At 41.4% G+C, this 57,671-nt stretch carries 38 protein-coding genes (2 of these 38 only partly in view); 25 read left to right on the forward strand and 13 right to left on the reverse strand.

What is annotated here, in order from left to right:
• Positions 1–408 carry the end of a SusC/RagA family TonB-linked outer membrane protein gene (locus QT327_RS20460; RefSeq protein ID WP_207303755.1) on the forward strand. It extends 2,856 nt beyond the left edge of the window, so only the last 408 of its 3,264 coding nucleotides appear in the window; its start codon lies beyond the left edge, outside the window; its stop codon occupies positions 406–408.
• Between the two features lie 31 nt (positions 409–439).
• Positions 440–2,038 (forward strand): RagB/SusD family nutrient uptake outer membrane protein, encoded by a 1,599-nt coding sequence (locus QT327_RS20465; protein ID WP_130856147.1) that lies wholly within the window; start codon positions 440–442, stop codon positions 2,036–2,038.
• Between the two features lie 73 nt (positions 2,039–2,111).
• Here the strand turns inward: QT327_RS20465 and QT327_RS20470 are convergent, their stop codons facing one another.
• Positions 2,112–2,471 (reverse strand): hypothetical protein, encoded by a 360-nt coding sequence (locus tag QT327_RS20470; protein WP_130856148.1) that lies wholly within the window; start codon positions 2,469–2,471, stop codon positions 2,112–2,114.
• Between the two features lie 204 nt (positions 2,472–2,675).
• On the opposite strand from QT327_RS20470, the gene QT327_RS20475 reads away from it, so the two are divergent.
• The 10 genes from QT327_RS20475 (at position 2,676) to QT327_RS20520 (ending at position 18,789) form a co-directional block, all read left to right on the forward strand.
• Positions 2,676–3,338, forward strand: coding sequence for an HAD family hydrolase (locus QT327_RS20475; RefSeq protein ID WP_041387246.1), 663 nt, complete (start codon positions 2,676–2,678; stop codon positions 3,336–3,338).
• A 168-nt stretch (positions 3,339–3,506) separates the two neighbouring features.
• On the forward strand, positions 3,507–4,067 hold the full coding sequence (locus QT327_RS20480; RefSeq protein WP_130856149.1) for an RNA polymerase sigma-70 factor: 561 nt from the start codon (positions 3,507–3,509) through the stop codon (positions 4,065–4,067).
• Between the two features lie 67 nt (positions 4,068–4,134).
• Positions 4,135–5,304: a FecR family protein gene (locus QT327_RS20485; RefSeq protein ID WP_289553896.1), complete on the forward strand. Its 1,170-nt coding sequence runs from the start codon at positions 4,135–4,137 to the stop codon at positions 5,302–5,304.
• A gap of 170 nt (positions 5,305–5,474) precedes the next feature.
• Complete coding sequence (locus QT327_RS20490) at positions 5,475–8,792, forward strand: SusC/RagA family TonB-linked outer membrane protein (RefSeq protein WP_289553897.1); 3,318 nt, start codon at positions 5,475–5,477, stop codon at positions 8,790–8,792.
• 10 nt (positions 8,793–8,802) lie between these two features.
• Complete coding sequence (locus tag QT327_RS20495; RefSeq protein WP_242627194.1) at positions 8,803–10,278, forward strand: RagB/SusD family nutrient uptake outer membrane protein; 1,476 nt, start codon at positions 8,803–8,805, stop codon at positions 10,276–10,278.
• Positions 10,279–10,307: 29 nt separating this feature from the next.
• Complete coding sequence (locus tag QT327_RS20500) at positions 10,308–11,585, forward strand: polysaccharide pyruvyl transferase family protein (protein WP_130856153.1); 1,278 nt, start codon at positions 10,308–10,310, stop codon at positions 11,583–11,585.
• A gap of 122 nt (positions 11,586–11,707) precedes the next feature.
• Complete coding sequence (locus QT327_RS20505; protein WP_130856154.1) at positions 11,708–12,745, forward strand: linear amide C-N hydrolase; 1,038 nt, start codon at positions 11,708–11,710, stop codon at positions 12,743–12,745.
• Positions 12,746–13,063: 318 nt separating this feature from the next.
• A complete protein-coding gene (locus QT327_RS20510) occupies positions 13,064–13,708 on the forward strand; it encodes a hypothetical protein (RefSeq protein ID WP_289553898.1) in 645 nt (214 codons plus the stop codon).
• A gap of 404 nt (positions 13,709–14,112) precedes the next feature.
• Positions 14,113–17,211: a SusC/RagA family TonB-linked outer membrane protein gene (locus QT327_RS20515; RefSeq protein WP_289553900.1), complete on the forward strand. Its 3,099-nt coding sequence runs from the start codon at positions 14,113–14,115 to the stop codon at positions 17,209–17,211.
• A gap of 12 nt (positions 17,212–17,223) precedes the next feature.
• Entirely contained in the window at positions 17,224–18,789 is a 1,566-nt protein-coding gene (locus QT327_RS20520) for a SusD/RagB family nutrient-binding outer membrane lipoprotein (RefSeq protein WP_130856157.1), read from the forward strand.
• A 102-nt stretch (positions 18,790–18,891) separates the two neighbouring features.
• Here QT327_RS20520 and QT327_RS20525 read toward each other — a convergent pair whose 3' ends face one another.
• From QT327_RS20525 to QT327_RS20565, 9 genes are all read right to left on the reverse strand, one after another.
• The gene (locus QT327_RS20525) at positions 18,892–19,317 is read right to left on the reverse strand and encodes a nuclear transport factor 2 family protein (protein ID WP_130856158.1); all 426 of its coding nucleotides are present in this window, start codon (positions 19,315–19,317) and stop codon (positions 18,892–18,894) included.
• 654 nt (positions 19,318–19,971) lie between these two features.
• A complete protein-coding gene (locus QT327_RS20530) occupies positions 19,972–22,365 on the reverse strand; it encodes a glycoside hydrolase family 2 TIM barrel-domain containing protein (RefSeq protein WP_130856159.1) in 2,394 nt (797 codons plus the stop codon).
• Between the two features lie 41 nt (positions 22,366–22,406).
• Complete coding sequence (locus QT327_RS20535; protein ID WP_130856160.1) at positions 22,407–24,107, reverse strand: RagB/SusD family nutrient uptake outer membrane protein; 1,701 nt, start codon at positions 24,105–24,107, stop codon at positions 22,407–22,409.
• Positions 24,108–24,125: 18 nt separating this feature from the next.
• Positions 24,126–27,266, reverse strand: a complete 3,141-nt coding sequence (locus tag QT327_RS20540) for a SusC/RagA family TonB-linked outer membrane protein (RefSeq protein WP_149105279.1) — start codon at positions 27,264–27,266, stop codon at positions 24,126–24,128.
• Between the two features lie 245 nt (positions 27,267–27,511).
• Positions 27,512–31,669 (reverse strand): hybrid sensor histidine kinase/response regulator transcription factor, encoded by a 4,158-nt coding sequence (locus QT327_RS20545; RefSeq protein WP_130856162.1) that lies wholly within the window; start codon positions 31,667–31,669, stop codon positions 27,512–27,514.
• Between the two features lie 298 nt (positions 31,670–31,967).
• Positions 31,968–33,002 carry a glycosyl hydrolase gene (locus tag QT327_RS20550; protein ID WP_130856163.1) on the reverse strand — a complete coding sequence of 345 codons (1,035 nt, stop codon included), beginning with the start codon at positions 33,000–33,002 and terminating at the stop codon, positions 31,968–31,970.
• A 644-nt stretch (positions 33,003–33,646) separates the two neighbouring features.
• A complete protein-coding gene (locus QT327_RS20555) occupies positions 33,647–34,720 on the reverse strand; it encodes a glycosyl hydrolase (RefSeq protein ID WP_130856164.1) in 1,074 nt (357 codons plus the stop codon).
• A gap of 322 nt (positions 34,721–35,042) precedes the next feature.
• Positions 35,043–36,200: a PepSY-associated TM helix domain-containing protein gene (locus tag QT327_RS20560; RefSeq protein WP_130856165.1), complete on the reverse strand. Its 1,158-nt coding sequence runs from the start codon at positions 36,198–36,200 to the stop codon at positions 35,043–35,045.
• Between the two features lie 125 nt (positions 36,201–36,325).
• Complete coding sequence (locus QT327_RS20565; RefSeq protein ID WP_242627195.1) at positions 36,326–37,411, reverse strand: aldose epimerase family protein; 1,086 nt, start codon at positions 37,409–37,411, stop codon at positions 36,326–36,328.
• Between the two features lie 285 nt (positions 37,412–37,696).
• On the opposite strand from QT327_RS20565, the gene QT327_RS20570 reads away from it, so the two are divergent.
• The 3 genes from QT327_RS20570 (at position 37,697) to QT327_RS20580 (ending at position 40,277) form a co-directional block, all read left to right on the forward strand.
• Positions 37,697–38,101, forward strand: coding sequence for a hypothetical protein (locus QT327_RS20570; protein WP_130856167.1), 405 nt, complete (start codon positions 37,697–37,699; stop codon positions 38,099–38,101).
• Between the two features lie 514 nt (positions 38,102–38,615).
• The gene (locus QT327_RS20575; RefSeq protein WP_130856168.1) at positions 38,616–39,296 is read left to right on the forward strand and encodes a PALP domain-containing protein; all 681 of its coding nucleotides are present in this window, start codon (positions 38,616–38,618) and stop codon (positions 39,294–39,296) included.
• A 171-nt stretch (positions 39,297–39,467) separates the two neighbouring features.
• Positions 39,468–40,277, forward strand: a complete 810-nt coding sequence (locus QT327_RS20580) for an AraC family transcriptional regulator (protein ID WP_130856169.1) — start codon at positions 39,468–39,470, stop codon at positions 40,275–40,277.
• 11 nt (positions 40,278–40,288) lie between these two features.
• Here QT327_RS20580 and QT327_RS20585 read toward each other — a convergent pair whose 3' ends face one another.
• Entirely contained in the window at positions 40,289–40,978 is a 690-nt protein-coding gene (locus tag QT327_RS20585) for an RluA family pseudouridine synthase (RefSeq protein ID WP_165446972.1), read from the reverse strand.
• Positions 40,979–41,128: 150 nt separating this feature from the next.
• Between QT327_RS20585 and QT327_RS20590 the strand changes: the two genes are divergently transcribed.
• Together QT327_RS20590 and QT327_RS20595 are read left to right on the forward strand one after the other, a co-directional pair.
• The gene (locus QT327_RS20590; RefSeq protein ID WP_289553902.1) at positions 41,129–41,884 is read left to right on the forward strand and encodes a hypothetical protein; all 756 of its coding nucleotides are present in this window, start codon (positions 41,129–41,131) and stop codon (positions 41,882–41,884) included.
• A 17-nt stretch (positions 41,885–41,901) separates the two neighbouring features.
• Positions 41,902–42,564 carry a DUF5009 domain-containing protein gene (locus tag QT327_RS20595; RefSeq protein ID WP_289553903.1) on the forward strand — a complete coding sequence of 221 codons (663 nt, stop codon included), beginning with the start codon at positions 41,902–41,904 and terminating at the stop codon, positions 42,562–42,564.
• A gap of 621 nt (positions 42,565–43,185) precedes the next feature.
• Here QT327_RS20595 and QT327_RS20600 read toward each other — a convergent pair.
• Both QT327_RS20600 and QT327_RS20605 read right to left on the reverse strand, forming a co-directional pair.
• Positions 43,186–43,350: a hypothetical protein gene (locus QT327_RS20600; RefSeq protein WP_165446973.1), complete on the reverse strand. Its 165-nt coding sequence runs from the start codon at positions 43,348–43,350 to the stop codon at positions 43,186–43,188.
• Between the two features lie 142 nt (positions 43,351–43,492).
• Positions 43,493–44,515: a GntR family transcriptional regulator gene (locus QT327_RS20605; RefSeq protein ID WP_130856173.1), complete on the reverse strand. Its 1,023-nt coding sequence runs from the start codon at positions 44,513–44,515 to the stop codon at positions 43,493–43,495.
• Positions 44,516–44,739: 224 nt separating this feature from the next.
• Between QT327_RS20605 and QT327_RS20610 the strand changes: the two genes are divergently transcribed.
• From QT327_RS20610 to QT327_RS20645, 8 genes are all read left to right on the forward strand, one after another.
• Entirely contained in the window at positions 44,740–47,724 is a 2,985-nt protein-coding gene (locus QT327_RS20610) for a SusC/RagA family TonB-linked outer membrane protein (RefSeq protein WP_198140328.1), read from the forward strand.
• Between the two features lie 223 nt (positions 47,725–47,947).
• The gene (locus QT327_RS20615; protein WP_289553904.1) at positions 47,948–48,214 is read left to right on the forward strand and encodes a hypothetical protein; all 267 of its coding nucleotides are present in this window, start codon (positions 47,948–47,950) and stop codon (positions 48,212–48,214) included.
• On the forward strand, positions 48,196–49,446 hold the full coding sequence (locus QT327_RS20620; protein ID WP_289553905.1) for a RagB/SusD family nutrient uptake outer membrane protein: 1,251 nt from the start codon (positions 48,196–48,198) through the stop codon (positions 49,444–49,446). The genes QT327_RS20615 and QT327_RS20620 overlap by 19 nt, the downstream gene beginning before the upstream one ends.
• Before the next feature lie 30 nt (positions 49,447–49,476).
• The gene (locus QT327_RS20625) at positions 49,477–52,053 is read left to right on the forward strand and encodes a glycerophosphoryl diester phosphodiesterase (RefSeq protein WP_130856175.1); all 2,577 of its coding nucleotides are present in this window, start codon (positions 49,477–49,479) and stop codon (positions 52,051–52,053) included.
• A 90-nt stretch (positions 52,054–52,143) separates the two neighbouring features.
• Complete coding sequence (locus tag QT327_RS20630; RefSeq protein ID WP_130856176.1) at positions 52,144–54,420, forward strand: early set domain-containing protein; 2,277 nt, start codon at positions 52,144–52,146, stop codon at positions 54,418–54,420.
• A gap of 6 nt (positions 54,421–54,426) precedes the next feature.
• Positions 54,427–56,553, forward strand: a complete 2,127-nt coding sequence (locus QT327_RS20635) for an SGNH/GDSL hydrolase family protein (protein ID WP_130856177.1) — start codon at positions 54,427–54,429, stop codon at positions 56,551–56,553.
• 51 nt (positions 56,554–56,604) lie between these two features.
• The gene (locus QT327_RS20640) at positions 56,605–57,465 is read left to right on the forward strand and encodes a hypothetical protein (protein ID WP_289553906.1); all 861 of its coding nucleotides are present in this window, start codon (positions 56,605–56,607) and stop codon (positions 57,463–57,465) included.
• Positions 57,453–57,671, forward strand: partial view of a glycoside hydrolase family 31 family protein gene (locus QT327_RS20645; RefSeq protein ID WP_289553907.1) — the beginning only. It continues 1,212 nt past the right edge of the window; only the first 219 of its 1,431 coding nucleotides appear in the window; the start codon lies at positions 57,453–57,455; its stop codon lies off the right edge, out of view. The genes QT327_RS20640 and QT327_RS20645 overlap by 13 nt, the downstream gene beginning before the upstream one ends.

Genomic DNA, 57,671 nt, shown 5'->3' on the forward strand with positions numbered 1-57,671 from the left:
GTAGGCAAGCGCACTGGATGGGTGAGCGGCTTGGAGGGCTATCCTGTACTAATGGATGGTACAAATAATAGCTTCGGCACACCTCGTCAGGAATACATGGATAACCGTTGGACGCCCGAAACACCGAATAGCCGGTTTCCGAGAGTATGGACCGGTGCCAGTTCTAATGCAGTACTCAGCGATGTTTGGCTAAGTAATGCGGCCTTCTTCCGTATCAAAATGATCCAACTGGGTTACACCATCCCTCGATTGGTTAAGGGAATTCAAAATGTGCGGATCTATCTAAATGCGCAGGATGCTTTCACCTTCACGAAATGGGAAGGTTTAGAACCAGAGAGGAACGGTGGTAATGGAAGTTATCCACGCATGGCTATTTATAGTATCGGCCTTCGTGCCACAATTCTGTGAGCGTTATTTCAATGACAACAAAAAATAAGAGATGAAAAGGAAATTATTTATACTGATTTTATTAAGTTATATAGCGTGTGGCTGCGAGAAATTTTTGGACAAAACGGATCCTACAGCAACAACGTTTCAAGAGTTCTTTGTAGATGAAGATGATTTACGCAGGGTGGTGTATAGCACTTACCTGGATGTTTTTACCAATCGGAGTGATCGTCGTTTATTGTCTTACATGAAAGATGCTCGATCGGATAATGCGTATAGTCGCGCCGAAAGTGACCATCATCAACGCATAGCGAACGGTACCTTTAACAGTAATACAAGGGCCTTTGAATACTATTGGACCATTCATATGAAGCATATCGGTCGGATAAATACGTATCTGGCAAATATCAATGTGCCTTATGTAGAGGACGAAGCGGTAAGGCAAAGATATAAAGCCATTTTGGAAGGCTTACGCATTTGGCATTATTTTGAAGCCGTTATGCGCTGGGGAGATATTCCGTTTGTGTTGGAACCAACTACGATTGAGGGATCCAAAGTAGCTCCTACCCCAAAGGCCCAAGTATTGGATAACTTATTCAGCATGGCTGTTGAGGTAGCGAATCGGTTGCCCGATAATGAATATACGACTAATAAATACATGTTTAATCGATACTCGTTTAAAGCCTTGATTATGCGCTATGCTTTATTCAACGAACGTTATGAATTAGCCGCCCAACTGGCAAAGGAGATCATGGATAGTGGTAAATATCAATTGTATAGCAGCTATCGCGATTTGTTTCAATACGAAGGTGATACAAAAAACAAGGAATTTATTCTTCATATGGAACGGGAGAGCGTGGGAAATGCAGCGACTTATTCATTCCGCGATCTTGGGCCACATTTCCGAACAGGGAATGGTCAATCATATGCAGTGCCTTTGAAATCGCTGGTAGATGCTTACTGGACCTTACAGGGACGTCCGATAGATCAATGTCCATTGCATACAAAAGAAGAATATGAACTCAATCCGGGGTTGAATCGGGATCCACGTTATGCTGCTAGTATTATGGGACCCGGTGATACTTTTTATGGAGAAAAAATTGATATCTACACGCCCGGCAATCCGATGTTCTATGAAAATCAACGCGCCAGTAAATCGGGGTATTGGTTTCGAAAGTTTGTATCGGAGGCCGATGCGTTTAGAGACGGAACCCTGACTTTCGGTTTAATTCGATACGCGGAGGTCCTACTAACTTATGCGGAAGCGAAAATTATGTTGGGTCAAATCGACGAGCTGGCGAAAAGCTGTATTAATCTGGTGCGTGAACGTGCGGGTTTAGACATGTCAGTAGCTAATGTAACTTTACCTGCCTACAGCGCTTATACACAACAACAATGGGTTGAATTACTCCGCAACGAACGACGCATTGAGTTTGCAGGAGAGGGGCTTCGTTATGAGGATATACTTCGTTGGCGCATTGCTGAGGAAGTATTGAGCCAGCCTGCACTCGGACACACACGTTTAGTGAATGGAAAAATGGTGTCGTTGAAAATCGAAGATCGTCACTTTGCACCACATAATTACTTGTGGCCTTTCCATCAAACGGTACTGAGGGTGGAGCCTAATTTAAAACAAAACCCAGGGTATTAACTTATATTGTAATAGATGAGAAGAAAATCTAGTCGATAAGGCTGGATTTTCTTCTCCAATTTAGAGCGATCTATTATAACCTTCGGATGCGGTTCATAATATTCTCCCGATGTTCCAGCATATCTTTCTCGTCTTTTTGAAGATATCGGAGCTGCTGTGCGCGATCTGTTTTGTCAGCACTATCTTCTTCTTCTTTTGATGGAAGATTTCCTAGGCTACGTACTTGATCGAGGTGTTGAAACAGATTGCTAAGTGCCCGATGAACGTTGCGAAGATATTTCTCGTTAATTGAATCGAGGTGTGAATTGGTTAATTCCCCTACGTCCTGAAAGGAAAGTTTCGTGATTTTATTGTTTGTAATTTGAGCAGAAAAATCTTGCGAACTTGGAAAATCCCAATGTAAATCGTGAACAGTAGTTGTTGTAATTTCCATAGTAAATGCGTTTAAAATCAATACTATCCATAATAGTACAATAGCCGTACCAAAGTACCTTTAGCGGGTATCAAATTAGGAACATATTGACGAGGGATTAATTATCCTAGTGTAATTTACAAAAGTTTTATTTAATAAGGTAAAACCCAGCTTTTCTTCGCATTTTGCATCAGCTATAGTGAAGAAATAAGTAAATGTAAAAATATGATGCTAAAAAAACCAAAAGCAGTGTTATTCGATTTAGACGGAACTTTAATAGATTCAGAGTGGTTTTACTATAAAGCTTGGAAAGCGGTGTTAGCCACTTACGGCTTTATACTGGAAAGTGAATTATGGCTTACATCGCTTGCCGGTAAAACAGATGTTCAGGCAATTGATGTGCTACAAAAACAATATAATTTCCAACCGGATGTTAATGAGTTCTTGTCAAAAGTAAAATCGAAAGTAGCACAGCAGTATGATGAAGAATTAGTACCATTGATGCCTGGGGCAAAAGAGCTGATTAGTTATCTGCATAAAGAAGAAATCGTGATCGCTCTTGTTACTTCCAGCAAGCGGGAAGTTGCTATTTACTATTTGGAAGCCCATGATTTGATGAAATATTTTAGGTGCTTAGTGACGCGTACGGAAGTTAAGAATACCAAGCCACATCCCGAGCCGTACCTTATGTGTGTAGAGCAATTAGGGGTAGACAAGCAGGATTGTCTGGTACTGGAAGATTCTGTAACGGGAACAACCGCGGCAAAGGCCGCCGGGTTGATGTGCTGGGGTGTACAGACACATGAGTCGATTCGCCAATCTTTACTAGTTGATCGTATGTTTGATAATCTTCACCAGGTATTGGAAGAGTTTTTAGCAGTTAGTTAGTAGTTAGCGGTTAGCTAATAGTTGTTAGTTATTGGTTTTTGGTTGTTAGCTTGGGAACTAAAGCCGAATTGCTGCTATCTTTTTCTGATTCCTATTTTATTTTATACCTTTACAGAAAGGGGCTTCTCAGTATACTCCTTTATTATCTAACCAATTATAAACATCGAAATGCATATCGGAGGTGGTCAATGCAATCTAGGTGACAATGCCGTTTTCGAACGGACGTATAAGACCTACTATGCCGCACTTCGTTTCTTTGCAACAAAATATGTGGGGGATGACGAAAGTGAAGATATTATCGAATCGCTATTTCTTCGTCTCTGGAAGCAGAAGAAGGTGTTAACAAATGAGACGCATCTGAAAGCGTTTCTATATCAAGCTACCCGAAATGCCTGCCTAGACTTTATCAAAACACAGGGACGAATACACAAAAGACATAGCGTTTGGCTTGATCAATGTGAAGAAGTTGAACAGGACTATCTCCATGATTTAATCCATACTGAGGTGTTGGCGGAATTATATAGAGCAATTCAGCATCTACCCTCTCAATGTAAGCATGTGATGCAATTAGGATTTGTAGAAGGCCTAACGAATGAAGAGATTGCTCAATCCTTGGATCTATCTGTACAGACGGTAAAAAACCACAAAGTAAGAGCTTTAAGAATGCTGAAAAAGCAATTTGCAGGAAGTGTTTCGGGGCTCTTATTCATTCACCTTTTTCTTTCTTAAAAAAATAAGTAATCGAATAGGTACGTCTTTCTTCGTTTGTCGTATATAAGGTAAAAATTTGCCGAACATGACGAGCAAGGCCTTTTATAAACAGGAACATATTATTTATTTACTTTCGAAACGATTGCAGCAGCCGCTTTCTATAGAGGAGGAAGAGGAAATCGTCGTTTGGCGTCAGACATCCCAAGCCAATCAGCTACTTTTTGAACAATTAAATGATCCTTCAAAGGTGAGCTCGTGGTTAGAGAAAATGAAAGCTTACGACCTTGAAGCTAGCATGGACCGTATTAAGAGGCGAATGGTGGTGAATAGCAAAAGACAAAAACGAAGAACGGTCTATTGGATGGCCGCTTCTATACTGATTTTTCTGTGCATGGGAGGGGTATTTATGTACGAAAAGAACCATAAAGAAGTTGAGCAAATGATTCCGCCTGGCCGCCCGATAGCGCAGTTGAAGTTACATGATGGCTCGACGGTCGATTTGGATCGCCTATCAGCTGGAGAAAGCACTTCGCGTGCCGGGGTGCGGATTACTAAAACTGCTGACGGCCAAATTACTTGTAATTATACAACTGTAAGCGGGAGGAAACCTGTTGCCAATTACAATACCATCGCGACGCCGATAGGCGGTGAGTATCGAGTCGTTTTACCTGACGGTTCGCTCGTATGGTTAAATGCCAATTCATCTTTAGCGTTCCCTTCGCAGTTTACTGAGCGCAAGCGTAATGTGCGACTAACAGGCGAGGCCTATTTCGAAATTGTACATGACGTTGAACGTCCCTTTATCGTGAATACTAGACAACAGACTATCTATGTTTTGGGAACAAAATTTAATGTGCAGGCGTATCAAGATGAGCTAGCAATGAAAACAACGTTATTGGAAGGTGCTGTTCAAGTCCGAACAGCCCATCAACAACAAGTGCTAAAAGTAGGAGAGGAGGCCCGTTCTTATGTGGCTGATGATCGATTGGATATTGAACGAGCGGACATAGAAGCCGCGCTTGCTTGGAAAAACGGATATTTTGTCTTTAACGATGAAAATCTTGTTGATATCATGAAGAAAATAGGACGCTGGTATCAGATCGATGTTACTTATGTGGGAGATATGGAGGATAAGATTTTCGCTGGTACTTTTTCTAAAAGGAAGAGCCTGCAGCATCTGTTAAGCAGTTTAGCTGCTACGGGAGAGATTACTTACGAAATAAAAGGAAGGAGGGTGACGATTATGTCTGAGTAATAGAAAAAGCTGACCGGAAATGCGCTAACACTTCCGGATCAGTAGCTTAAAGCTGAACATTAGGTCAATTCCTTTTCGTATTAAACAAACCTAATAATCAAATGTACAAAAAAAATACTGCATGGAATAGTGTTGCACTTTTGCGCTGTTTCTTAAAATTAATAGCGGTAATGAAGCTCATTTTCATCTTAACCATCATCTGTAGCCATTGTTATGCGATCAGCTTGGCGCAGCGAGTTACCTTAAAGGTTAACAACGTTGCGATAAAAGAAGTAATGCGGCGGTTAGGAAAAATGACAGGCTATGATTTTATCTATAATGTTGATCGTTCTAACACCCTGAAACAGGTGTCTATCGACGTAAAAGAGACGCCCATAGAAGAGGTATTAAAGCAGTGCTTTTATCCTTTAAAGGTAGAAATCGTCTCGAAAGAAGAAAAAACTGTTGTATTAAAACTAAGTGAGCGATCCTCTCTTGGAGGGGTAAGCCTAGGGCCACCAGAGCTGTCACAGTTAATAATAGAAGGACGTGTAACAGACAAAGATGGAAGAGGCTTGGAAGGGGTCTCTGTTTTTGTTAAGGAGCATCCAAAAGTAGGTACGATAACGAATAGTGATGGCTATTATTCATTATCTGTTCGGGACGGAGCCTTCATCGTGTTCTCATTTACCGGCTTCCAACGGAAGGAAGAGTCAATTGGGCAGCGTACACAGATTAATGTGACGTTGGCCGAACAGGAGTCGGCATTAGACGAAGTAGTAGTAGTAGGATATGGTACGGTGAGACGAGGAGATTTAACAGGAGCAGTATCTACCGTAGGGGAGAAGGACATTCGCGCTACGCCAATTGTGGCCTTAGACCGCGCCATGCAAGGGCGGGTGGCGGGCGTCAATGTTACCACAAACTCGGCTAGGCCCGGGGGAGCCACTACGGTACGCATTCGTGGCACAGGTTCCGTTAACGCAGGCAATGAACCTTTATATGTTATTGACGGCTTCCCGACCGGCGATCTCAACTCTATTAACATCAACGACATCGAATCAATGGAGGTCCTGAAAGATGCGTCAGCGACAGCTATTTACGGATCGAGAGGTTCAAATGGCGTCATCATGGTAACTACACGTAGAGGAAAAGTCGGAAGATCCATTGTGAGTTACGACGGTTATTATGGAGAGCAGAGCGTACGACGAAAAATCCCCCTGTTGAATGCCCGGCAGTTTGCAGAATTTGTCAATGATGCCAATGTTAATAATGGTTCGGTGCCCTATTTTGACGGAAGTAGTGACGAACGTCCGTTGCCTTCAAGTTTAGGTGAAGGTACAGATTGGCAAGATGTCATCTTGCGCAAAGCACCTATACAAGATCATCAATTAGGTATATCAGGTGGCTCCGAAAAAACGCGCTATGCCATTTCGCTTGGCTATTATGGACAAGACGGTATCGTTATTGGTTCTGATTTTAAACGTTATTCACTTCGGACAAATGTAGATAGTGATGTCTCAAGTCGGCTGAAAGTGGGCCTATCTGCACAGGGTGTACACACTTCCAGTAATAGCGCGCGTACGGAAATAGCGGGCAATACCGCTTATGAAAGTGTGGTTTCTTCAGCTTTGAACTATTCGCCAACTTTTCCGGTATGGAATTCCGATGGAGCTTACTTTACTAACCAGGGACCCCTCAATGGTTTGGGGGCTGATAATCCCTATGCAATGTCACAGGAATTCACCAACAAAGGTTCTTTGATTCGATTTTTAGCAAATACCTATGCAGAATTTAAAATCAGCGATCATCTGAGATTTAAAACTACATTGGGCGCCGATTTACAGTCCAATAAGGCAAGCAATTATATTTCACGCCGGGTAATTACAGGTGCGAGCTTAGGCGGAAGCGCTTCTGTCGCATCTGCACAAACTATCAACTGGTTAAACGAAAATACCTTGACTTATGAGCGCACTTTCGGATCGATTCATCAACTTAACGCATTGCTAGGGTACAGCTATCAGCAGTCTGATTATGAAACGGCCACGGCCAATGCCAATACTTTCAATGATGACTTTGCTAAATATCATAATTTGGGAGCCGGGTCGACACTTATTCCGGCTAGCTCAGGTGTAAACCAGTGGCGATTGATTTCATATATCGCACGAGTCAACTACGGTTTTGACGATCGGTTCTTACTGACACTCACCGGTAGAAGGGATGGATCCTCTCGTTTTGGCACCAATAATAAGTTCGGTTTTTTCCCCTCCGGTGCGTTTGCTTGGAAAGTACGGAATGAAACCTGGATGCAGGATTTGAAATATTTATCAGACGCAAAACTTAGGATCAGTTATGGACTTTCCGGCAACCAGGAAATTGATAATTACCGTTTTTTGGCAAATATTACACCGCTTCCCTATGTGTTGGGCGGAGCATTATTAACAGGTAATGCACCTCAGGGAATAGCCAACCCGGATTTACGTTGGGAAAAGAACGCGCAACTTGATATTGGATTGGACCTTGGGTTCTTTGATAACCGGCTATCCTTCACCGGTGACTACTATGTGAAAACAACTTCGGATCTTTTGTTCAGTGTAGGAGTCCCCACGAATTCGGGTTTTTCTTCAATGCTCCAAAATATCGGTCGCGTGCAGAACAAGGGAGTTGAGCTAGCATTGAATAGTACCAACATTGATCATGGTGGTTTTCGTTGGACGAGCGCTTTCAATATAACATTCAATAAAAATAAGGTACTTGCGCTTGATAATCGCACAGAGTTTAGAGCGGGTAGTGATGCACAAGTGCATAGAACAAATATCAGTCCGATTTTAATGCGTGTGGGAACGCCGATAGGCAATTTTTATGGGTTTAAAATGGAGGGTATTTTTCAAAATGAAAACGAAATTGCAGCCTCAGCACAACCTAACGCAAAGCCCGGTGATATACACTATGCAGACATTAATGGCGATGGTATTTTTAATGATGAGGACCGTACGATTATCGGGAATGCAAACCCGGATGCTTTTGGTGGCCTTAATAATACTATCTCTTATAAGGGTTTTGATTTAAATATCTTTATTCAAGGCACCTTCGGGAATGAGGTTCTCAATTACGGCACTTTTGACCAAATGAATATGACGGGAGGAAATAACCAGTCAACCCGTGTGTTAGACCGGTGGACTCCTACCAATCCCAGTAATTCGGTGCCGCGGGCCAACGCGGCTGGTGGATCTCGATTGCTTTCCACACTCCATGTGGAAGATGGGTCTTACATTCGTTTTAAAAATATTTCTTTGGGTTATACTTTGCCTACCAGTTGGTTACGGTCACTCTCGGTTAGTTCCTGCCGTATTTATATCACGGGTCAAAACCTCTTTACGATCACTTCTTATACCGGGTATGACCCCGAAGTAAACAGGTTCGGAAGTGATACGATAAGCCAAGGTATTGATTATGGGGCCTATCCGGCGGCGAAAACGTATTTGTTGGGACTGAATGTTAAATTTTAATATGGAAAATATGACATACACGAAACGAGTAGTTTTAGGCTACATAAAAACGATTGTTTCGCTCTCATGCTTGGCAATGATATTGTTTAACTGTGAGAGCCGATTGGATGTAACACCCCTCTCCAATTTAACAGACGCGACGTACTATAAAACCGCGGAAGATGCAAAAGCTGCGTTAGGGGCTTGTTATGCGAGTATAAGTAATCCGGATGTCTTTATTGATTTAGCTACTTCCGATGATGCTGTTCCGTTTTTGACGGGGGACGCTAACCGCCCGCTGTTGTGGCGCTATGATATAACACCCGATAATGCTTTTATTCGCTTCTATCCAGCTGCTTATACGAGCATTAATCGGTGTAATATTGTTATCAATCGATTGCCAGCGATTGCGATGGATGAAAACCTGAAGCAGCGTTATATTGCCGAAGCAAAATTTTTACGGGCATTGGCTTATTTTAATTTGGTACGCCTTTACGGAGGGGTTCCTATTATGACAACTGAAACGGATGGCTTGGAAGGCTTGGAAGTTGCCCGCGCCTCTATAGACGAAGTATATCAACTTATCGAGAGTGATTTGTTAGCAGCGGAACAGGTACTTCCACTATCATATGACGGAATCGATAAAGGGCGGGCGACGCAAGGTGCCGCCCAAGGTGTTTTGGCGAAGGTTTATCTTACTAGAGCGGGCACAGACCGCGGTTCACCTTATTGGCAACAGGCAGCGGCTAAAGCAAAGGAAGTGATGGATCAAGGGGTTTATGATCTTTATCCAACTTTTGCCCAAGCCTTTTCGTTACAGGCGAGGGGAGGTATAGAAAATGTATTTGAAGTTCAGTATTTAACCGACGTACGGGGGCATAGTTTGGGGAGAGGGTACGGTATTCGCTCCGCGCCGATTTATCCAGGCGGTGGTGCCGGTATTGCACGAGTAGCAGCAAATCTTTTTAATTTATATCAAGACAACGATCAACGGAAAGCAGTTTCTTTTATTACCTCTTACAGCTATCAAGGAAAGACGGTTGAATTATCGGTTACTGATCCGAATCCCGCCAATGCGGTATCTTTCCAAAAACTCTGGGACAAAACGGCGACAACAAATGGTGGGGAGGGAACCAGCTTTCCGATTTTACGATTTGCGGACGTATTGTTGATCTATGCCGAGGCGAGTAATGAGCGTGATGGGGCCCCGTCTGTGGAAGCATATGAAGCACTTAACCGAGTGAGACAACGCGCAGGTATTAATGCACTGGGTGGTCTTGATTATGAGTCTTTTCGAGCGGCTGTTTGGCTGGAGCGCCGATTAGAATTAACTTTCGAAAATAACAGACGATTTGATCTAATACGAACCGGCCAATTACTACAAGCCATTAAAGCAGATACCGGCTTTGGACGAAATGCACAAATTCAAGAACATCATACCTTGTTGCCTATTCCGCAATTGGATATGGATGTTAATCCACTACTGGAACAGAATCCGGGGTATTAATTAAAGACAAATTATTAAAAAGAATTTTTATGTTAACACGAAGAGCATATATAAAGAATTTAGGAACATTGACTGCAAGTGTACTCCTATCCCAGAATTTGTTTGGGCGAAGTTTGAGGAAAAAAGTTGTATTACTTCGTTCATCTTGGCAAACGGTCAACATAGGTGATATTGGCCACACCCCTGGCGTACTCGCCTTACTTGAAAAGCATTTGCCGGACGTGGAAGTGCGCTTGTGGCCGATGAGTATCAATAACGGCGTAGAACCAATGTTACGAAAGCGTTTTCCACACGTGAAGATTGTACAAGGTGAAGCCGATCTGGCGCGAGCCTGGCAGGAGAGCGATTTTTTACTGCATGGCTCGGGACCGTCTTTGGTTGCTGCTAAAGATATTGCTCGGTGGAAAGAGGAAACAAGTAAACCTTATGGCATTTATGGAATTACATTTCCCGGATTTTACGGTCCGCCGACTTCCGGACAGGAAGCTGCATTAGCGAAGAATATTGAATTGCTCACGACAGCACAGTTTTGCTATTTCCGGGATTCAACATCACTTCATTTTGCGCAAGAACATGGCGCGCGTTGTCCTGTTATGGAATTTGGGCCTGATGGTGCTTTTGCCGTGGATCTAAGTAATGAAAAGGCTGCCAGGAAATTTCTTGAACAGCATGATTTAGAGGAAGGTAGCTTCTTGTGTGCTATTCCTCGGCAACGTTATACGCCATGGTGGGAACTTCCTGAAAAGAAAGCGAAATTTGATGGACGCAAAAATGCACGTAATGAGGAAATGCGTGAGCATGATAATGCGCCGATTCGGGAAGCGATTATTGAAGTGGTACGTCAGACACCAATGAAGGTATTGGTATGTCCGGAGGATGGAACTCAGGTAAAGTTGGGAAAGCAAATCATTATGGACAAATTGCCACAAGATGTACGTAATAAAGTAGTTTGGAAAGACTCTTATTGGCTAACGGATGAAGCCGTGAGTACTTATAGGCTCTCAGCAGGATTATTTGGATTGGAAATGCATTCCCCAATTATGTGTATCGGAAACGGTATACCCGCTTTGGTTGGTAGGTTTGAAGAACAAACCTCTAAAGGAATCATGTGGAAGGATATTGGCTTGGATGAATGGTATTTCGATGTAGATAAACCGGAGGATGTGAAGCGGATTTTACCGGCAGTTTTAGCACTTGCCAAAAATCCAGAGGAAGCCAAGCAAAAGGCTTTAGACGCGAAAGTAAGAGTGGATACACTCTTTGCAGCTAGTATGGCAAGACTGGCTAATGAACTAGAACAGCGGTAGTATAAAGTCCCTCGGGAAAACAGGAGACTAATTAATAAATGCACAAATTGAGCTCGGTCAGAACATTTGTGCATTTATTATTGTTCAATACGTAACAGCCAATTTGTTTATCAAATCGTTTTATGAGAAAATCAATACTATTAGCATTCATACTTTTTGTTTGTTCGGTTAAAACGGATGTAAAAAGTTGCACACGCGTGGTCTACAAGGGTACGAATGGCACCTTGTTAACAGCTCGTTCTATGGATTGGAAAGATGATATTCTTACAAACCTCTGGATTTTTCCGCGCGGGATGGAACGAAGCGGGGAGGTGGGACCAAAATCCATCCAATGGAAATCAAAATATGGAAGTGTAATTGCTTCCGGCTATGATATTTCCACAACGGATGGCATGAATGAGAAGGGGCTGGTAGCTAATGTCTTGTGGTTAGCCGAGTCTGAATATCCTATTTGGAATCAACAAACACCTGGTTTATCGATTGCACTATGGGCACAGTATGTACTTGATAATTTCGCAACCGTATCAGAAGCTGTAGACGCTCTTCAAGATGAGAAAATCACGATTATAACGGCAAATGTACCTGGACAGGAGCGCTTGACTACCTTGCATCTATCACTTTCGGATGGAACAGGAGACAACGCTATTTTTGAATATATTAAAGGCAAACTGGTGATCCATCACGATACGTCCTATAACGTGATGACAAACTCACCTATTTTTGAAAAGCAGTTAGCATTAAATGAATATTGGTCAGAAATCGGAGGAACTGTCATGCTGCCGGGAACGAATAGAGCAGTAGATCGCTTTGTACGTGCTGCGTTCTATGCGAATTCAGTTCCCAAAACGGCCGATCGCAGAATTGCAGTAGCAAGTGCTTTCAGTGTTATTCGGAACTGCTCTGTTCCATTTGGAATTTCTACACCTGATCAACCTAATATATCCTCTACGCGTTGGCGTTCGGTTTCAGACCATAAGAATTTAGTTTATTATTTTGAAACCGCCCTTACTCCTAACACATTTTGGGTCGATTTCAAAGACGTAGATTTTTCGGAGAATGCAGCGGTGAAAGTGCTTAAAATTAGTAATGGCGAAACTTACGCTGGAAATGCTGCCAAAAAATTTATAATAAGTAAACCTTTTAAATTTCAGGGCTTGTAAACGTATAAGGGACAGCATAGATCTTTTTTGGCCAACGAACACTGCTTGCTATTTCCAGTGCTTAACATATCGTTAACGATTAGAAAATCCTGCTTGCTGTATATTTTATCTTTTCTATTTAAAGATATACTAATTGTTGGAAAAGAACGAAGGCTGTGAATGTTGGCTAAATTAAGCCTTGAATAAAGAAAATCGATATTTAAAGACTAATTTATCGCCGATAACGTTTATGTTATCATAGCCATAAATTATATCATCATGATCTTTATATATAATCGTCAAATTTTTTACTGTATAACTCTTGGTATATTTTTTTCAATGCCTTATCTAGCTTTTTGCCAATTTGGAGGAGGTCTGAGCGTGGAATTGGGAGCCGGAGCCACTCAGCTTTACGGTGAAATGATGCATAAGCCACTGAAATTTGGCTATCATATAGGCGCTGATTATATTGTGATTCCTTTTATGACAGTTGGTGTGCAAGGAATGATGGGTCGACTTGCTGCTAACGATCCGATGGGACGAATGGCCAAAAATAATTACATGGGCGCTAACATCAATGCAAAAGCGCGCTTAGGATTATTGTGGATCGATGACAAGGAAAATTTCGAGTTGACTTATATCCGTGAACATTTTTTCAGATCCTTGATCCGTAATATTTGTGTGGGCACAGGTATTGGTTTATTGCGAAATGAAATTGATGCAAACCGAGGAACGCCGAATGATGCACATTTGGTAGGTGAAGATGAAAGCAGCGCGGTATTTGTGCCATTAAATCTAGGTATTGACATTCCCTTTGGCTATTCGATAAGCGGACCAACTTGGGCTATCAACGCAAATGCTCAACTGGGACTTTACTTTGGGGATGAATTAGACGGTTACGCCAATATGTATAGTCGGCATGATGACCGCCTACTCTATTTTTCGCTTAGTATTAAAAAATCTTTAAATCGTGCAATGCGATGACCTCATTCAGCTTCAAAGTTGTTTTTAATTCCACTAAGATTACTGCCAACGATGGCATTTTTCTACACTTTGTGGAGATTTTTGTGGTTGGCAGGTGCGGGTGAGGATCATCCTCTGTTATTTGTCAAAAAAGAATCAATCGACAATCAATATATCTGTATATATTTTATAACTGGTTAAGTGTTTGAATAACAATTGATAATTTGGAGGCCAGTTAAATGAATCACCTGAATATATAAGCCCTTTTCACCTGCGTAAATTTTTTTATCTGTTTAAACGCATAGTCAGTGCAAGTACGGCAAATAATTGTTGCTAAAACGTTTAATTCTATTGGGATTAGGTTATAGCTTGACCGGTTTGCGCTATCGGTCCCTCTACAAGTTAAATATTGTAATTTTTAAACTATGTTTCAGTACTACAAAATGCTCCTTGGAGCTGTATTTTTCTTTTTGCTGAGTACAGCTCAATTGTATGCACAGCAAACGATTAAAGGAACGGTGAAAGATGAATCAGGCCCATTACCCGGCGTTACCGTCATGGTTAAGGGACAGCAACAATCCGTTCAGACTTCGCCCAACGGAGTCTACGAAATCAAAGCGAAAAAAGGAGAAATCCTTGTTTTCACCTATATCGGTTATACTCGAAAGGAGGTGGCTGTTGGTGATAATCCAATAATGAACGTTACCCTTGCTCCGGAAACCAATGCGCTGAATGAGGTCGTCGTAAGTGCGTTGGGGATTAAACGCGAATCGAAAGCTTTGGGTTATTCCACCACCCGGGTAGAGGGGGATAAGTTTACCCAATCGCGTGATGTAAACTTGGGTAATGCCCTTACCGGTAAAGTTGCCGGGGTTAGTGTCTCGAATAATGCCACAGGAGCTTCCGGTAGCAGTCGGGTTGTGATCCGAGGTAATGCTTCGATGACGGGCAATAACCAACCGCTGTATGTTATTGATGGTGTGCCGTTCGACAATACCAATCAAGGCAGTGCGGGACAATACGGCGGACTCGACCTCGGTGATGGTTTATCGAATATCAACCCCGATGACATTGCCGACATTCAAGTATTGAAAGGTGCGGCAGCTTCAGCTCTATATGGTTACCGTGGCGGTAATGGTGCTATCTTAATCACCACAAAAAGTGGGAAGGCGGGTGAGGTCTTATCTGTTGAGCTGAATAACAACTTCACCCTGAACAATATTATCGACTTCAGAGATTTTCAAAACGAATACGGACAAGGTACGCAAGGGGTAAAACCTACTTCGGCAACTTCCGCGCTTAACTCAGCTGTTTCCAGCTGGGGGCCTCGATTTGATGGTTCCGAAGCAGTGAATTTATTAGGTAATACTTATACCTATTCTCCCGGGCCGGATAATTGGAAGAATTTCTATAGAAACGGTATCAATAACCAAACCTCAGTTGCTATTGCCGGAAGTAGTGAGAAGGTGCGTTACCGCGTTGGCTTATCGAACTTATATAACAATCCCAACATTCCCAATTCGAACATGAAGCAACAGGGAATTAACACGAATACCAGCTATAAGATTACTGATAAGCTAGAGTTAACCATTACTGCGAATTATATCTTTGAACAGGTAAAAAATCGGGCTTTGTTAGCTAATAACTCTACGAATATTAATGCTTCAACCTTGTATTTAGGAAATGGTTACGACATTCGATGGCTAAATCCCTATCGTAACGCTGACGGGAATGAATTGCTTCCTGGAACAAACCTCTACTTCAACAATCCATATTTTTTAGCCTACGAACATCAGAACAATACGGATCGTAACCGCTTAACCGGGGCGGCGACACTGAAATATGATATCTTAGACTGGTTATCTATTCAGGGACAAGTGAGTAGGGATGGTTATGTTTTTCAATTTAGAAAGGTAACGCCTACCGGAACGGCTTATGCAAATGGAGGCGAGCTGACAGAATATGAGCGTAACTTCCGCGAACTGAACGCCAACTTTTTGATTACCGCGAATAAGAAGATCGGTGAGAATTTTAGTATCAACGCGTCGTTAGGCGGTAATCACCAGGACAACATTAACCGTGCCTACGGCCTGTTAGGCGGTGCCGCGGGACCTTTTATTGTGCCTTATGTGTATAATATTAATAATATCAATGCACCGAATACTAAATATGTGCCCGAGTACGAGCGTTTTCGAGTAAACTCTTTTTATGGTACGGCAGACTTTGGTTATAAGGATTTTCTATTCTTGAACTTCACAGGAAGAAACGACTGGTTCTCCACTTTAAACCCTAGTAACAACAACTATTTCTATCCGTCAGTGAGCACCAGTTTTGTATTCAGTGAGGCCTTCGATTTACCGGAAGCAATCAGCTTTGCCAAATTCAGAGCCTCTTATGCTGAATCGTCCAATGGAACAACTCCTTATCAGAATTTACTGAATTTTTCTTTACGAACTTATGATAAGGACGGAGTGCCATTGGGTTACGTAAAGAATGAGAACGTGCCGAACACGAATCTGCGGCCCGTTCAAATTCGTGAATATGAGGCTGGTTTAAATATGCAGTTTTTCAATAATCGTTTAAGCTTTGATGCTGCAGTTTATCAAAAAGATACAAAGGACGATATTGCCATCATCAGTACGAGTACAGCTTCCGGCTTTAATGCAGCTATTCAGAATATTGGTGAGGTGCGTAATCGGGGTATCGAAGGATTGATTTCAGGAACACCTGTCCAAAACGACAACTTTACATGGAATACAAGCTTAAACTTGGCCTTTAATGATAGTGAAATTAAGTATTTAGGTGAAGGTGTAAATGCCTTGACCATCCAGGGGTCAGAGGCGGCTTACGGAAGTGGCGTGGTCGTGAGTAATGTGGTTGGTATGCGTTATGGCCAGATTATGGGTTTTGCCTATAGACGGGATGATCAGGGGAATATTATTTATGGTTCGGACGGTAATCCGTTACGTACGGATGGTGTCGTACCATTAGGTTCGGGCGTTTACAAAATAACCGGTGGCTTCTCCAATCAATTCAAATACAAAAACTTCTCTTTGTCTGCATTATTCGACTTTAAGTTTGGCGCCAAATTGTATTCAGCGACCAACTTACTTTTATATAATGCGGGTTTGCATAAAGAAACACTAAATGGACGTGAAGGTGGAGTTATTGGAGCCGGGGTTACCGAAGATGGCAGTCCGAATACCGTGGCGGTACCGGCACAAAATTATTATCAAAATTTAGCCATCAATAATAACATTGCGGAAGAGTTTGTATACGATGCAAGTTTTATTAAGTTGCGTGAGTTATCGTTGGGTTATACCTTGCCGAGTAGCTTTTTGCAAAAAATGCCTTTTAAGGCTGCTACTATCTCACTGGTTACCCGCAACCTGGCGACCTTGTTGAAGCACACGCCGAACATCGATCCGGAGTCTGCTTACAACAATTCAAATGCACAGGGGCTAGAGGCTACATCCAATCCCCCTGTAAGAAGTTTTGGCTTTAATCTTAATGTTAAGTTCTAAAAATATTATCCAATGAGATATTCTAAGTCCATATTGACCTTGGCTTTGGCAGCGACTACCTTTTGGAGCTGTACCAAGGATTTTGAAGCAATCAATACCGATCCGAATGCAATCCCGGAGAATGGGATGGATTATAATTTATTATTCTCTTCAGCTCAAGTGTACCATGCAGGCACTGATTATAATGTTTGGCGAAACGGTTTAATCTATTGTGCTACCATGGTGCAGCACCTCGCTTCTACACAAAGTTATTGGAACGGTGATAAATATACCTATGATGCGGCTTATAATGCTGCACACTGGGATCGTGATTATCCAAATGCTGTAAAAGACATTACCATGGTGCTCAGCAAATTCAAAGACGATCCTGCAAAAGCTAATGCTTATCACATCGCTCGTATTATGCGTGTTGCAATCTTTCAAAAGATGACGGACTTATACGGTGATATTCCGTATAGCGAAGCAGGGCTGGGCTACTTGGATGGTGTTGGCTATCCGAAGTATGATACCCAGGAGGCAATCTATCATGATTTATATAAAGAGTTGAACGAGGCAGCAAGTGCGCTAGACGCCAATGCCGCCAATACTTTATCGACGGCTGATTTAATTTACGGCGGTAACGTTGATAAATGGAAGAAGTTTGCCTACTCTTTCATGGTGCGTTTGGGGCTGCGTTTGTCAAAGGTAGACCCTCAAACCGGTAGTCAATGGGTAAACCGAGCATTAGAAGGTGGTGTATTTACCGGTAATGATGACAATGCCATAATGCAGCATCAGTTAAATACGACAGATGCGGCCAATGCATACGGAAAGGTATTGGTTTATCAAGATGCTAACGCATCGCGGGTGAGCGAGGCTTTTATCAATCAATTAAAAGGCACCAATGACCCTCGACTTATTTATATCGCTACGGTAGCTGAAGCACCTCAATTGGCTTACGGGAATGCAAACTATGATTTGGGAGATACTACAGCTTCCAAGCAATTAGGTATGCCAAACGGTTATGATGAATTGGGCGCTGAAACGGATATTTCAAAAGCGCCGAACTGGCCGGGAAATCTTAACAACTATTCGATTGTGAATCGTTATACCTACGCGCGTTTGGATGCACCAAGCTTTCTATTGACTCATGCAGAAACGCAACTGTTATTGGCTGAGGCAGCAAATCGTGGTTGGATAGGGGGTGACGCCAAGACCTACTACGACGAAGGGGTAAAAGCGGCCATCTTGCAGATGAACCAGTTGGGGGCGTCACCGGCCATCACAGAGTCACAGGCCACAGCTTACTTAACTGCTAACCCATTTGATGCCAATCAGGCGTTGGAACAAATTAATACGCAATATTGGATTGCAACGTTTATGGATGAGTACGAGGCTTGGACAAATTATCGGCGTTCAGGCTATCCAATATTAAAAGAAGTAAACTATTTTAATAATGTGACGAATGGCAAGGTGCCCCGTCGTTTTACGTATCCAACCAGCGAAGCATCGATCAATACCGCGAACTATAATGAAGCGGTTTCCCGTTATCGTAACGGGGATCGAATGACTTCGCGTATGTGGTGGGACGTGGAATAATAGGAGACTTATATACGTAAAAAGTAAGCCACGGTTTTAAAACGTGGCTTACTTTTTACGTATTTGTTTCCTGTTTTCAGACCTTCTGCAAAGGCTTACGACCTATCTATAAGTAGTAGTTACTTGGTTGATCTTCCATCCGTTGCCTTCTCGACATAATTGAACATATTCAACTTTTGTAAAATCCGGGTATTTCATTTCTATCTGCGCAAGCGCAAATTGAGCACTTTGTTCGATTACATTGTATTGGGTTTTACAATTTTGTTTTAAATTTTTGTTCTGTTTTAAAAAATTAATTACCTGTGCTTTGGTGTGGCTATGAACAACACCTTTACCCGGGGTGTTACGTTTAAAGTTTTCGGTAAATAATTCTTCCAGATTTTCTGTACGGCCTAAGGTAATACCATCTATGTATTCATGGATAGTGCTTTCTGCTGTATTTAAGTTTTTATCTGTTGTAGCATTAGCAAAAGCACTTGAAGTAATAACTATAATGGCAGCGATGATGGATTTAATGGAGGTTCTCATGACTTTACGATTTAAAGGGTTAATTTTTTATTATTTGCTGTTATATTTTGTTCTTTGATTCAAAGGTAAAGCAAAGGAACATGCGGCTCGAGTGAAATTAGGTGAGCTATGCGGAGAACTCGGTAAATAGCAGGGATTTTTCGGTGAAAATTGGCGAGTCGTTAAATGGTGGAGTCGTTAAGAAGTAGTTGAATAGTTGAGTCGTTAAATAGTTGAGGTATTATGTTTGAAATAATTGAGTAGTAAGTAGGAAAGTAGTTGAGTCGTTGAATGGTTGCAGTAGTAGCAGTATTCGGTAACACCTACAGCTTAGCGCTTATTGCTTAATAGCCAATGAAACGATGTGCCAATGAGATAATGAGAAGGGTTAGTGCGACTGAAAGCTGATAGCCGACTTCTGACAGCTTGTTAATGAGCCAATGTGATAATGAGAAGGGGTAGTGCGACTGAAAGCTGGCCTCTGATAGCCGATCACTTAAAACCTATAACATAGAACTTATAACCGACAGACAGACTATCTAAAGCTGAAAACCGAAAGCTGATTGCTGAAAGCTCATGGATAGCAAATATGTTTGCTATCCATGAAATGGTACTACCTGAAAATAGGGGTTTATTATTAAGCTGTATGCAAGAAACAACTGTAAAAATCCGATGTTAGAGCTGCATTTTTACAGCCGGATAAGAAGCGGATTTAATGGTTACAGCTACATTTTTATCGGGCTCTTGTTTATAAATATAAATTAATACTTTCCCGTGATGCAACTGATTACGAAGTGATAAATAACTTGTTAGATTTTGATGATTTCCATTTTCCATTCCTTTAAACTCACCCGGCCCGTCAATTTGTACTTCTATTGCATCATTAGCCATGTATACGGGATTGTCATTTTCATCAACCGCTTGCACCAATATCTCTTTTAATTTATCAGTTTCGTTCTCGTTCAAAATCCGACAAGCTAGTTGAGTCGGTTTGGTAGTAGATCGTAGCGTGTAAGTAGCGACCTGTTTTTGATCAAGATAGGCTCTTGCTTCCAACGTACCAGGCTCAAAGGGGATATCCCAATAGATGTAACCGGTGTTGGAATCTTGTTTTGCTTTTCTTCCTAATGACTTTCCATTTAGGAAGAGTTCTACTTCTTCAGCGTTTGAAAAAGAAGTAACTCTCTGCCGTTTACCATAAGTAGGCTCCCAAATGGGATCCGCTTTCTTGTGACTCCAGATACCGCTATCATCACCATCGGGAATAGGCGAGGTGCCAATGTAAACCATGGGTTTTGTTGCCCATAAGCTCTGTCTGAAATAATACTCCGGCTTTGGCAAACCCGCGAGATCTAATAGCCCTGCGCCATTACTTCTTGTAGGCCATTTGCCAGCCTCGCCGAGGTAGTCAATACCGGTCCATAGAAATTGTCCGGAAATATAATCGTTTGTATCTACTGCAAGCCAAGCTTTATATTGCATACCGTTTTCACTGCCATAGATAACACGTGATGGGTATTTAGCGTGATCCGCTGCATAGCGATACTCTTGATAGTTATAGCCAACTATATCTACGTTTTCAGGATAGGTTGTCGTATTTGACATGACTACACCTGCCAGGGCCGCTGTAATGGGGCGAGTAGAATCGACGCTCTTTGCAGCTTCTGCCAGTGATTTTGAAAGCACACTAAGTCGACTGGCCGGCGGATGGTCAGCCAAATAACCCTTTCCATAAATTTGTGGATTGTTCCCCCCGCTCAGGATTTCATGACTATAAGGATCATTGGGATAATCAACCTCATTACCGATACTCCACATAATAATGGAAGGCCGGTTTCGGTTTCTTCGAATCATGTCTTTGACATCGGTTTGGGACCACTCTTTAAAATGCTGATGATAGCCGTCTTTTCCGGGGCTGCCTACATTCCATCCCGAGATCCATTTGTTTTTACCAAATTCCCATTCGTCGAAAGCTTCATCCATCACTAATAGGCCGAGTTCATCACACAAAGTGTAAAAGAAGTCAGCGTGTGGATTATGGCTCATACGTATCGCATTTACTCCACCTTCTTTTAATGTTTTAAGTCTTCTGCGCCAAACACTCTCAAAAGTAGCAACTCCCAAGGCGCCTGCATCGTCATGAATACAAACTCCCTTTAGTTTCATGTTCTGATCGTTTAGAAAGAAACCTTTGTTGGCATCGAATCGAAAAGTTCGGAATCCCACTTTCTCTTGATAACTGTCGATGGCTTTATTAGCCTTTGTAAGTTCTATAGCCAGGGTATAGCAATAAGGATTTTCTATCGACCATCGATTGGGATTTAAAAGATGTAATTTGGCGGTTGTTTGCTGTTCTTTACTGCCGGTTAAATGGACTTGCTGTTTTTCTTGAGCGACGGTGTTACCGCTTTTGTCTAACAAAGAAACCGTTAGTGTCACATCGGAAGTTAAGGCCTCTTCATTGATTAGATCAATATCCACTGTTGCATTTGCTTCCCTGCCGTTCAGGGTAGGGGTTTGAAACGTAATCCCCCAAGTGGCAAAATGTAGCGGCTGCTGCTTGATAAGATATACGTTACGGTAAATGCCGGAGCCGGTATACCAACGGGAGTCAGCAAATTGACTGTGATCTACCTTTAACGCCAGTACATTTTCTCCACTCTTTAGATACGGGCTAAGGTCATAAAAAAAAGGGATAAAGCCGTTGGGACGTTTACCCAAGTAATGACCATTGACCCAAACTTCTGCATTTTTATAGACACCGTCAAAATAAATACTGTGTTTGCCCTTGACATCTTGTGATGATAGCTTAAATGTTTTGCGATACCAACCGACGCCACCTGGAAGGTAGCCGGTAGCACTTGCCCACCGACTATCAAAAGGGCCGGCGATGGTCCAATCATGGGGCAATACTACCCGCTGCCAGCTTTGATCGTTGAATGATTTTTCAGAGGCCTGCGAAATGTCCCCTAAGTGGAACCTCCATTGATCATTAAAAAGTACTTTTTGTTGGGCCATAGCCGATAATCCGAAGATTATGGCCATCAGTATGCTGACAAATTCTTTCATGAACTGCTGTTTGTTAGTTAAATATAAATTTACCGTTTCTGCTAGTATCCGGGATTTTGCTGCAAGGTGTTATTGGACGCTTGGATTTCCTCCCGAGGGATCGGCAACCAATAGTGTTTCGCCGCAAAACTTCTGCCATCAAGCGCAATTTTACGTGTATAATTAAAGGTGCTTCCGTTTTTGGTGATTTCTATACCATAAGCAGGTACGTTTTCTGTCTGCTCTGCGATTTTCCAACGACGAACGTCATAGAAGCGGTGTTCTTCAAAGGCTAATTCAATTTGCCTTTCATTACGCACAAGTTCTCGGAAAGCCTCTTGACTTAAACCTGCGGGCACAGCAGGCATTTCAACACCCGTCCGGCTACGGATTTGATTCAAAGCTTCACGCGCTGAAAAGCGGGCACCTGCAGGTATTGCATCAGGTCCGGAAAGTTCATTCGCCGCCTCTGCAAAGTTTAAGAGTATTTCGGCGTAGCGAAAATAAATCCACGGTTGTAAACCTGCAATATTCCAAGGGTTATTAATCGGCATGTCTTCATCGATAAATTTTCGTAGGTAATAACCGGTTTTACTGGTATTCCAGTTAGACGGGCCGTCTTGGCTATCACGGCCACCGGGACGGAAAGTCTCAACATTTCGGTCACGATAACCGGCTCCGTTGTAAAAAATAGTTTGATAAAAACGAGGATCACGTCCAATATAAGGATTTTGTGGATCATATCCTGAGGTAGGGTCAGAAATTGACTTTCCATTAGCCATGCGGTAGGCGTCTACTAAATTTTGTAAAGGTACATTGCCTCCCCAACCGTCGTAACCATTAGGGCCGTTGGCAATTTCCATGGGAACATGTCGAGCTCCAACAGAATAATAACGGGCAAAAATGATTTCATTATCATCACTCGTCTTGCGGAAAAGTGCGCGGTAACCATTTTGTGAGATAGTATAGCGATTTAGCGCAATGACAGCGTTGGCTGCTTGAACCGCCGCTTCCCAAGTCCCAACATTATAAAGCGGACTGGCCGCATAGAGCGTTAAGCGAGATTTAAGTGCTAAAGCAGCGCCTCTCGTTGCGCGACCACGAAGCCAGCTATTACTATTATTTTCCGGAAGTCCGGCAGCAGCCTCATCCAATTGGGATAAAACATAAGCTAAGCTGGTAGCTAGGTCTTCCCTTTTAAATAAGCTGGGATCACTGAAATCATCCGTTAACTCGACTACTTTATCACCCAACAAAACGATTCCTCCGTAATTGCGGATCAGGTCGTGGTAGCGGAAGGCTCGGATGAATTTCAGTTCAGCAACCAATAAATTCTTGTGGGCTTCGCTCATCGGAACTTCGTTAATATGAGTTAAGGCGTAATTACATTCACGGATGCTACGATAACTCCGTTTCCAGAAAGTGCCGGCGATACCCGTATTTTCCGGTAAAAGCTGTCCGCGTTGAATAAACCAAGTGTTATCGTCATTGTTGTAAATCGATTCGTCCGATAGCGACGACCACATAGCATACTCAAAACCTCTTCCAAAGCCAGGAGGCGTTCCTTCAGCTTCCTTATCAATAAGCCGTACGCCAAGGTAGCGATTGACGACAAATGCTTCGAATAAGACGGAATCACTTAAAACAGCTGTATCCGACACTTTGTCTGTTGGCGTAACATCGAGGAAATCTTTCTTGCACGCAGCCGTTGTTAGTACCAACGCTGCTAAGGCAACTAATTTTGTTTTATATATGGTATTCATGTTTTTAGCGTTTAAAGGTTAGAAACGTACATTGGCGCCTATGTTGATAATGCGCTGTTGCGGATAAAATTGGCCGCTCTCGCTTGAACCTTCAGGGTCAAAGTCTTTCAGTTTCGTAACGGTAAAAAGGTTAAATCCACTAGCAAAAAACCTTAATGATTTGATGCCTATCTTGTTTATCAGTGTTTCCGGCAGCGTATACCCTAATTCTACATTTTTCAAACGAACAAAAGCCGTATTGAACAACCAAAAATCGTTCTTATATAATCCGCCGCTGATGGAGGAAGAAGCTCGTTCGTCAACGCGTGGATAGCTACCATTGGGATTTTCCGGGCTCCACCGATTTTCTGCCCAGGTATTAAAGTAGTTGCCAATGGTGCCGGCTTCGGCTAAAATGTATTGACGCACCCTCCCTTGACCTGCAAATACGGCGGAGAGGTCAAACTGCTTGTACGAAGCATTTAGCGTTAAACCGAATGTTAACTGTGGAATGTTGCCTAAATTGGTTTGCACCATATCATCGGCAGTAATGACACCATCGCCATTGTAATCTTCCAAAATTAAATCACCCACCTTTGCTCCCGCAACATGTGGGTAGGCGTCCAGCTCCTCCTGGCTACGGAAAATGCCGGCACTACGATACAAAAGATAGCTATTTAGTGGCCTACCGGTTTGACTTTGATGAGGTAAAACTGCGGGTGATTCATCTCTAAAAACTACGTTGCTCTTGACATAGGTGATATTACCTGCAATGCCAAAATTGACCGTGCCATTTCGTTGATAACCTAAAGTGGCTTCTAGCCCGGTATTATCAACTTTACCTATGTTTTCAGAGGGAACAAGAGGCGTGTTGTCGTTGGTTGGAAACGGGTTAACAATACCGGTGCTGCCTGGAATGGAAGCATTACGAGGTAAAAGTATTTTAGAGCGCTTCTCCATGAAATAAATAAATTCCATGTTGAAGTTTTTCAAAAATTGCGCGTTAAAGCCGATATCTGTTTTTTTGGAAACCTCCCAAGTGATGTTCGGGTTGGCCAATTTGTTTAAATCAATGCCAGGATATATGCTATTGCCAAGGGTATAATAATTTCCAAAAATGTAGTTGTTAACAAATTGATTCGCGCCTACATTATCACCGCCCAGCTCACCATAGGAGGCCCGTAACTTCAAGTCATCGATGAATTTGACTCTGTTTTTAAACCAATCTTCCTGTGAAATGCGCCAACCTGCGGAAATACCCGGGAAATAACCATAACGACTGTCTTTTGGAAAGATGGATGAACCATCCACACGGAGTTGGGCTTCTACTAAGTATTTTTCCTCATAATTATAGTTGATCCTACTAATCACGCTTTTGCGGCTTTCCCGCCAGCTTAATCCTGCATTCGTGCGGTCTTCCAACGCAGTTCCTCCCTGTGATAGTTCGGGGGTAAGCGAAGAAGGGAAATTACGGCGTCCGGCTTCCATTCGGTTCAGTGTCCGTTCACTTTGCTCATAAGCCGCAAAAGCTTTTATATTATGGGAGCCAAAACTGCGTTCATAATTTAATTTAATATGCGAGGTAGTTAGGGATGTATTTTCTTGAAATTGTTGTAATTGTGCTTTAGACTCGCCAACGGTGCGTGGTTGATAGATTCCGGTGGTTGCATCATAACTATATACCAGGTAAGGAACAATAAAGTTTTTTCCCGATTCTGTAGAGCGATCGACGGAAAAAAAGCCGTCGAGCATAAGGCCTTCAACCGGTAATTGATAAGATGCTCTAAGAATACCATTAAAAATTTGCTTCGGATTCTGATTCGTTCCGCCGGCATCAGTTACCATCATAATCGGGTTATTGTTCTCTATACCCGTGGTTGGTAAACCATTGGCGTAACGTGGTAATACGGTAGGATAGGCGCGGTATAAATTGCGAAAAATATCGCCTGCCCCGGTCGTGGGAAACAAACGTTTTTCTTCGCGGCCCGCTAAGGACATGCCCACTTTGAAGCGGTCGGTTACATCCAAGTCGATATTGGAACGGAAGTTATACTGCTTGAAATTGGTTACTCCGTTTTTAAAAATACCATCTTGTTTGAGTGTTCCGGCCGAGACAAAATATTTTACCTTCTCTGATCCTCCATTTACAGAGAGATTATGTTGGCTTTGTAAGGCAGTATTAGCCAATACCTCTTGTTGCCAGTCGGTATTCGGATAATTCTCGGGATCGGATCCATTTCTGAATTTCTCAATCTCATCAGCAGAATAGGATTGAAACAGACCACCGGACGGGTTGTTATAATAACTTATTTCGTTGCGTATCGTTGCGTAGGTGGCCGCATCGGCCATCTTTGGCAATCGGGTAGGGGAAGCGAAACCTTGATTGAAACTATAAGAGACCGTGGGTTTGCCGCTGCTGCCTTTTTTAGTGGTTACTAGAATAACGCCATTAGCGGCTCTGCTTCCGTAGACGGCCGCGGAGGCATCTTTGAGTACGCTTACACTCTCGATATCATTAGGGTCCAATCGCTCTAACCCGCCGACCTGACCGGGCACACCGTCTACCACTACCAACACATCGGTATTGCCGGTTGTTGATACACCACGAATACGTATTTGGGAGCCATCGTAGCCCGGTTCTCCACCTCTATTGGTGGCGACCAATCCTGAAAACCGCCCGGCAAGTGAATTGGATACGTTTGGTTGCGGACTTTTGACCATATCAGCTCCCTTTACTTCTGAAATAGATCCAGTCACTGTTGCTCGCTTTTGCGTTCCATAGCCTACAACGACCACTTCATTAAGTGCTTGAGCATCGGGCTGTAAGACAATACGCATGGCCTGATTGCGGACAATGGTTACCTCTTGCGTTAGATAACCTACATAGCTGATCACCAAAGTCGTTTCTGTAGGTGAGAGTTGTATGCTAAATTTTCCTTGCATATCGGTACTGCCCCCACCTTGTCCATTTTTTGCGCGGATACTGACTCCAGGGAGCGGGTTTCCGCTTTCGTCTACCACTGTACCTACGATGGCTTGTTGTTTTACATTAGTCTGTTTAACTCCAAGCTTGGTTGGAATAACAGCGGCCTGTACACTGTGAATGGCAAAGATATAAAAGGTAGTCAGTGCCAAACATGTTCGTGCAAATCCTCGTGTTTGATTGTAAATAGAATTCATAATGCTGTTGGTTAGAATAAACGAAACCGATGAAGCATGCGCTAGGCTTGCTATAATCGATTAGGTTGTGAGGAGCAAATGTCGTTTATCCCCCGTCCGGTAGTGAGGGGTAAAATAAAAAAAGGGGGGGGATTCGTAGAACAATCAAAGAAAGTGACCCTAACAGGGTCTATCTGGATCATCTGTGCTTTTTTTTATTAATCGCCTTTTTAAAGTTTAAAGGTGTTTAAGAACAATGTGAAATCCTATTTCGCATGGTAAACGCGGTGAAAAGGTTTTCTGTATTTCTTAATATACTCGGAGGGGTTCATGCCATACTGCTTTGCAAATTGTTCTCTAAAGTACTTGAGATCGCGGATGCCTACTTGATAGGCTACTTCGTAGATGGTATTCTCTGAGCTGAGAAATAGACGCGCGGCAATATCCAAGCGTACGGTTCTGATAAAACTATTAAGGCTGAGGTTATGTATCTCTTTAATGCGGTTACCTAGGGTAGCATAAGTAAAGCCGCAGGCGTCGGCAAGTTTATGTACATTGAAGCTAGGATCGGTAAGGTGTTTTTCTATGATAAGCAAACACTTGTCATGCAACTCCCGGTCTTCGCTACTGATTTTTTGAAATTTGGCATTATCAGTAATATGATGAAAAAAATAGTCTTTTAAATCGCTTCTACTTTTTATTATAGCTTGTATTTTAGCTATTAATACATCAATGTCAAAAGGTTTTGTAATATAGTCGTCCGCGCCACTCTGTATGCCTTCCAATTTGGTTTCTGTATTATGTGACGCTGTTAGCAAAATGATCGGGATATGCCTCCGGGAAGGATCTGTTTTTACCTCTTTGCAAAATTCGATTCCATTACTCCCTTCCATGACGATGTCACAAAGAATGAGATCCGGTAGATTATCGTCTAATAAGCGGTAGGCACCGGATATTTCGTGTTGCACATATACCTCAAAGTAGTTAGATAACATGCTTTCGAGGTAATTGGTTAAGCTCACATCATCATCAATTATCAATATTTTATAAAAGGAAGTCGCTTTGGCGGTCATGGGAAGCGGAGGTTTGTTCTCCTGTTCCATCAGTTGCAGAACCGTTGAAATACTACCGGGGTTTAACTGTACACTGCTAGTGCTCGTGGCTGAGGCTTTCATGGGAAGTTCCATATAAAAAGTGGTTCCTTTACCCAATTCGCTCTCATAGTAAATACGGCCATCATGTAGTTCGATAAGTGATTTAACCATCCACAACCCAACGCCAAAACCTGATCCCAAAGTGCTTTTATTAAAGGATTCATGATGAGCAAAGGGCTCAAACAGTTTCTCTCCAATTTGTTTATCGATACCACAGCCACTGTCTTTTATACTAAGTAAAATCGCCATCTGATCGAGCTTGGCAAGTTTAATTTCCAATATCCCTTCTTTGGTGAATTTAATGGCATTGAATACCAGGTTAAATAGGACCATTTCGATTTTTTCACGATCTATCAATAAGAAAAGCTCGTCAAATTGCGTATGAAAAGTGACTGACAGATTCTTTTGTTTAACTTGGTGATTAAAGCAATTTAATACTTCCAGAATCAGGTTGACCAAGTCTGTCGACTGTATTTGCAAATTTTCTTTGGTTAGATTGTCTTTTCTAAACGTTAGTGCTTGATTCGCGAGCCTTAGTAGGCGGTTGGTGTTTACATAGAGGGTCTTAACAGAAGGGTCTTGATCTGAATTCGCATCCTTTTTGTTTAGTAGCTCCTTAACCGGTTGAAGGATGAGCGTTAAACTGGAACGGAATTCGTGTGACAGTCGGGTGTAATAGTTTATTTTTAAAGCGTTTATTTCTTGTTCTTTAGTCCGTTCCAACTGGCTGATTTTGAGCTGATAATTAAGCTTCTGTTTTTGCAATTGGTGTCGGCGGTAATAATAAAGAATGGCGCCCGCTAAAATAAAATAAATGATATAGGCCCACCATGTTTTATACCATGGAGGTAAGATCTCGAGATGTAGTTGTTTAATGCTGCTCTTAAGGATTTGACCGCCTTGTTCCAGTGCTACCTGAAACGTATAGTTTCCGGGAGGCAAATAGCGATAAGTAGCTGCCTGTTCATTACCGACATAGTTCCAGCGCTCATCTAAACCGTCCAATTTATAAGCGAAACGATGTTGACCCGATTGTCCATACGTTAGTGAAGCATAATGTAGCGTGAAAGTTGAATAGTTATATGGAAGCGTTAGTTTCTTTTTGTCATTTAATGATTGCTCTTGCGCAGCTATTAGCCTATTGGGATAAGAAGTAATCTCTTTGCCCAGTAAATCCAGTCCCGTCAAAATGATGCTTCTCTGGGGTTGCTGATAGTTTACGTTTTTTGGGTTGAAATAGGTTAGTCCTCCGGTACCAGCGAAGAAAAGTTGATTTCTTTTTTCACTATAGATTGCTGCCCGTGGGTTGAAGGTCCCCTCTTGCACGCCGGAGTTAGCACCATAGTTAGTAATTGCCTTTGACGTTAAGTCAATGCTGGATAAGCCCTGTATTGTACTTACCCAACAATGCCCTTGATTGTCTTGCTGAATAGCGAGGACGGTATTGCTTACCAAGCCGTTTCTTTCATGAAAATTATGAACGAAGTGCTTCTTCTCCATATCATACACCAATAGCCCGTTACTTTCCGTTGCGATCCATAAATGCCCATCATGGAGAATGGCCAGATCGTATATAACCTCCGATTTTAATTTGTCAAAGATTCCGCCCTCAGGAAAAAAGGGATGAAAAAGTTCTTTTTCCTGTTCAAAATAGGTGATGCCGGCTCCGTAGGTGCCAATAATAAGGTTCCCGTGTTTGTCTTCAACGATTGAACGGATGTCATTGGAAGGGATGGTGCTATTTTGAGGGACAAAGGTGGTGAATTTTTGTGTAGAGTAGTTTAGTTTGTTAAGCCCGCCTCCGTTGGTGCCTACCCAGAGTTGATGCCGCATATCTTCAAATATAATACGGACATCGTTCGAGCCAAGCGTCCCTTCCTTTGTAGGGTCCGCTTTAAAATGAGTGAAATTGTCCTGTCGAGTATTATAGCGCATAAGGCCACCACGATAAGTGCCGAACCAGAGTTGGTTGTTGTGATCTTTTAATGTAGCCAGTATAGCATTATCCGATAGGGATGATGACTGGTTCTTTTCTTTCTTGTAGTGTTTCAGTAGCTTGTTTTCATAATCCAGTTTAAAGATACCGTGACCGTCTGTTCCTATAAACAGATTCCCTGCAACATCTTCCAGCAAGCCATAAAAACGAACATTTTGATCCGCCTTATTGACGAGATTTAGTTGATTTTCATGAAGATTAAAGAATGGATATATGGGTTTGGCGATAAGGAATACCCCATCGCCGTATGAACCTACCCATAAATTCTCGTCTCGATCAAAAAATAAGCTTGTAATTGACCTTCTATGTAGGCCATCGGGTTTTGAATCATTTTCATCTACCCGTGAAACTTTCTTGATAACAATCCTATGATCTGTGCTTTCCTCAAAATGTATATGGAAAGCCCCGCCGTCTAGGATGCCTAAGTAAAATTCTTTATTGTTATGGCAAGCCACACTTAAATAGTGGTTATGAGGCGTACCTAAAGCTTGGGCAGTAATCCATTGCCCCTTCGCACTATGTCGACGGTAAGTAAAGAGGCCACTGTCGGTTGCCACCCAAATGTTTCCTGTGGGATCTTCGAATATGTTATGTATACGGCAGAAAGGTTTTTGGTTTAAGGCAGACTGGATTGGATAAAAGGGCTTTAGGGTTTTGTTGTGTTGTGTGAACACCTGTAGCCCCGCATCCTGACTGCCTATCCATAGTAAGCCTTGGCTGTCTTCAAATATAGCCGTTACCATGTTGGAGCGCAAACCTTCTAGATTTTGCGTGGTATATCTTGTAAAAGATCCGGATTCTTTGCGAAAGCGATAGACGCCCAAGCCGTTGGCAGAAATCCATAAAACATTTTTGTCGTTTGAGTTGCTTATACAACCTACGTCCATTTTGTATTGACCTTTGACAGAGGCCAGGATTGGATAGTGTGTGAAAGATTCGGTTGTGCTATTATATTTGCTGACACCTTTTCTGGAAGAAACCCAAAGTATTCCTTCTTTGTCAATCAGGATTGTTTGTACATAGTTACCCAGTAAGCCTTGAGGCGACGAAACATCATAGCTGAAGTTTTTGAACACCTTCCCGTCGAAACGGCTTAAGCCATTCTCTGTTGCGATCCAAATAAAGCCGGTATTGTCCTGCTTAATATCCCGTATATTGTTAAACGGCAATCCATTTTGCAAAGTATAGTTATAATGACGGTAGATCGCACTGTCGTTAAAGGCAAATGCCGCTAAGGGAAGAAACAAGAGCCACAGATAGACCAGAATAGGCATAAAGCGAGTGATTCATTTTACTACCTGGTAAAAATACGAGAATTTACTTGGATTCATTGTGCTTTGTTGATTCTCTTAAATCGAAAATCCCTGAAGACGACTAGCGAACAAAGATGGAACCCATTTGAATAACGTGATATATTGGATGAGGCAAATTCAGCAGAGAGGAAATTTTCGTAAATTGTAAGATCCCTTTGAAAAAGAGTGGTTGCTATGGAACAAAACAGGATTCTTTTTCCTGAAGTCCTGTTTTGTTGATGAAAATTAATCAAGAAAAGCTACTGTTTCTATCTATTACTTATGGTGTTTCGTTTTCTTGCGCCCACAATTTTGGGGCAAAGGCTGAATAGGGCGTAATCCATCTATATAATCCATAATGGGCTTCAGTGCCTGAGAAATAAGGTTCATCTAGCAATTCGTAAATAATAGCTGCTTTAATTTGCGGGTTGTTCTGGCATTTGGTTAAGAAACTGTTGAGAAAATTCCGCTGGACGCTATCGGGTTTGGAGCCACCCGGGTTTTTTGAACCAGTTTCCGTAAACCAAATGGGCTTGGTGAATTTATCCGCCAGATATTCGGTGATGTCTGGAATAAAGTATGGTGAACCGGCAGCAAGCGTTTCCATATTGTCATACCAATGATAAGCAACAATGTTAAAGTTAACTCCGTAATTTTCAAGCATTTGTAAGTACTTGTAATGCAGCCATCCGGCTACAACCATCGTTTGCGCCGTTGGATCGGCTGCTTTTACACCCTCATCCATTCCCTTTAAGTGTGCTGCAATGATCTTAAATTTAACAGAATCATAATCCGACACATTTCTTCCTGAGCCACTTATTATGCACGCGTTGTCCAGTTCATTTCCTAAATTATAATAAGTGAAATCATTTTTATATAGGGATGCAAAATTAAAAGCACGGGTATAACCGCTTTGATAAGCTGTAGTTTCTGTGCCTGTAAAATCCAGCGTGGCAGCGGGAACCATTGGCAATAAAGTGATACCTGCTGAGTCAGCAGAACTTTTAATTTTTGTGTAAAAGCTAAGTGGTGTTATTTGGCCTGTAGTTGGAGAGAAAGGTACGTCGATACGATAGATACTCATTCCAAGCTTCTTAAGGAGGCCTATTTGCTTATAAGCTGGTGTAGCGCCGTAAGCAGTTTGATTAATTGGATGTCCATTGACACCTAGCATAAAATCACTTCGAAGAAGATTGATAGCTCCCGTTTTTTTGATAAGGGATGTTGAATTTAATTCTTTCTTCAATGACTCTTTTGAACAAGAGAAAGCAAATATGCCGATTAAAGCATAATAGAATAAGTGTTTTGTTTTCATAATCTGACTTTAATTTTTCATAAAGTTAATTGTTTTCTAAGTTATTAAGATACTATGTGGAAAAAAGATTCAGCGGTTCTGCTGTCGAATGATATTTTTGATGGCTAAATTATCTGTAATGGTTTTCAGGTATATTGATATTATTTTAAGAATAAATGACTTATGACTTGTAACTTAGCCTAGTTTAAAACAGTAGTATGAGGTTTAGTCTAGAAAGCTTGAGTATATCCTTATGTAGGGAAATTGAATATACTGATGTATTTAACATTCCTTATCTTAGAATTGACAATCGATGGATAATAACCGCAAGTTTTGAAAGTGAAGAAGACATCGAGATAAATGATTTGATAAATTACACTTGGCGGAAGTTTGACCTAAACGATCTAAAAGCACTGACTACACTGACTAGGGTAGATTTTAATTGCATTTGAGAATTTAATAACCTTAGAAATTTTGCTCATTTTTATACAAAATAATACACATGTTTTACCTAAGGCAATAAATGCGCTGTTTTATAGTTAGCTTTGATTAGGTTAAAAACAAACGAGGATCTATTATGAGATAATAAGACTTCTACTAAGGTTACGGTTGGATACTTGATCAATGTAGAAACTGCTTATCTCGCCAGAGATAAGCAGTATTTTTTATGGGATAGAAAAGGCTATTCGTTGTATCTGTTCTTCTGCCCACAACTTAGGCTGATACTGCTTGTAACGCTGAGTCCAGGTAAAAAGGCCATAATGCGATTCAATGCTATTAAAGACAGGTTGATTAAATAGCTCGTATACCATCATTGCTTTTACTTGGGGGTTGCTTTTACATTTCATGTACATTTTGTTGAGAAAGGCACTTTGAACATCGTCAGCTACGTTTCCCATTGTATTTCTTATATTAACTTCTGTAAACCAGATCGGCTTTGAGAACTTCGTGCATAGGAACTGCGTTATATCGTCAATGTTATAAGTTTTGGCGGCTAGTTTGTCCATTTCGTCATACCAGTGATAGGCGACTACATCATAATTCACACCATAATCTTCCAACATTAACAAATAACGATAGTGCATCCAAGAAGCATTAACCATCGTTTCTGCTTCGGAATCAATAGACTTTATTCCGTCATTCATTCCTTTAAGGTGTGCAGCAATTATCTTAAACTTTTTCAAATCATAGTGAGACGACAATGTGCCGGACATCTTTGGTAATATACATCGATTGTCCAATTCGTTAGCTATGTTATAATACTTAAAATAATCTTTGTAAATTGCGGCAAAATTTCGCCCTCTTTGGTAGCCAGATTCGTACGAGTCTTGTTCAAAACCATCGAAATCCATTTGTACATGATATAACATTGGGAGCAATACAATGCCCATTTCGTCAGCGAGCCGGCAAAATTCCATTAAACGATTGTGCATTTTACTATATCCATTTTCATCAACCGCTATGTCAATTCGATATATATTGAACCCTAAAGATTTTATTAATTCCAGTTGTTCCTTTGCGGACAAGGCTTTGTATGCTGCTTGTGTAACAGGATGCCCATTTGCGCCGAAAAAGAATTTTCTTGCTGTTGAAGTGTCGGGCCCTGGTGTTACCAATGTGTCTGGCGGCGGAACGGGTTCTAGATCGCTCTCGCCACCTCCGGGAAATGGATCTTTGCCGCACGCTAAGGCTGCTAGCATTATAGCACTGCTTAAAATTTTACGTAAAACCTGCTTCATATTTCAATTTTTAAGTATTGAAGAAACATGGAGATATGGCGCTCTTAAACGGTAGGATCGGGCTGAAAAAATTAGTTGCTCGCAACATATTCTCTAAGTTTCGGTCGGATAGTGTAAAAATATGTATAAAAATGTATATAAAATGTGATAAATGTGAGAATGTGAAATTTCGGTCTTTATGTGCCTTTAAAAGCACTTTTATTGCTTGGAAATATTGGTTTCTAATTGTCAAATTGATGGTTGAGAACGATCAATCGAATAATTAACAGGAGATGCGGTATGTTGAAAGAAGAGATGCGGAGGAACTGATATTTGGCGAAGCTTAATTCACTATTTCGTAGTGGTTATGAACCTGCTTCTTGATCTTTGAATTTTTCTTCTTGTTCTTTCTTTTTAGCCAAATGATAAATCCTGTTATAGGAAGACTGGAGCCAATTAGGCAAGAAAGAAATGCGAGTAATTTGGTAGGTAAACCGTAAAGACTGCCGGTATGAATAGGAAAAATTAAACGCCGTACCTTCATACCTTTTGAACGCGTGGCATATAATTCTTTTTTGACAAGTTCTCCTGTGTTTCGATCGAAAAATAACTGGTCTACTACATTAGCTATTGACGCATGATGTTGCTCTTTGCTCACGCGAACGAGATTTATCGCGTCTTCCGGAAAATATAAGGTTACATCGCTTGAATAAGGAAGCAATCTTTGGGTTTGACTGTACATTTGCTCGAGTGATCCTTTTTGCTGCGATTTATTCTCTCCGCTGTGAATCAGTTCTTTTTGAGGTCCTTTCCCGTCAAATATAAAAAAAATGCCATTATTAAACCATTTATAGCTCCATGTTAGCCCAGTGAAGGCGATTAGAAACAAAATAGGAAGGCTATAGAAACCTGCTACTGCGTGTAAATCCCAATTTACGCGTTTAAATTTTGCATCCCATTTTATCTTTAAACGTTGTCGAAGAATTTTACTGTTTTTAGGCCACCATAAGAATAATCCTGTGATTAAAATGACTAAATAAGACAGGCAGCAGATGCCTGTAATGACTTTTCCTGTTTTACCCATTAGCAATTGTCTATGCAGCTCTTCTGAAAATGTGAAGAGATGTTGCTTTCCTTTGATATCTTGTTGAAGTTTTCCGGTGTAGGGATTAATCGAGAAAAGGTGTCGTGTCAAACGATCGCCCCGAGTTTGAAAGAATACGGCTTCTTGATGGTTCGTTTTCTCCCGTATTACCAAAGAGTTAATTGCTGCACCCTTCGCATATTGAAGAGCTAAGTTATATAAACTGTCAATGGATAAAGGGAGTTGATAAGCATCATTGTTTGACTGTGCGTAATATAAAGATGGATAGAGTAGGGGGTCGAGTTCATCTTCAAAAACTAATATAGCTCCGGTAGCTGCGGCGATGCTAAAGATGAGACCTACTGTTAAACCAACCCATAAATGTAACCAGGCAAAGATTTTCTTAGCTTTCTTCATGGACGGAGCCTCTTGAAATATTTATTTTTATTAAATCTAAATAACAAAGTAACGATATCGCGCAGATATTCACAAATTATTTTGTGATTTCAGGGAAGGCTTTGAGAGGCAATGGGATCAGGTAGCTATTCAATACTGAACTGATAAATACAAGTGCTTTTATATTGTTCACCGGGGTTTAGCGTAACGGATGGCCAGGTTGGTTGATTGGGTGTGTCGGGGAAATGTTGCGTTTCCAAGCAAATAGCGCCATATTTCTGAAAGGGAATATTATCTTTTCCTTTTTGCGTCTTATCTAACGTGTTACCCGTATAAACCTGTAATCCGGGCTCGTTAGAGAAAACAGTCAATTTGATGCCGCTTGTGGGAGAATATACACTTGCGGCGGGAATCTCTAGATTTCCATCTGTATCTAATACCCAGTTGTGATCTAAACCTGACACAAACACCAATTGTTTATGAGTGCTATCTCTATTTATGGCGCTTCTTATACTGGTTGGAACGGTAAAATCGAAAGGGGTATTAGAGACGGAGCGGATTTCACCAGTAGGAATGGCGTTGGAATCTACCGGGGTAAAATGTTTAGCTCTTACAAAGAGAATATCGTCAAGCACTGTTTTTTGAGGATTACCGCTTAAATTAAAAAAGCTGTGGTTTGTTAAATTGATAACGGTACTTTTATCAGTTTCTGCTTCGTAATTGATGATTAAGGCGTTTTCGTTTGTGAGCGTATATCGCACCTTTACTTTAACATTCCCCGGAAATCCGGATTCTCCATCAGGTGAAAGATAGGAAAGTACCAGCATGCTGTCGCTTAGTTGTGAGCCTCGGAATACCTGTTGACGCCACCCCTTACTCCCACCATGGATGGCATGTTGTCCGTTATTTTTGTCTATTTTAATGGTGTCTCCGTTTAATAAAAAGGTGCCGTTGGCAATGCGGTTAGTAACACGTCCCATGATAGCCCCGAAAGAATTTGGTTTAGCAAGGTAGTCCTGGATATTGTCAAAGCCTAGAACAACGTCCAATAATTTACCATTTTTGTCGGGTGCTAAAAGGGAAACAATTCGGCCACCGTAGTTCGTAATACTTACTTCCATGCCTTTTGTATTCCTTAAAACGTATAGATGAGTGGAGTCCCCGTTAACAAGTGCTTTAAAATTGGCACTTTTTAAGTCCGATTTTGCTTTTGAATCAAGAATTTTTTGCATACATGACGTAGCAACCGTTATTATGAAAATGCACAGGAAAAAGTTGTATTTTTGATTTAGCATGAAACGAGGCTTATTAACTACCAAACATACAAAAAACCATGCTATTATTAGAATTTCTCTGTTAACGCGAGGATATGAGACTTTTTAAGATCTCGAGGTGTTTGACGTTTTTGCTTGCTAAAATAAATTTTAACAAAATTGCAGAAAAAATGTTACCGAAGACAAAGATTACTGCTAAGTTGTGTTATCTTTAATTAAAAAGGTGCTTTCAAATGTCGCTGTATGGATACAAAGGAAATAACTTTTGTTAAAAAACGAATTGAAACAAATGCTTCAAAGGTTTACCTGATTCAATTGTTTTCAGTAAATCATTTAGTGACAAAAATCGATATCGGCCACTTCTGCCATTCTTTAGAAAAAGGACCTATTCATGGTGCAATGTTCCATGCAGCTATTTTTTTTGATGATAAGGAGTTTGCAGCATTTCCTTCGCAACCTATGACGTATGTTTATAGCCCGCATGAAGAGGGTGATGTCATGATGCATATTAAGGCAATTTATAGCTATGATGTGGCTAATAGATTAGGCAAATTGCATTATTATGATATAAACTATTTGATTAACCAGCCAGGAGACATCGTTTGCCTTGATGAAATCTCGGAAATGCCAAAAGACGATGAGAGCTAATCGGCTATGCGATGTTTAAGTTTTGGATTAAACATATTATTCTATTTGACCTAACCATTCAGAATTGTCAAAGATTTTCTGAAGTGTAATTCGAACTCTGATCGCACATTCCGTTTTACAGCGGATAACAAGAACACGATATTATTTGTATAAGCAATGATCAACAGCCTGATACTATCTCTGGAGATGAAATTGTTTACGAAACGCAGCTATTAATTAGCACTTAGTGATGTAAATTACGTCTGATATTTCTATTAATCACAGTCATGATATTGTGATAAGCAATTTCTTTATTCCCTGTTTTACTATAGTGAGCAACGGCTAGTGTGCAATAGCGTGAAAAAAGTACCCTTTTTTATGATAAAAACACCCGTTTGCAAAGCATCCATATAGTACATTTGCTGTTTACGTACTTTTAGAAGCTTTTTGTGTACAAATTTTTCCGGGAGACAGCAGCTCTAACCTATTGGATTGTCCGATTAAATGATTTATACAAGTCCGAAATACAATTAAAATGACTGATAAACATTTTCTTATTGATGAAAGTAACGCTTTTTATGCACATCCAGACGCCTCAACCGATAACTCGCTATTGGAAATTCACTATCAAAGTTGTGGTGTGACCGGAATTGTTTACGGAGAATATATCCGTCTTCCGCGAAAAGGCTGTTTTACGAAAGGCGATATGAAATTGAAATTAGGATCCTATAACAAAACAGGAATCTCCGATTTCTTCGTTGATAATGACCATAACGTATACTTGGATGATGTCGAAGCGTATTTACGGACCTTCAGTCCTTCAACCGAGATTTACAAACTGAGAGCGAGTGAACACGGTCTCTTGAAGCAAAAAAATTGGGAACTTTTTATGCCTAAGCCCCGTTCGGATATCACACAAGCTGATGAGAAAGAAGGCTTGATACAGTTAGCCCATGGGGATGGTATCATCCTTGCTCAAAAACTAGCCATTCAATTTGGATTACAGATAGATGCCCGGTCGGGGGTTAACTTACTGGCCGCCATCTGCCTGAAGATGATGTCAATAAATGAACTTACAGCACTTACACTCCTGCATGGTATTTGGAACGAGGATCAATCGAAAGAACTTGTATATCAGGCAGAAAGTGATGTTAATTACTATAGTGATAGGATTACATTTTTAGAATATCGGGTCGTTAATGAGATGCTTATGTAAAACGTTTACTTCCCATATATTCATTACAGATCCCTGTCGTTAGTACATTGCCGTTTTTGGCAGACAAGCACGGATGTCCTTTATGTAAGGCATTCTCCATTTCTAAAACTCTTTAGCATGATGATTGTTTTTTCCTTTATTTTAACAAAAATTTAAATACAATTTCAATCTATGCCATTAAATCCAAAGCTAACGCGTATTCAGGGACACAATCGAATCAAAGAAGCTTTAATACTTGATGCTGAATGCTATATAATTCTTTGGATAACAGGGGGTAAAGGTGTTTTAAAGATCGACTGTGAGGAGTATGAGCTTATAACTAATCGAGTATTTTATATGATGCCCGGCCAAAAAGTATCGTTTGTTAAGTTGCCGCAGACAGGGTATATTTTACATTTTACGGAAGAATTTCTGATTAATTCAACAGAAAATAGGGGAAAGAACATCTTGTTGGAGTGGTTGTTCATACCTCAAGTTTTTTTTGATCCGGATGATATACAGTTATTGGATTTTAAATCGCTTTGGGAAATATTGGAGCGAAATTGGAAGCAGGAATCTTTGGGTTTTCTAATTGCAAAATTAATCAATTTAATTTGGGTTTATCCACAGGCCATTCAGATGAGAAGTAGAGATAGCCGATTATTAAAAGAAGAATGGACGTTAATAAAGCATTTGAAAAGAAATGTCGAGCTGTATTACAAAGAGCGTAAGGATTCGAGTTTCTATGCAAAAGAACTGAATGTGCCGCTTTGGCGTTTAAATAAGATTGCCAGACAGGTGTTGGGTTCTTCTGTACATGATATTGTGCTGGCAAGAACCTTACTGGAGGCAAAACGGCTTCTTACTACTACACGTCGTTCCATAAAAGAGATCAACTTTGAACTGGGATTTAAAGATCCTTCTTATTTTAATAAGGTATTTAAAAGACTTTGTGGTGTCTCGCCGAGTACCTATCGTACTCAAGAAAGACGCTCTGATTAAGTTCGCCTATCCTAGAGAGAAGGAATTTGCTTAAAGCTATTCCATAATTGTGCGTCGGGAATCGGCGCTTCCAAGTAAACCGATCGATGGTCGATAGGATGTGGAAAACGCAATTGCTTGGCATGTAGTGCGATAGCTCTTCTGGGCTTCTCGCGTGGAAAGCCGTATTTATAGTCGCCAACTATGGGACAACCGATGGCTGCTAACTGCGCTCTGATCTGATGTGTGCGACCCGTAAAGGGATATACCTCAATTAAAAAGAAATCGTCCGCTTTTTCTAAGAGGCGATAAGCCAATTCTGCTTTGACACTATGGGGTTGGGGTTCGTTATGGGTATAGCTGATGTTCTGCTCTTTGTCGCGCGTCAGCCAATGAACTAGTTTGTCAGATGGGACAAGGGGAGGATTCGCGACAATAGCCCAATAAGTCTTTTCAACCAGTCTGGCTTTAAAGAGGGCTATCATGCCTTCGAGAGCCACAGGTGTCTTAGCAAAAAGTAATAATCCACTTACCCTGCGATCAAGCCGATGGACCGCGCGCGTTTGTATGTCCTTATGATGCTTCTCACTTAAATAAGCACTCAGCATTTCCTCCAATGCTCTTTTTTCTTTGGCAGAGGCCTCTACCAAATAACCGGATGGTTTATTGATAGCAACTAGGTGCTCATCTTCGTAAAGAATATGTTGATCTATTTTAGGCATAAACAGCATTCGCACGATATCAATGCAAAGATAATAAAAAGATCATTTCGGCTATATAAGAAAGGAAAATCTAACATAGACGAAAAAAATTAACTTGTAATTGCTTGATACCCTAGTTATTGCTATATTCATTGGGTCATTAAAAAAGCCATGCTACGAACCATAATATACCTACTTTTACTCCATTTTTTGCCTACTGGTGTCATTGCCCAAAGCCAGTACCCATCACATACGGCCTTTGCTACTTCTCTTGGCGTTCAATTAGGTTCAGCCGGTATTGGTGTCGAATTTAATTATCCGATTTATAATAATTTGAGTATAAGGTGGCAAGCAAATTACTTACCTGAAGTGCGCAAACACTATCATGGGTTAATATATCAACCACAGCGGACATTAACGGGCGTGAATATGGATTGGCAACCGCTTTTTGGAGGGAATAGTTGGTTTGCGCGGAAGTGGTTTGTTGCTTTTGGTTTCTATTACTTTTTGAAACATCAGATGAGTACATTTAGGGAATCCAGGGTGATTGGTGAACCGAGGGAAAAGTATTACGAAGTTGATTTGGGTAAAGTAAGACCTTATTTAGGTATGGGGATTGGCCGGCTAGCGCTTACTGAACGTCTTTTTCTCAATCTGAATGGTGGATTTTTTATTCCCACCGCCAAAACCAAGGTTGAAATGGTTCATAAAGAACAGTATGACCCAAGCGTTATTGATCGGGTTGAAAGAGAAGAACAGAATAGATACAACCGTGTCTGGGCACATCTGGCAACCTCACTGAACATCCAAGTTGGGTTGTTTTATAATTTTGCATATCGATTTAATACCTATCAATGGCAGCCTAAGGAATGGAATAATAAAAAGAAGAAAAATTATAGACCATCAAAAAATCAACAATTCCGTTAAAGCTAATACATAGCAATATGAACGTAAAGAAAGTTGCTTCCGAAAGAATCTTGTCAGTTGATATCATGCGTGGTCTTACGTTGCTGCTGATGTTGTTTGTGAACGATTTGTTCGAACCGGGAGTCCCTGCTTGGTTACTCCATACAAAGGTGGATGTTGATGGAATGGGACTGGCGGATTGGGTGTTTCCCGGCTTCTTATTTATAGTGGGAGTGTCAGTGCCATATGCGATCCGTTCTAGACTGAATGAGGGAGAATCGAAGAGGCAAATAATCGGACATATCGCGGTGCGTACCCTGAGCTTACTTATTATTGGTGTTTATATCGTTAATATAGAACGTTTAAACGAATTGCTTACCGGAATGAGCAGGTATGCTTGGGCAATTTTGCTTTATGTGGGTGTTTTTTTAATTTGGAATAACTATCCTGACCGGCAGGAGCAGCGAATTTTTTTTGCATTAAAAGGATTGGGACTGGTAATCATGCTGATACTCGCTTTTATTTTTAGGGCGGGTGAGCCTGGAAATGTGTTGTGGTTAGAAACAAGTTGGTGGGGTATTTTAGGATTAATAGGTTGGGGATATTTTGTTGCGGCTTTAGCTAGCCTACTATTGAATGGACAAATAGTAGCACTTCTTTGTTTATGGATTTTTTTTTGTTATATTGAATGTACTGTCTAGCTCGGGTACACTGGTTTGGCCCGAAATGATCAATTCAGTATTTGGGGTAGTACTTGACGGCAATATTCCCTCTATTGTTCTAATAGGGGTAATCGTTGGTATTCTAATCAAAAGTGAGAAGCTTGCAAAGGAGAAGATCGTATTCCTAATTAGCTTAATGGGAACGTTCAGTTTACTGTTGGGATTCTTTCTTCGAAACTGGTTTATTCTATCTAAGATTGGCGGGACACCAAGCTGGGCATTCGTCTGTAATGGTATAAGTCTTTTAATATATGTTTTTTATATTTTTTGGTTGATATAAAAAGATATAGTACGCGCTGGGGTAATTTATTTCGTTTTGCAGGAAGAAACTCCTTAACAACCTATTTGGCTCCGGATGTCATTTATTTCGTCTGTTGGGGTTGGGGGATCTCTTTTTTTTATAAGCAAACATCCAGTCAATTATTGGCGATAGGAGGTTCGATGATATGGGCTTTTCTTATGCTTGGATTTGCCTGGCTCTTAACACGTATGCATATACGCTTAAAATTATAATATTAAAAGTAAACGAATATAAATTGAAGCGAATTGCCGAAGCAATTCGCTCTATCATGATGGTTAGCGTTATTCGTTGTGGTACAGCTAGTTGATACTTGCTGGTGCGGCCTTTTTGTAAAAAACCTCTCCATTGTCGCTTAATAAGTTAAGCGCGTTGACTAAATTATTCACTTCTTCCGCCTTTACTTCCCGGAGCACGATGGTGACCTCCCCTCGGTATCGCATATAAATATAAAATAGTGTTAGCATCACATTTCGCTAGGTAAGCAAATGTAGGTTTTTGAAACGGTTTGTCAATCAACACTTTTGGAGCATTATTTCTCAAAAAAGCGAGGTGTTATACGATGGAGGAAAATTATTCTTGAACTACGTCGCACGAAATAGGCCTATATTAAAGAGAGTTTCTTAAGATAAGCTTTGTTGGATTACGATGTCTAATAATTTTTTTTCCTTCAATAGTTTCTGCTACTTTTTTTGCCATCGCCTCAAAATCAGATGAAATTACAGTAATGCCTCCTTCCAGGATTTCCTTGACGTCCGTGTCGTTATAGGAAATTAAACCAATATCCTCGCCTAGACGATATTTTTTTCTGCGAGCAAGTTTGATGAGTGCTACATCATCTGTGTCATACCTGCTAAAGGTTATGTATACATTGCCTCTATAAAAGTTGGCAGACGAAATCTCGTGTTGAATAATATAAGGATATTGATGCTCCTGGCAGAATTGCAAGAAACCTTCGATGACCAAACGAGCATGAAACGCTTCAGGTGGCACAATTAATATCAACTGCTTATATTTTGCAAGCTGCGCTTCAACTTCCGATAGTGCATCGTAAATATCAGACTTGAAGTCCTGATAAATGGAAGAATAATTTCCCTGAAGATGAGCTTGGTCGAAATCTATCAAGATCCTTTTAGGAGCAGGTATGCTATTTAATATGGTAGAAACATCCTCTTTAAGGTAAGCCGCGATTACAAAATGCGTATAACTGTGAATGTTTTCGGTAATAAGTTTTTCGAAAACCTTGGAATTATGATGATGAAAATAAACGTCAATATCTGCTTTATCTTTAATGGCTTCAAACAGCGTATGATAAAATTTGTCTCGCATAAGATTCATTTTATCAAGCAGGAGAAAAACGCGAAAACTGTGATCAACTGATTTTTTCCGCACATAGTACCCCTTTCTGTAAACCGACTCAATAATTCCTTTTTCGAGCAGATAGTTCAAACCTTTTAGAACCGTTTCCTTACTGATACCAAACTGATGCTCAAATTGCTTAAGTGAGGGTAAGCGCTCGTTTAACTGTAGTTCACTCCTTTCAATTAATTGCAATATATGGTCGACGAGCTGTAGGTATTTCATTCGTTGCGCTGAAGAATCTCTGTTCTCTTGCAGGTTTTTAGTTTCCATATACGTTAAGGTGTTATTCCTACCAAAGCAAACCAGGTTTCTTGAAGATAATTGGTTTATAAAAACACTTTGGCAAGCGAAATTAAAAAAAATGTTTGGAATTTGAAATTGATTTCCTAATATTGCGATGTGGTTTTCTTACCAGACCAGACCATACCAATTAAAACTAAATTAATGAAACCATGTGTAGGCTTTTTTTAATCTTTCTCTGCGCTCTAATCGGAATGGGAACCGTGTCGGCGCAACAAAAACGAACAATTTCAGGTGTAGTTGCGGATGAAATAACTGGACAACCCTTACCTAGCGTTACTATATCGGTGGCTGGGAAACAACAGCGAACAAAAACGGACGCAAAGGGAAAGTACATACTTGAATTAGAACCCTCTGACCGAACTCTAACCTTTTCGTTGGTCGGCTACGAAACGCAAACCCAAACGTTTCAAGAAAATCGAACATTACTTAACGTACTGTTGAAAGAAAAAAAGGAATTATTGAATGAGGTTGTGGTAGTGGGATATGGTACCCAACGAAAAATCGAGACGACGGGTTCTATTGCTTCCGTAAAAGCTGATGAGCTGACCCAGATGCCGGTTGTGAATGTGGCGCAAGGACTTCAATCGCGGGTTTCAGGTGTTCAGATTAATCAAAATTCAGGCTCGCCGGGAGGAAATGTGAGTGTACGGATACGGGGAACGAACTCCATCAATGGTAATTCGGAACCGCTTTATATTGTAGACGGAATACAGATTTCAAACAGTGGGGGTATTAATGATGTCAGTCCGCTTTCTACGATTAACCCGAATGATATTGAATCGGTCGAGGTACTGAAGGATGCTTCGGCTTCTGCTATATATGGTGCGCGGGCGGCGAATGGCGTAGTACTGATTACTACAAAAAGAGGCAAAGAAGGTGCTACCCGCATTGCGCTGGAGAGTTACTATGGGATACAGAAGGTAGGTAAAAAACTTGATCTATTAAATGCGACTGAATTTGCTACATTAGAGAATGAGGTGTTTAAAGATAATTATTATCCAGATCCTGCATCTTTGGGTGAGGGCGTAGATTGGCAGGATCTAATTTTTCAAAGTGCTCCTATTAATAACCAACAGTTAGCTATAAATGGAGGTAACGAAAAAACACAGTTATCGCTATCCTTAAATTATTTTAAGCAGGATGGAATTATTGTGAATTCTGATTTCACACGTTATTCGTATCGCTTAAATGTGGATCATAAAATTAGTGATCGCCTGAAAATAGGAACGAGTATTTTAGGTAGTTATTCTACGAATAATGGTGTTAATGCGGGTGCCGAAACATTAGATGGTGGCGGGGTGGTAACCGGAAGTGTTTTGGGAGCAGCTGTTGGTGCTCCACCAGTATTGCAGGCGTATAAACCCGACGGTTCAGTATTTCCATTTGGCGAGCAAGGAAATGGTAGGTATAGGGAGGTAGTAAACCCGCTCAATTTCACCGAAATCTTACAGCGAAATAATATTAAAAGGACCTTGATCAATTTATTTGGCGAATATACGATTTTGCCAGGTTTGGTTTACAGAGCCTCCTTTAATTCGGATATTGAGAACCGTTTATATGATAACTACTCTCCCTTGTCTATTTTAAATGCTGCTGATATTAATGAGAATTCGGGTTCGGGGTCGAAGGAAAATCGCGACTATCTTAACTTGCTACATGAGAGTTTATTAACCTATACAACTAAAATTGGTGAAGATCATTCCTTGAAATTTACGGGTTTGTTTGCTACGCAAACAGAAAAATATAAAATGAACAGGATCAGCGCAACGGGCTTTCCAAATGATGCGACGGCAAATGAAGCTTTACAGCTTGCTTTAAACCGGACGGTATTGAGCGAAAGAACGTCGCAAAGATTGGATTCTTATATGGGGCGGGTTAACTACGGATTTAGAGACAAATACTTTTTGGATGTTACAGCACGTGTGGATGGATCAAGCAAATTTGGAGCTAATAATAAATACGGCTTTTTTCCCGCTATATCCGGCGCCTGGCGAGTAATTGAAGAACCTTTTCTAAAGGATATAAATGGGATATCTGATTTAAAACTCCGCGCTAGTTATGGTATCAGTGGAAATGCTGGGGGTATTATACCCTATCAGTCGCTCGCAACGGTAGCTTCTAATGGTGGCTATAATATGAATCATACATGGCTTACCGCGATCGGGCCGATGGGTATTGCGAACCCAAATTTACGCTGGGAAAAATCGAAGCAATTGGATATTGGGCTGGATCTTAGCTTATTTAACAATCGGCTATCGTTTGTAGGAGATTATTATCATAAACGTACAGACGATTTACTATATGTGCTGGCCCTTCCTTTATCTTCCGGATATCCTACCATGACGGGGAATTATGCATCCTTGGAGAATAAAGGAGTAGAACTGGCGGCGAATGCGACAATTTTTGAGGGCGATTTCAAGTGGTCGGTAGCGGCTAATGTGACGATAAACAGAAATAAAGTGCTGGATTTAGATGGCGGCGTGACACAGGAGCGGTTCATTACAAATTATACACTGCTCAAAGTGGGTGAGCCGCTTGGTGTTTTTAAAACCTACGTCTTTGATGGAATCAACCAAAGTGCAGAGGAGATTGTTCCGGGCTACGATGGCCGAGTAGGTGGGCATAAAGTAAAGGACATCAACAATGATGGAATTATTAATTCGAATGACCAAATCATTACAGGAAACCCTAATCCTAAATTTATTTATGGCTTCTCTACCAATTTAAGCTATAAAAACTTCGATTTGAGCGTATTCTTATCGGGAACACAGGGCAATGATATTTATAACATCAGTAGACTGTCATTTGAAAACCCCATCGGGCAACGGAATCTATTTAAAGGGGTGGTGAATCGTTGGACACCGGAGAATCACAGCAATCAATATGTCAGTCCTTTCGTAGGGGGAAGATTGCCGATAAGCGATTACTCCATGGAAGATGGTTCTTACCTACGCTTACGTAATGTGACTTTGGGATATAGATTGTCAGGACTAAAAGGTGTATTGCGTGATCTGAGAATATACGTAAGTGGCAATAATCTTTTTACAATTACTGATTATTCGGGTTATGATCCGGAGGTAAACACTTTTGCAGGTTCAAACAAGGAGATTGGGGTTGATAATTTGGTTTATCCGCAAGCCAGATCATTCATAGCGGGTATTCAGGTGAATTTTTAAGTGCTCTCTAAAAAGTAAACAGATGAACCCGACACGAAGGCTCCATCTAACCATTAAACCGTCGGAGGCAGCATGAACCGAGTGAACCGAACGAAGTGAGCTCACGAATACCTTAGAATACCAATTTAATGAGTAAACGAGCTCATGAATACCATTGAAAATAAATACTTATGAATAATGCCTTTAGAAACATGCAATAATGAATAAACAAAAATGTAAACAGATGAAAACTTTTCAATATAAAAAACTTTGGAAATTATTGTCGGTATTGATAATAACTTCTACCTATACTTCCTGCAGCATGGAGGAAGATGTCTATTCTTCTATTATTACTGAAACTTTTTACAAAACAGCTTCGGATGCTGAGAAAGGTCTTCTCGCAGCCTACGGCGCCATGGGAGGTTTGTATTCGGGGCCGGCCGCAACCTTAGTGCCCGATCTGAGCAGTGATCAGATTTTTCCGCGTGCGTGGTGGGTCGAAATTCACTGACTCTTTTTACGCTAGATCCAACCTACACGATTCAGCGAAGTCAGGGCAGATTAAATGAATCGCCACAGCAAATCTGGACCTCCTGCTACAGTGGTATTGAACAGGCCAACTGGGTACTTACAAAGGTGCCGGAAATTACCATGGATGAAAATAGGAAAAAGCAAATTTTAGGTGAAGCATATTTTTTGCGAGCATTTTACCATTGGATGCTTACAAAGAACTTCGGTGAAGTTCCCATAAAGATTAACCCTAGTGTAACGGAGGCAGATGCTTATACACCTAAAAGCGCAGTGTCGGATGTGTACAGTCAGATATACAGCGATTTGGACAATGCGTATGCCGCAGGTTTACCTTCCTACCCGTCGATAGTGCCCGGAAGGCCCTCGCGGGAAGCTGTTTATGCGCTTTATGCGAAAGTGGCATTGTATAACGAAGACTGGTCGACTGCACTGGAAAAAGCACAATTGGTAATCAGTTCGGGAACTTATTCGCTCATACCGAATGTGGTAGATTTATACGCGTATACAAAGGAGGAAGATGCGCGAAAGGAAATGATCTGGTCTTATGAATGCGATCCTATTTCGCCGGGAAATGGCCACCAATTGGTTGGACTTTGCGGTCCATCGGGTAGTGCGGGAGTAGAATATGCCCGTACATCTTTCGGTTCTATGTTTGCGTATATGTCATTTTTCAATTCTTTTGACCCGAGCGATCAAAGAAGGCGGTTGTTGGATACTACTTACTTGAATAGGGATGGAAAATGGGTTCCGCAAAGGAATATTTCGCCTTTTACGCCGCAAGCAGTTTTAATTAAAAAATACCAGGATCCGGTGTCTACAACCGGAACGATTCGGAATATTCCCATTTTGCGCTTGGCCGATGTGTATTTAATTGCAGCGGAGGCAGAAGCAAAATTAAATGGGCCAACAGTGCTGGCTTACTCTTACTTAAATGCTGTTCGTACGCGCGCTGGCCTGCAAGAGATAGCGCCTGGCTTAGGAAATGAAGGTTTTATTGATGCGGTAATACAAGAGCGAGCATGGGAGTTCTTTGCGGAAGGCGATCGCTGGTATGATTTGACAAGAACCGGTAAATTTATGACGGTTATCCCGACAGCAACAAACGATGTGTATCCGCAACGGAACGTGCAAGCGAAATATCGGTATTTTCCCATTCCGCAGGATGAAATAAATGCTAATGATAAGTTGGTGCAAAACCCTGAATGGAATTAAGTGATGACAAATTGAGAAAAAGAAATCCCTATGAATGATCGCCTATTTATTTGTATCAGCTTGGTTCTTCTAAGTTTAACCGGCTTTGCTCAATCTAATGTAGATTTGGAAAATGAGTATCTTAAGTTGCAGTGGACGAAGACAGCGCAGGGCTATCGGTTGAATCAACTTATTTTAAAAGATGGGCAGCACGCCGATTCGGTAGTTAATACGCTGGGCGAATACACGATATTGTACAGCAAAGATGTACCAGATACAAGCAGTCCTAATGGGCAGGCTTATCAAATTAATTTATTTAAAGCTTATCCGCATAATTTGAAGATGTGGAAAGAGGCGCTTCAGCCAGTTCCCTTAAATACGGCGGGTAATCCGATTTCGTTTTTTCCTGAAAAAGTTGATCGAGTTGGTGGGAAACTGCGCTTTAAGCAGGATACGGATGTACTTTCCTTGGAGTCACTATGGCAGTTAGACAGTTCGGCGAAAGACATTTTGGTGGAGATACGCCTTACGGCGAAAAAGGCTGGATATTATGCCATAGCGAGCCCAACACTGTATCCGATAGAAGAGCAGCATTTAAAATGGGCGATCCTTCCGGGTTACTTCCAAGGAAAAAAATTGGAACCAAATTTAATGCTGGCATACGGTTACGGACAGGGTATACCAGCTAAACCGGTTATTGTGCGCGAGCGGGTCGCTAGCACCTTAGCTCCGCTCGTGCAGCAGCTGAATGGTCTAAGTTTGGCAGTAATACCGGCGCCGGGGACAGGAAGGGATCCTTGGGAGTCGGATACCATCACGCAACGTAAATGGCGCTTGGGCTTGTCTTTAATGAACCGTACGGGGCAGCTTTCGCCTACCTTATATCATCCCGTTTTAGGTGAAGATAGCTCCTACATGCATGCGGGCGAGCAGCGCGTTTTTCGATTTAGATATGCATTAAATACGGATAACTGGTTTGCGCTTTATAAGCACGCAGTGTATGATATTTATCGGTTCAAAGATTTTCTAGCATTAAAAAACACGAATGAATCACTCACCCATCGCATTGGTGCTATGGTTGACTATCTGAAGAATGAATCGACTTCTCTTTGGAACACCTATGATTACCAGGGATTAAAAATAGGCGCACAAGCATACTTAGGGCCCATCGCCGGATCTGACCGCGACGCAGTTAAGAATTCAGACTACGGTGCGATGTGGATGACGGCCAAGTTAAGCGGTGATACGGTACTTCAAAAAGGACGACTTCCTTATGCGCGCAACTTTAAATTGGTTCAGCAACAGCAGGATACCGGTTTTTTCCAGGGCGCTGCAATTGGCCAGTATTACTTGTGGAAAGGCAAGCGTTTTACCGAAGAATGGGGCGACTACGTGGAACCCATCGCTCTGACTTATTATACAATGATTGATCTCGGAAATATACTGTTATATCAGCCGCAAGACGTGGAACTGTTAAAACGCTTGCGGGCGGGCGGAGATAAGTTGTTGGATTGGCAAAAGGCGGATGGACGATGGGAAGTTGCTTATGATCGTAAGACAACGCATCCGGTGTTTAAGGAATTGACGGACCGACGACCGACTTTTTATGGATTAGTGGTTGCATATCGTTTGCTGGGCGACAAAAAATACTTGGAAGGTGCTAAAAAAGGCGCTGATTGGTTGATGGAGGAAGCGGTAAATAAAGGTTCGTTTTTGGGGGTTTGCGGGGATGTGCGTTTTGCACCGGATTTTGCAACAGGCCAGACAGCGCAGGCATTTCTTGACTTGTATGACATCACTAAAAAAGAAGCTTATCTAAATGCGGCTATCGAAACGGCCCGTTTGTATACAACTTCTATTTATACACACCCCATTTCCTCGAAGACAAATAAGCATGTTAAGGGAACCGAGTGGAAAGACTGGCAAATTAGTCAAGTTGGTTTAAGCTTTGAGCATGGTGGAATCTTTGGTTCTGCTAATGTCTCCGGTCCAATTTTATTGGCCAGTCATGCGGGTATGTTTGTGAGGATGTTCGAACTTACGAAAGATTCAATTTTTATTGATATGGCACGTGCTGCGGCATGGGGAAGAGATGCATTTGTTGATCCGGCTAGTCACGTTGCTTCTTACTATTGGAGTACGATGAATGCAGGACCCGGACCGTTTCCGCATCATGCCTGGTGGCAGATCGGATGGATTATGGATTACCTCCTTTCGGAGGCTTCCTTAAGAACGAATCAGCTGATTGCTTTTCCAAGAGGATTTCTAACCCCTAAAGTTGGCCCTCATCAGCCTTATGGCTTTGCAACAGGCAGCTTGTTTAATGAAGAGGTGGAACTACATCTTCCAAAAAAAACGATCCGGTTAACGAATGAGAAAATCGACTATTTCTGCGCCAAAGGTATCGCGAACGATACCTATTATGTTGTGTTGATGAATAACAGCACAGAAGATCAACAGATAGAGTTGACTACCGACAGCCTATATGAGCATAAGCTAGGGAAGCCAACCGGAAAGCTGGTTTTGTTAGATCAAACAGGGGTGGTTTTGCGCAAGAGGGCGCAGATAGAAAATAAGATAGCTATGCACATTCCAGCCTATGGTTTAAGAGTAGTAAAACTTGATTGACAAACCTCCCAATGGATAAAAAAGCGCTTATGCGTTTTATGAGTGCAAAAATATAAATACAAACGAACTAGTTATTTACGGATGAAACCAATGATAAATCGAAAGTTAACAGTCTGTTTTTTGTTTGCAGGCTTATTGTTTTTCAATAGGCTTGCAGCGCAGATGCTGAATCTTGCTAAAGGAAAGCCGGTTTCCGTTACTCCTAAAATTTCTGATAATCCTGGCGAACACTTTGTCGACGGGGAGGATGCCACCTTGTTTTATGCTTACCCGACAGCTCCTATTAATAGAATAGAGGTGGACTTGCAGGGGACGTTCAATATTGATCGTATACTTCTTAGAGGTTTTAAGGGAACAGATACCCTTCGGATCTTTACGATTAACGTTTCTGAAAAGAAGGAGGTATTTGTTAATGTACTGCCAGCGAAAAAGCTGATAACGTTTACACCGGTTACTGCCAGTAAGTTAGTAGTTGAGTATAAACCCAAGAATAATACGGTGATGGGTGAATTAGAAGTCTTTGCTCACGAGCGGCAACCCGTAATGGTAAACCAAAGTGGTTATAATACAGGTGCAGTAAAGCGGTTTACGGCCCCACTTGCTGCGAATGGAACACCCTTTGTTATCGCGAAAGCGGATGAAGACAAAATGCTGTTTGAAGGGGTAATAAAAAATAAAATAGGTGATTTTACGGCCTTTAATCCAGAGGGCTCGTCCAGTTATAAAATAATTGTTAAAGGGCAGGATGTAGGTGTCTCTTTCCCATTTACAATAGCTCCCTATTTAATCGAGCGTGTTTCCTATAAACCAGCCATACAGTTTATGATAGATGATAGGTGTTGGTACGGAAATACAAACAGTTTTAAACCAACGGTGCAAGATGCAGGTTGCCCTTTTCTAGGAATCGCTTGGCGGGATAGCCATCAATTTTCTTTTGAGTTACAAGCCTTAATCAACCTGTATTTCTCGAATCCTGACGCCTTTTCGGTAGATCGCATGCCCATTGAAGGACAATATATTGGTTTGAGGAAAAGGCTCCCTGAAAATACGCCGGAAATTGTTCGTCTCATATATTATGCAGTAGACATTTACTTGAGGGGAAAAGTGAATCATACCTTATTAAAGGAACAATTGGCTTATTTCCTATATGCATATCCGTATTTAAGTGAATATATACCGAGAGAGGTATATGAAGAAGCAAGGGACTATGTGTTTGCTATCTGGGAAACCGCTGACAATAATCGATGGCGCTGGCACGATATTGAGCATAGTGCCAATCTTTTTCAAACTTATACCATTATGGGAACGGGTAAGGGGCAGTTTCCTCCAGGGCACTCAATTGTGCCAAACCTAATGCTGTTTGAAGTCGCTAAACGCGAAGGAAGAAGGGATGCTATACGCTACTGGGATGCAGCGATGAAGCAAACGCAGTGGATTGTTGACAATGTGGATTGGAAGGATCCTGCAACTACGAAAGGACAACGAATGAATGAGTACGTAACGATGCAATCGTTGGGTTATTTTTTAAAACAGTATCCCGATAAGGCACCAAAAAAGTTGCTTGAAAAGATAAGGTTGTGGGCTGAGGTGGCCATCTCACGTTCGGATAATATGTGGGACTTTAGAAAATATAAAGAAGATAAATGGGTAATCCCTGAGATTAAATCGGCCAACGATCCGACGTTTAATCCGAATGGTAGTTTTAATGAGCCCGGTAATATTGCTGGATTTCCGGTAGCTGCTTTGGTTGCAAAACAGGTGTTGACTGACGAGAAGCTGAACAAGCGATTAGAAGAAATAGCGGTAGGACAGATTGATAATGTGTTTGGTAGAAATCCCGCTGGCAGGCATTATAGCTACGATGCTTGCACTGATTTTGAAGGGGCCGACCTAGGTTGGTTTCAGGAATATGAAGGCGGAGCAGGCATGTTGCAAACGGTAAGAGGGGTGTTGGATGGTTCACCGAAGGAGGATGTATATCCGTATGATTCTTACGGAGGAGATCCCGGCCATACGGAAGGTTGGGTCACTTTTAACACAGCCTGGATGGAAGGGATTGCCTATCGGAACTACGATTTAACGAAATTGAGCGTAGTTGGCGAATCAAAGAATAAAGAACTCCTAGTGCAACTGGCTGTACCACTGAACTTAAATCCTTTGGTACAAGAACGAGCCGAGATACGGGTAACTAAAAACGGCAAGGATGAAACGACGCTGGTACTGGAAGAGGAAGGAACAGATGCCTTGTATTTTAAGAAAAGATTGAAGTTGGAAGAGTTACCCTACCAAATAAAAAAAGGTGATGTACTTACTTTTTCTTACGGTTTGGCACATTTTAGTAAGGAAGCGGCTATCACTATTGATTGATTTATAATGAGGTTGAAATTTTGTTACATTTTCTTATTGTTGAGCTGCGCTATATGGAAAGTGGAGGCGGCTAAGTACTTGTTTTTAGTGGCCGGCCAGAGCAATAGTGTAGGAAAGGGCAATGCTTCTTTAGCTCCTGCTGTAATGCCGGGAGTGGCTTATGAATATGTTTACCAAGCAGACTCATTAAGACCGCTGATTGATCCCGTGGGCGCTAATGAGTTGGATTTTGAATCAGCAAGCTCAGGAAGTGCCTGGCCCGCTTTTGCTGATACTTTTTATCAACTTACGGGCGATACGATTGTATTAGTGCCGGCTTCCAGAGGAGGGAGCTCCTGTCATGAAAAAGCCGAATTGGATAATTATGGGACATGGGCGGTTTCCGGAAGATTGTTTAATAATGCTTTACGCAAAGTAGAGGCCGCTATGAAAAAGACCGGCCTGCCACTTAGTGGTATTATTTGGCTACAAGGGGAGAGAGACGCTAATGCGATTAATAGTGGGAAGTTAGCGCAAGCAGCATACGAGCGAAGTCTTAAAGAACTGATCGTACGCTTTAGAACAGCCATGCATGCTAGTACGCCATTTTTTATAGTTAAAACCGGTTATTACAATAACCATCCGAGGGCAGGTTTTGATCAGGTACGGGCCAGTCAAGACCACGTAGCTAAACAGATGGATTCGGTGTATATCGCTTTTGAAGGAACAAATCTTTTTATAAACAGCGGTTTAATGACGGACGAGATTCATTACAACCAAGAAGGCTTGAATAAAGTGGGAGATTCATTGGCGTTTAAGGTTGCCAACAAGCTCGGTATAACTGAGCAGAACTTGCCTAAAACAGGAGCATTACAGATTAAGGGGATTGACGAGTTTAAGCTGCGCAAGGGAGCGGCTAATTTTTTTAAAAAAGCCAGGGAGCGAAAAAAGCTACGTGTAGGCTATATTGGGGGAAGTATTACACAGGCAGATAAAGGGTATCGTAAACAGACTACAGAACTTCTTAAAGTGTTATTGCCCAATAATGAACTTGTTGAGCTAACAGCAGGAATTCCTGGAACGGACGCTGATTTAGGAGCCTGCCGACTGGCCGACCAATTATTGTCAAAGCAGCCGGACCTCGTTTTTATAGAGTTTGCTGCAAATGGTGGTTTTCCGCAAGGAATGGAAGGGATTATTCGGCAAATTAAAAAAACTGATCCGCAAATCGATATCTGCTTGATCTATGCAGCGACGGTAGGACAACTAAAGGCCTACCAAGAAGGAACTATTTTAACCCATATTGCTAAAATAGAACAACTGGCCGATCACTATCAGTTGCCTTCGGTACACATGGCTTTATACCTGGCTTGGATGGTACAACAGGAAAAACTGATAGCAAAAGGTGATGCTGGAAATAAACTTGGAAAACCAATTTTTACCGAAGATGGCGTTCACCCACTACCGATTGGAGGAAACTTATATGCTGCTGCGATAGTAAGGATGTTTCGTGCTGCACTTGAGCTTTTTTTGTCAGGAAAAGAGGCTGCGCCTGATTTGCCTTCTGCACTGTATGTTGATAACTGGGAGCAAGCGCAATGGATAAGCCCTCAAGAAGGCGCAATATTTTCGGATGATTGGAAAGAGATTCCGACTACCGGAAAACTGCAACAGTTTGGCGTGTGGTTTCCTACAGTCATGACGGCCGATCAAGCGGGAGCCAGCTGCACGATCCGTTTTGAAGGAGATGCTGTTGGTTTATTCGATATAGGGGGGCCGGAAGTTGGACAACTTAAGGTGACGCTGGATGGCAGAGAAGTGCAACTGCTTGTTGATAAAGGTGTGCGTTACAACGTTGTGTCTGAAGGGCAAACCGTACTTAACCGATTTAATATCAATTGTAACAACCGTTACAGGGGACAGTTTTTTATGTTACAGACCTCACTTGGAAAACATGAGGTGACGTTTAGTATAGATAAAATAATACCTGACAAAAGGGAGATTTTAGGAGCAGATCAACTAGATGATATTACCGCGCATCCGGAGAAATATGCGCATGCTCAAATCTACATAGGAAAAATTTTAGTAAAGGGTGATATTTTAGATGAACCGTCCATGTTAAAAATCGCATTTCCATCACACAGGACAATGTGAATTTTTAACATGGTAAGCTCCATCTGACCGATGGAATAAAGTTATTTACAGATGAAAAATAAAGGTCTTTTGTTTTTATGTTGTTTCGCCTGCTTATTTGCGAAGGCCACAAACTTGCCTGATACATTATTTATCAGAAGAGATCACTATACTTTTTTTATCATACCCCAGGGCTTGCGCTATGGTATTTTATTAAACCGGCAGCACATTGAGGCTATATCGCCACACGCGCAAGCCGGAATCCGTTTTGCAAAAGGAGCGGAAAGACCTCCACTTCCTGCTAATGCGAAAGGAATATTAAAACAAGAGGAGAGCCTGTTGCAGTTGGCTGTTGAAAATGAGCAAAGCATGAAAGCGCGATTGAGTGTTTTCTTTGATACAAATTATGTAGCCTTAAAACTGCAACCGTTTATATCCAATCAAGTGGATAGCTTGTTTACGATCGATTTTTGTACCGCTGCTGCTAGCCCGGCCTATGGCTTAGGCGATCATGGAGGTTATGGAGACAACATGGCCATTCGTAATTTTATAGAGGATGATTTTGGCAATCGGGACAATGGGCATCGCTTTATTTCTACGTTCTCTATTTTTCCACAAAATCAATTTGCGCAGGTTCTTTTCGAAAAGCGAACAAAACGGGTAGCGATTAGCGATAGAGAAAACCGTTTAGGTGCTGTAGGTGTTAAGGAGGCTAAAATTTATTATCTTCTTGGTAGGCCGAGAACGATCTACAGTAGTTATAAGCAACTAAAAATTCAGGAGGGATACCCAGATATTAAACCAAAATACCGCTTTTTCGAATTGGGGTATGAAGCATTTGGCTCATTGGGATGGAATACTTTTCAGCATTCGGTGCAAGAAGATTTGGATCATTATTTGAAAAATGGGTTTGGACCTAAATGGGCGTGGTAGGTTCGGGGTTTTGGAAAGGAGAAAGAAAAAATCCAAGTGAAGGCAGTACAACAAGTTTTGGTATATGGGATGACCTGAAGGAAGGAGGGAGAAAGGATGGATTGCCTTCTCCGAGATACCCCGATGTGAAAGGCTTTAAAAAGTTTTTTGCTGAGCGGGGAATAGATTTATTAGTGGGATTGCGTATTAATTTTAAAGCTCCTCGG

Source organism: Olivibacter sp. 47, assembly GCF_030372825.1.
Classification (GTDB): domain Bacteria; phylum Bacteroidota; class Bacteroidia; order Sphingobacteriales; family Sphingobacteriaceae; genus Olivibacter; species Olivibacter oleidegradans.

Bases quoted from the DNA above. Each gene is read 5' to 3' on its own strand.
- QT327_RS20540 (WP_149105279.1), bottom strand. From the start codon at position 27,266: ATGAATTCTATTTACAATCAAACACGAGGATTTGCACGAACATGTTTG.
- QT327_RS20535 (WP_130856160.1), bottom strand. From the start codon at position 24,107: ATGAATACCATATATAAAACAAAATTAGTTGCCTTAGCAGCGTTGGTA.
- QT327_RS20515 (WP_289553900.1), top strand. From the start codon at position 14,113: ATGTTTCAGTACTACAAAATGCTCCTTGGAGCTGTATTTTTCTTTTTG.
- QT327_RS20525 (WP_130856158.1), bottom strand. From the start codon at position 19,317: ATGAGAACCTCCATTAAATCCATCATCGCTGCCATTATAGTTATTACT.
- QT327_RS20640 (WP_289553906.1), top strand. From the start codon at position 56,605: ATGAAAAATAAAGGTCTTTTGTTTTTATGTTGTTTCGCCTGCTTATTT.
- QT327_RS20595 (WP_289553903.1), top strand. From the start codon at position 41,902: ATGAACGTAAAGAAAGTTGCTTCCGAAAGAATCTTGTCAGTTGATATC.
- QT327_RS20615 (WP_289553904.1), top strand. From the start codon at position 47,948: ATGAAAACTTTTCAATATAAAAAACTTTGGAAATTATTGTCGGTATTG.
- QT327_RS20605 (WP_130856173.1), bottom strand. From the start codon at position 44,515: ATGGAAACTAAAAACCTGCAAGAGAACAGAGATTCTTCAGCGCAACGA.
- QT327_RS20560 (WP_130856165.1), bottom strand. From the start codon at position 36,200: ATGAAGAAAGCTAAGAAAATCTTTGCCTGGTTACATTTATGGGTTGGT.
- QT327_RS20510 (WP_289553898.1), top strand. From the start codon at position 13,064: ATGCCTTATCTAGCTTTTTGCCAATTTGGAGGAGGTCTGAGCGTGGAA.
- QT327_RS20475 (WP_041387246.1), top strand. From the start codon at position 2,676: ATGATGCTAAAAAAACCAAAAGCAGTGTTATTCGATTTAGACGGAACT.
- QT327_RS20520 (WP_130856157.1), top strand. From the start codon at position 17,224: ATGAGATATTCTAAGTCCATATTGACCTTGGCTTTGGCAGCGACTACC.
- QT327_RS20545 (WP_130856162.1), bottom strand. From the start codon at position 31,669: ATGCCTATTCTGGTCTATCTGTGGCTCTTGTTTCTTCCCTTAGCGGCA.
- QT327_RS20570 (WP_130856167.1), top strand. From the start codon at position 37,697: ATGGATACAAAGGAAATAACTTTTGTTAAAAAACGAATTGAAACAAAT.
- QT327_RS20585 (WP_165446972.1), bottom strand. From the start codon at position 40,978: ATGCCTAAAATAGATCAACATATTCTTTACGAAGATGAGCACCTAGTT.
- QT327_RS20575 (WP_130856168.1), top strand. From the start codon at position 38,616: ATGACTGATAAACATTTTCTTATTGATGAAAGTAACGCTTTTTATGCA.
- QT327_RS20505 (WP_130856154.1), top strand. From the start codon at position 11,708: ATGAGAAAATCAATACTATTAGCATTCATACTTTTTGTTTGTTCGGTT.
- QT327_RS20555 (WP_130856164.1), bottom strand. From the start codon at position 34,720: ATGAAGCAGGTTTTACGTAAAATTTTAAGCAGTGCTATAATGCTAGCA.
- QT327_RS20465 (WP_130856147.1), top strand. From the start codon at position 440: ATGAAAAGGAAATTATTTATACTGATTTTATTAAGTTATATAGCGTGT.
- QT327_RS20485 (WP_289553896.1), top strand. From the start codon at position 4,135: ATGACGAGCAAGGCCTTTTATAAACAGGAACATATTATTTATTTACTT.
- QT327_RS20635 (WP_130856177.1), top strand. From the start codon at position 54,427: ATGAGGTTGAAATTTTGTTACATTTTCTTATTGTTGAGCTGCGCTATA.
- QT327_RS20610 (WP_198140328.1), top strand. From the start codon at position 44,740: ATGGGAACCGTGTCGGCGCAACAAAAACGAACAATTTCAGGTGTAGTT.
- QT327_RS20500 (WP_130856153.1), top strand. From the start codon at position 10,308: ATGTTAACACGAAGAGCATATATAAAGAATTTAGGAACATTGACTGCA.
- QT327_RS20495 (WP_242627194.1), top strand. From the start codon at position 8,803: ATGACATACACGAAACGAGTAGTTTTAGGCTACATAAAAACGATTGTT.
- QT327_RS20530 (WP_130856159.1), bottom strand. From the start codon at position 22,365: ATGAAAGAATTTGTCAGCATACTGATGGCCATAATCTTCGGATTATCG.
- QT327_RS20600 (WP_165446973.1), bottom strand. From the start codon at position 43,350: ATGCTAACACTATTTTATATTTATATGCGATACCGAGGGGAGGTCACC.
- QT327_RS20580 (WP_130856169.1), top strand. From the start codon at position 39,468: ATGCCATTAAATCCAAAGCTAACGCGTATTCAGGGACACAATCGAATC.
- QT327_RS20480 (WP_130856149.1), top strand. From the start codon at position 3,507: ATGCATATCGGAGGTGGTCAATGCAATCTAGGTGACAATGCCGTTTTC.
- QT327_RS20470 (WP_130856148.1), bottom strand. From the start codon at position 2,471: ATGGAAATTACAACAACTACTGTTCACGATTTACATTGGGATTTTCCA.
- QT327_RS20565 (WP_242627195.1), bottom strand. From the start codon at position 37,411: ATGCAAAAAATTCTTGATTCAAAAGCAAAATCGGACTTAAAAAGTGCC.
- QT327_RS20625 (WP_130856175.1), top strand. From the start codon at position 49,477: ATGAATGATCGCCTATTTATTTGTATCAGCTTGGTTCTTCTAAGTTTA.
- QT327_RS20590 (WP_289553902.1), top strand. From the start codon at position 41,129: ATGCTACGAACCATAATATACCTACTTTTACTCCATTTTTTGCCTACT.
- QT327_RS20630 (WP_130856176.1), top strand. From the start codon at position 52,144: ATGATAAATCGAAAGTTAACAGTCTGTTTTTTGTTTGCAGGCTTATTG.
- QT327_RS20490 (WP_289553897.1), top strand. From the start codon at position 5,475: ATGAAGCTCATTTTCATCTTAACCATCATCTGTAGCCATTGTTATGCG.
- QT327_RS20550 (WP_130856163.1), bottom strand. From the start codon at position 33,002: ATGAAAACAAAACACTTATTCTATTATGCTTTAATCGGCATATTTGCT.